Annotated in this window: 54 protein-coding genes (2 of these 54 cut by a window edge); 12 read left to right on the top strand and 42 right to left on the bottom strand. The window is 60.8% G+C overall.

Features of this window, described 5'->3' with window-relative positions:
* On the bottom strand, positions 1 to 309 hold the beginning of the coding sequence (locus QN224_RS03220) for a polyamine ABC transporter substrate-binding protein (protein ID WP_283975512.1). It extends 786 nt beyond the left edge of the window; only the first 309 of its 1,095 coding nucleotides appear in the window; its start codon is at positions 307 to 309; its stop codon lies beyond the left edge, outside the window.
* Between the two features lie 340 nt (positions 310 to 649).
* On the opposite strand from QN224_RS03220, the gene QN224_RS03215 reads away from it, so the two are divergent.
* Positions 650 to 1,603, top strand: coding sequence for a fatty acid desaturase family protein (locus tag QN224_RS03215; protein ID WP_283975511.1), 954 nt, complete (start codon positions 650 to 652; stop codon positions 1,601 to 1,603).
* Here QN224_RS03215 and QN224_RS03210 read toward each other — a convergent pair.
* Positions 1,597 to 3,006, bottom strand: a complete 1,410-nt coding sequence (locus tag QN224_RS03210; RefSeq protein ID WP_173510854.1) for a short-chain fatty acyl-CoA regulator family protein — start codon at positions 3,004 to 3,006, stop codon at positions 1,597 to 1,599. The genes QN224_RS03215 and QN224_RS03210 overlap by 7 nt on opposite strands.
* 231 nt (positions 3,007 to 3,237) lie before the next feature.
* Here QN224_RS03210 and aceA point away from each other — a divergent pair, with 231 nt between their 5' ends.
* A complete protein-coding gene (aceA, locus tag QN224_RS03205) occupies positions 3,238 to 4,527 on the top strand; it encodes an isocitrate lyase (protein ID WP_283975510.1) in 1,290 nt (429 codons plus the stop codon).
* A 123-nt stretch (positions 4,528 to 4,650) separates the two neighbouring features.
* Positions 4,651 to 4,890, top strand: coding sequence for a hypothetical protein (locus QN224_RS03200; protein ID WP_180940222.1), 240 nt, complete (start codon positions 4,651 to 4,653; stop codon positions 4,888 to 4,890).
* A gap of 183 nt (positions 4,891 to 5,073) precedes the next feature.
* On the opposite strand, the gene QN224_RS03195 is transcribed toward QN224_RS03200, so the two are convergent.
* Entirely contained in the window at positions 5,074 to 5,955 is an 882-nt protein-coding gene (locus QN224_RS03195; RefSeq protein WP_283975509.1) for a LysR family transcriptional regulator, read from the bottom strand.
* An 87-nt stretch (positions 5,956 to 6,042) separates the two neighbouring features.
* On the opposite strand from QN224_RS03195, the gene QN224_RS03190 reads away from it, so the two are divergent.
* On the top strand, positions 6,043 to 6,216 hold the full coding sequence (locus tag QN224_RS03190) for a hypothetical protein (RefSeq protein ID WP_283975508.1): 174 nt from the start codon (positions 6,043 to 6,045) through the stop codon (positions 6,214 to 6,216).
* A gap of 74 nt (positions 6,217 to 6,290) precedes the next feature.
* On the opposite strand, the gene QN224_RS03185 is transcribed toward QN224_RS03190, so the two are convergent.
* From QN224_RS03185 to QN224_RS03175, 3 genes are all read right to left on the bottom strand, one after another.
* Positions 6,291 to 8,816: a HAMP domain-containing methyl-accepting chemotaxis protein gene (locus QN224_RS03185; RefSeq protein WP_283975507.1), complete on the bottom strand. Its 2,526-nt coding sequence runs from the start codon at positions 8,814 to 8,816 to the stop codon at positions 6,291 to 6,293.
* A gap of 408 nt (positions 8,817 to 9,224) precedes the next feature.
* On the bottom strand, positions 9,225 to 9,365 hold the full coding sequence (locus QN224_RS03180) for a hypothetical protein (protein WP_173510860.1): 141 nt from the start codon (positions 9,363 to 9,365) through the stop codon (positions 9,225 to 9,227).
* A 270-nt stretch (positions 9,366 to 9,635) separates the two neighbouring features.
* Positions 9,636 to 10,820, bottom strand: coding sequence for an NAD(P)/FAD-dependent oxidoreductase (locus tag QN224_RS03175; protein WP_283975506.1), 1,185 nt, complete (start codon positions 10,818 to 10,820; stop codon positions 9,636 to 9,638).
* 134 nt (positions 10,821 to 10,954) lie between these two features.
* Here QN224_RS03175 and QN224_RS03170 point away from each other — a divergent pair, with 134 nt between their 5' ends.
* The 5 genes from QN224_RS03170 (at position 10,955) to edd (ending at position 18,043) form a co-directional block, all read left to right on the top strand.
* On the top strand, positions 10,955 to 12,391 hold the full coding sequence (locus QN224_RS03170; protein ID WP_283975505.1) for a glutamine synthetase family protein: 1,437 nt from the start codon (positions 10,955 to 10,957) through the stop codon (positions 12,389 to 12,391).
* Between the two features lie 15 nt (positions 12,392 to 12,406).
* Positions 12,407 to 13,693, top strand: coding sequence for an FAD-binding oxidoreductase (locus QN224_RS03165; RefSeq protein WP_283975504.1), 1,287 nt, complete (start codon positions 12,407 to 12,409; stop codon positions 13,691 to 13,693).
* A 98-nt stretch (positions 13,694 to 13,791) separates the two neighbouring features.
* Positions 13,792 to 15,267 carry a glucose-6-phosphate dehydrogenase gene (gene zwf / locus QN224_RS03160; protein ID WP_283975503.1) on the top strand — a complete coding sequence of 492 codons (1,476 nt, stop codon included), beginning with the start codon at positions 13,792 to 13,794 and terminating at the stop codon, positions 15,265 to 15,267.
* A gap of 9 nt (positions 15,268 to 15,276) precedes the next feature.
* A complete protein-coding gene (gene pgl / locus QN224_RS03155) occupies positions 15,277 to 15,975 on the top strand; it encodes a 6-phosphogluconolactonase (RefSeq protein ID WP_283975502.1) in 699 nt (232 codons plus the stop codon).
* Positions 15,976 to 16,222: 247 nt separating this feature from the next.
* Complete coding sequence (edd, locus tag QN224_RS03150) at positions 16,223 to 18,043, top strand: phosphogluconate dehydratase (protein ID WP_283975501.1); 1,821 nt, start codon at positions 16,223 to 16,225, stop codon at positions 18,041 to 18,043.
* Positions 18,044 to 18,088: 45 nt separating this feature from the next.
* Here the strand turns inward: edd and QN224_RS03145 are convergent, their stop codons facing one another.
* From QN224_RS03145 to QN224_RS03115, 7 genes are all read right to left on the bottom strand, one after another.
* Positions 18,089 to 18,454 carry a GFA family protein gene (locus QN224_RS03145; protein WP_283975500.1) on the bottom strand — a complete coding sequence of 122 codons (366 nt, stop codon included), beginning with the start codon at positions 18,452 to 18,454 and terminating at the stop codon, positions 18,089 to 18,091.
* Between the two features lie 184 nt (positions 18,455 to 18,638).
* On the bottom strand, positions 18,639 to 19,049 hold the full coding sequence (locus tag QN224_RS03140) for a hypothetical protein (RefSeq protein WP_269278009.1): 411 nt from the start codon (positions 19,047 to 19,049) through the stop codon (positions 18,639 to 18,641).
* A gap of 289 nt (positions 19,050 to 19,338) precedes the next feature.
* Positions 19,339 to 20,427, bottom strand: a complete 1,089-nt coding sequence (locus QN224_RS03135; protein ID WP_173510869.1) for an ABC transporter ATP-binding protein — start codon at positions 20,425 to 20,427, stop codon at positions 19,339 to 19,341.
* 72 nt (positions 20,428 to 20,499) lie between these two features.
* Positions 20,500 to 22,155, bottom strand: a complete 1,656-nt coding sequence (locus QN224_RS03130; RefSeq protein WP_283975499.1) for an alpha glucosidase — start codon at positions 22,153 to 22,155, stop codon at positions 20,500 to 20,502.
* 29 nt (positions 22,156 to 22,184) lie between these two features.
* Positions 22,185 to 23,330: a carbohydrate ABC transporter permease gene (locus tag QN224_RS03125; RefSeq protein WP_173510871.1), complete on the bottom strand. Its 1,146-nt coding sequence runs from the start codon at positions 23,328 to 23,330 to the stop codon at positions 22,185 to 22,187.
* A 1-nt stretch (position 23,331) separates the two neighbouring features.
* Positions 23,332 to 24,342 carry a sugar ABC transporter permease gene (locus tag QN224_RS03120; RefSeq protein ID WP_283975498.1) on the bottom strand — a complete coding sequence of 337 codons (1,011 nt, stop codon included), beginning with the start codon at positions 24,340 to 24,342 and terminating at the stop codon, positions 23,332 to 23,334.
* 162 nt (positions 24,343 to 24,504) lie between these two features.
* Positions 24,505 to 25,863 (bottom strand): ABC transporter substrate-binding protein, encoded by a 1,359-nt coding sequence (locus QN224_RS03115; protein WP_269278019.1) that lies wholly within the window; start codon positions 25,861 to 25,863, stop codon positions 24,505 to 24,507.
* Positions 25,864 to 26,158: 295 nt separating this feature from the next.
* On the opposite strand from QN224_RS03115, the gene QN224_RS03110 reads away from it, so the two are divergent.
* Positions 26,159 to 27,214 (top strand): substrate-binding domain-containing protein, encoded by a 1,056-nt coding sequence (locus QN224_RS03110; RefSeq protein WP_283975497.1) that lies wholly within the window; start codon positions 26,159 to 26,161, stop codon positions 27,212 to 27,214.
* A 92-nt stretch (positions 27,215 to 27,306) separates the two neighbouring features.
* Here the strand turns inward: QN224_RS03110 and folD are convergent, their stop codons facing one another.
* Together folD and QN224_RS03100 are read right to left on the bottom strand one after the other, a co-directional pair.
* Positions 27,307 to 28,206 carry a bifunctional methylenetetrahydrofolate dehydrogenase/methenyltetrahydrofolate cyclohydrolase FolD gene (gene folD / locus QN224_RS03105; protein ID WP_283975496.1) on the bottom strand — a complete coding sequence of 300 codons (900 nt, stop codon included), beginning with the start codon at positions 28,204 to 28,206 and terminating at the stop codon, positions 27,307 to 27,309.
* A gap of 264 nt (positions 28,207 to 28,470) precedes the next feature.
* The gene (locus tag QN224_RS03100; protein ID WP_283975495.1) at positions 28,471 to 29,148 is read right to left on the bottom strand and encodes a WecB/TagA/CpsF family glycosyltransferase; all 678 of its coding nucleotides are present in this window, start codon (positions 29,146 to 29,148) and stop codon (positions 28,471 to 28,473) included.
* 283 nt (positions 29,149 to 29,431) lie between these two features.
* On the opposite strand from QN224_RS03100, the gene QN224_RS03095 reads away from it, so the two are divergent.
* A complete protein-coding gene (locus QN224_RS03095; protein WP_283975494.1) occupies positions 29,432 to 30,421 on the top strand; it encodes a glycosyltransferase in 990 nt (329 codons plus the stop codon).
* Between the two features lie 118 nt (positions 30,422 to 30,539).
* Here the strand turns inward: QN224_RS03095 and QN224_RS03090 are convergent, their stop codons facing one another.
* The 22 genes from QN224_RS03090 to QN224_RS02985 form a co-directional block, all read right to left on the bottom strand.
* Positions 30,540 to 31,109, bottom strand: a complete 570-nt coding sequence (locus QN224_RS03090; RefSeq protein ID WP_283975493.1) for a hypothetical protein — start codon at positions 31,107 to 31,109, stop codon at positions 30,540 to 30,542.
* Complete coding sequence (locus QN224_RS03085; RefSeq protein WP_283975492.1) at positions 31,109 to 31,477, bottom strand: hypothetical protein; 369 nt, start codon at positions 31,475 to 31,477, stop codon at positions 31,109 to 31,111. The genes QN224_RS03090 and QN224_RS03085 overlap by 1 nt, the downstream gene beginning before the upstream one ends.
* A 64-nt stretch (positions 31,478 to 31,541) precedes the next feature.
* A complete protein-coding gene (locus QN224_RS03080; protein ID WP_283975491.1) occupies positions 31,542 to 32,093 on the bottom strand; it encodes a rod-binding protein in 552 nt (183 codons plus the stop codon).
* Positions 32,094 to 32,299: 206 nt separating this feature from the next.
* On the bottom strand, positions 32,300 to 32,692 hold the full coding sequence (locus QN224_RS03075) for a hypothetical protein (RefSeq protein WP_283975490.1): 393 nt from the start codon (positions 32,690 to 32,692) through the stop codon (positions 32,300 to 32,302).
* 2 nt (positions 32,693 to 32,694) lie between these two features.
* Positions 32,695 to 33,447: a flagellar biosynthetic protein FliR gene (gene fliR / locus QN224_RS03070; RefSeq protein ID WP_283975489.1), complete on the bottom strand. Its 753-nt coding sequence runs from the start codon at positions 33,445 to 33,447 to the stop codon at positions 32,695 to 32,697.
* Positions 33,444 to 35,531, bottom strand: coding sequence for a flagellar biosynthesis protein FlhA (gene flhA, locus QN224_RS03065; protein ID WP_173510883.1), 2,088 nt, complete (start codon positions 35,529 to 35,531; stop codon positions 33,444 to 33,446). The genes fliR and flhA overlap by 4 nt, the downstream gene beginning before the upstream one ends.
* Positions 35,532 to 35,746: 215 nt before the next feature.
* On the bottom strand, positions 35,747 to 36,013 hold the full coding sequence (gene fliQ, locus QN224_RS03060; RefSeq protein WP_136506065.1) for a flagellar biosynthesis protein FliQ: 267 nt from the start codon (positions 36,011 to 36,013) through the stop codon (positions 35,747 to 35,749).
* 6 nt (positions 36,014 to 36,019) lie between these two features.
* Positions 36,020 to 36,436, bottom strand: coding sequence for a flagellar hook assembly protein FlgD (flgD, locus tag QN224_RS03055; RefSeq protein WP_173510884.1), 417 nt, complete (start codon positions 36,434 to 36,436; stop codon positions 36,020 to 36,022).
* A complete protein-coding gene (flbT, locus tag QN224_RS03050; protein WP_153438395.1) occupies positions 36,427 to 36,876 on the bottom strand; it encodes a flagellar biosynthesis repressor FlbT in 450 nt (149 codons plus the stop codon). Before flbT ends, flgD begins: the two co-directional genes overlap by 10 nt.
* Entirely contained in the window at positions 36,873 to 37,220 is a 348-nt protein-coding gene (gene flaF / locus QN224_RS03045; RefSeq protein WP_153438396.1) for a flagellar biosynthesis regulator FlaF, read from the bottom strand. Before flaF ends, flbT begins: the two co-directional genes overlap by 4 nt.
* Before the next feature lie 34 nt (positions 37,221 to 37,254).
* On the bottom strand, positions 37,255 to 38,313 hold the full coding sequence (locus QN224_RS03040) for a flagellar hook-associated family protein (RefSeq protein ID WP_283975488.1): 1,059 nt from the start codon (positions 38,311 to 38,313) through the stop codon (positions 37,255 to 37,257).
* Between the two features lie 2 nt (positions 38,314 to 38,315).
* Complete coding sequence (flgK, locus tag QN224_RS03035; RefSeq protein WP_283975487.1) at positions 38,316 to 39,773, bottom strand: flagellar hook-associated protein FlgK; 1,458 nt, start codon at positions 39,771 to 39,773, stop codon at positions 38,316 to 38,318.
* Between the two features lie 24 nt (positions 39,774 to 39,797).
* Positions 39,798 to 41,024 (bottom strand): flagellar hook protein FlgE, encoded by a 1,227-nt coding sequence (locus tag QN224_RS03030; RefSeq protein ID WP_283975486.1) that lies wholly within the window; start codon positions 41,022 to 41,024, stop codon positions 39,798 to 39,800.
* Positions 41,025 to 41,114: 90 nt separating this feature from the next.
* On the bottom strand, positions 41,115 to 41,786 hold the full coding sequence (locus QN224_RS03025; RefSeq protein ID WP_269278074.1) for a transcriptional activator Rem: 672 nt from the start codon (positions 41,784 to 41,786) through the stop codon (positions 41,115 to 41,117).
* 271 nt (positions 41,787 to 42,057) lie between these two features.
* Positions 42,058 to 42,612 carry a transglycosylase SLT domain-containing protein gene (locus tag QN224_RS03020; protein WP_283976085.1) on the bottom strand — a complete coding sequence of 185 codons (555 nt, stop codon included), beginning with the start codon at positions 42,610 to 42,612 and terminating at the stop codon, positions 42,058 to 42,060.
* Positions 42,560 to 44,077: a flagellar hook-length control protein FliK gene (locus tag QN224_RS03015; protein WP_283975485.1), complete on the bottom strand. Its 1,518-nt coding sequence runs from the start codon at positions 44,075 to 44,077 to the stop codon at positions 42,560 to 42,562. Before QN224_RS03015 ends, QN224_RS03020 begins: the two co-directional genes overlap by 53 nt.
* Positions 44,074 to 45,378 carry a chemotaxis protein MotC gene (gene motC / locus QN224_RS03010; RefSeq protein WP_283975484.1) on the bottom strand — a complete coding sequence of 435 codons (1,305 nt, stop codon included), beginning with the start codon at positions 45,376 to 45,378 and terminating at the stop codon, positions 44,074 to 44,076. The genes QN224_RS03015 and motC overlap by 4 nt, the downstream gene beginning before the upstream one ends.
* A 4-nt stretch (positions 45,379 to 45,382) precedes the next feature.
* Entirely contained in the window at positions 45,383 to 46,591 is a 1,209-nt protein-coding gene (locus tag QN224_RS03005; RefSeq protein ID WP_283975483.1) for a MotB family protein, read from the bottom strand.
* Complete coding sequence (locus QN224_RS03000) at positions 46,588 to 47,241, bottom strand: hypothetical protein (protein WP_283975482.1); 654 nt, start codon at positions 47,239 to 47,241, stop codon at positions 46,588 to 46,590. Before QN224_RS03000 ends, QN224_RS03005 begins: the two co-directional genes overlap by 4 nt.
* Positions 47,242 to 47,667: 426 nt before the next feature.
* The gene (locus QN224_RS02995; RefSeq protein WP_173510892.1) at positions 47,668 to 48,639 is read right to left on the bottom strand and encodes a flagellin; all 972 of its coding nucleotides are present in this window, start codon (positions 48,637 to 48,639) and stop codon (positions 47,668 to 47,670) included.
* A gap of 304 nt (positions 48,640 to 48,943) precedes the next feature.
* Positions 48,944 to 49,888: a flagellin gene (locus QN224_RS02990; RefSeq protein ID WP_173510893.1), complete on the bottom strand. Its 945-nt coding sequence runs from the start codon at positions 49,886 to 49,888 to the stop codon at positions 48,944 to 48,946.
* Between the two features lie 396 nt (positions 49,889 to 50,284).
* Entirely contained in the window at positions 50,285 to 51,229 is a 945-nt protein-coding gene (locus tag QN224_RS02985; RefSeq protein WP_283975481.1) for a flagellin, read from the bottom strand.
* Between the two features lie 344 nt (positions 51,230 to 51,573).
* Between QN224_RS02985 and QN224_RS02980 the strand changes: the two genes are divergently transcribed.
* Positions 51,574 to 53,553, top strand: coding sequence for a glycosyl transferase (locus QN224_RS02980; protein ID WP_283975480.1), 1,980 nt, complete (start codon positions 51,574 to 51,576; stop codon positions 53,551 to 53,553).
* 173 nt (positions 53,554 to 53,726) lie between these two features.
* On the opposite strand, the gene fliP is transcribed toward QN224_RS02980, so the two are convergent.
* From fliP to QN224_RS02955, 5 genes are all read right to left on the bottom strand, one after another.
* A complete protein-coding gene (gene fliP / locus QN224_RS02975) occupies positions 53,727 to 54,464 on the bottom strand; it encodes a flagellar type III secretion system pore protein FliP (protein WP_283975479.1) in 738 nt (245 codons plus the stop codon).
* Positions 54,465 to 54,472: 8 nt separating this feature from the next.
* Positions 54,473 to 54,970 (bottom strand): flagellar basal body-associated FliL family protein, encoded by a 498-nt coding sequence (gene fliL / locus QN224_RS02970; protein WP_283975478.1) that lies wholly within the window; start codon positions 54,968 to 54,970, stop codon positions 54,473 to 54,475.
* 90 nt (positions 54,971 to 55,060) lie between these two features.
* Positions 55,061 to 55,771, bottom strand: a complete 711-nt coding sequence (flgH, locus tag QN224_RS02965; protein ID WP_173510897.1) for a flagellar basal body L-ring protein FlgH — start codon at positions 55,769 to 55,771, stop codon at positions 55,061 to 55,063.
* Complete coding sequence (locus tag QN224_RS02960; RefSeq protein WP_269278105.1) at positions 55,768 to 56,307, bottom strand: MotE family protein; 540 nt, start codon at positions 56,305 to 56,307, stop codon at positions 55,768 to 55,770. The genes flgH and QN224_RS02960 overlap by 4 nt, the downstream gene beginning before the upstream one ends.
* On the bottom strand, positions 56,304 to 56,789 hold the end of the coding sequence (locus tag QN224_RS02955) for a flagellar basal body P-ring protein FlgI (RefSeq protein WP_283975477.1). It continues 630 nt past the right edge of the window; only the last 486 of its 1,116 coding nucleotides appear in the window; the start codon falls outside the window, past its right edge; the stop codon is at positions 56,304 to 56,306. Before QN224_RS02955 ends, QN224_RS02960 begins: the two co-directional genes overlap by 4 nt.

Here is a 56,789-nt window from a genome sequence, read left to right as displayed (position 1 = left end):
CGGCAGCTTCGACTTGTCGAGCTTCTGGAAGACGCCCGCAGCGATCTGACGCTGGAGGAAGGTGGCAGTCGGTACGACGACGTCATAGCCGGACCCGCCGGCGAGCAGCTTCGTTTCCAGAATTTCGTTGGAGTCGAAGACGTCGTAGACCACCTTGATGCCGGTCTCCTTGGTGAAGTCCTCGAGAATGCTGCTGTCGATATAATCCGACCAGTTGTAGACGTTGACGACCCGCTCCTGTGCTGACGCGAGCATGGTCGATCCCGCGAGCGTCGCGGCTGCCAGTGTTGCGATTATGATTTTGGACATCAGTTCCCTCATTATTATCGGTTCTCGGCAAGAGCCGCTGATCCGTGCGATCCAGCGCAATCTTGATCGGTCCGCAGCCGAGGTTAGGCATCTTTCTCGCCAACCTCAAGCGCTTTCGCGCCGGATAAAGGCACCATCTCGGATTGCACGCATTTTGGCAAGCGCAAGCAAAAACGGGCACTTATGGCGCAGCGCTCCGGGTTGCTCCGTCCCGATACGGGACGCTCACACGCGTTAACCATAGTGCCAAGATGCCGATTCACAGCTTTGTTTACGATTGATTAACCTTAGTGGAAGTGCGACTTTGCCGGCGGTTGTATATCAGCGTCCGGACCACGTCATGAGCGAGCGAAACCGCAGGATCGACCCGAGGGAACTGAAACGCCTCTCGGTTCTGCAGCCGAGAAAATCACTAACGGCAATCGCCACCGACTGGGCCATCATCGCGGCGGCGATCGCCGTCAGCGAATATGCCGACAATATGCCCATCTACCTGATCGCCGTCGCTCTGATCGCCGGGCGAATGCATGCCTTCGGTTGCATGGTTCACGAGGCGGCCCATTACCGCATCATCCGCAATCGCAAACTCAGCGACTGGATGAGCGACATTCTGCTGGCCTGGCCGGTGCTGGCCACCGTCGACGGCTATCGCCAGAACCACCTTGCCCACCACCAGCACGCCAATACCGATGACGACCCGGATTGGACCGCAAAGCGCGACCTGGCACAGTTCACCTTCCCGCAAAAACTGGCGCGCGGCATCGCGCAGCTGCTCGGCTATCTCGTCGCCGTCAATTCGATCCGCGACCTCCTTCACATGGCCAAGAGGATCTCGAAAAGCGACCGTTCGACGGGGGGCTACAAGGCGCTGCGGCTCGGCTTCTATCTGGCGGCCGCTGCCATTTTTACGATACTCGGTATCTGGCGCGAGTTCGTGCTCTACTGGCTCGTGCCATTCTTCACGTTCTTCTGCCTCTTCCTTTACGTGCGCAGCGTTGCCGAACATTTCGGCAGCATGGACTACAGCGACGAACTGACGAGCTCACGGACCGTCTACCCGCATGCGTGGGAAAAGCTCTTTTTCGCGCCGCACAACATCAACTACCACCTCGAGCACCATCTCTATCCCGGCGTGCCCTATTACAATTTGCCGGAACTGCATGCGATCCTGATGCGAAACAAGGCCTATGCGGACAAGGCCCACATCACCCGCGGTTACAGCACGGGGCTTGCCGCGGAATGCTTCGCGCCCGAGGCGCCGTTGTTGCCCAATCAGCACCCGGCCAGTTACTGAAAATCGAAAACGCTGAGGCCCGTCGCCATTTCGTCCAGGCCAAGCGGGCGGGTAACGGGCGGTTCGGCGCGTGCCAGACAGCCTTGCCGCTCGCAGAGGCGGCAGGCTGCACCGACCGGCACCGCCGGCATCCTCGAAGCGCCGTAGACGACCTCCTCCGCGAAGCCGACGTCACAGCCGATGAGCAGCGCCGTGCGTCGCACCCTTTCCTGAAAGCCCGCCTGCGGTCCGTCGAGCGTCCGCGAAACGACCAGGAATTCGCTGCCCTCCGGCATTTCGACGCGATCGACGAGAATCTGGCCCGGCACGGCGAAAGCGGCATGGATGTTGAGCTTCGGACAGGCGCCGCCGAAGCGCGCATTTGGAAAGCCGAGCGCGCCCGCTCGACGAAGGCGGTGGCCGGCATTGTCGATCTCCATCAGGAAAAACGGGATGCCCGCGGCGCCGGGACGCTGCAACATCGTCAGTCGATTGGCCGCCTGTTCAAATGATACCTGAAAGCGGGATCTCAAGACGTCGAGATCGTATTTTGCGCGCTGCGCAGCGGCCAGGAATGCTTGATAAGGCATCATGACGGCATGAGCGGCATAGCGCGCCAGTTCGAAGCGACCGATACGGCGCGCCTCGGCAGTCGCGAAGCGGAATTGCTCCAACTCGGCGTCGATTGCTTCGTGGCAGGCAATCGAGGCCACTTCCATCGCGATTTCCCGCGCCTGGTCGAAAGGCGACAGGCGTTCGGAAATAAAGAGCCGCATAGAGTGTCGGTCGAAACGGCGCCGCAGGTTCGGCATGGCATGCACCGGCAGTGTCCTGACGACCAGGCCATGCTCCTTCTTGAGCCAGGCCTTCAGCGCTCCGGCAAGGTCGTCACCGGGCGAGAGCGCGGCGTGAAACGCCTCCATCGCCTCCTCGATCCGAGCGAAATGGTTGGGCCGGGCCTCGAATGCCTCGCGGACCTCGTCGATCGGCAGTCGAGTGTCCGAAAGCGCCGCCATGTGCCCCTGCCCCGCCAGGAGATCGGCAAGGTCCTTCAGGCGCGATGCCTGCTCGCGGTAAGCGCGGTAGAGCTTGACGATGCCCCCGGAGGCGTTTGGCGCCGCTTCGGTGATTTCGATCAGTTCCTGATCCCCGGGCAGTTCGCCGGCCAGGAGCGGATCGGCGAAAACCTCGCGCAACTGCGCCAGGCCGCTACCGCTTTCGCCCTGCAACTCGTCAAGATCCACCTTGTAGACGGAGGCGAGCTTGAGAAGAAGCTGTACCGTCAGCGGCCGCTGGTTGCGCTCGATCAGATTGAGATACGACGGAGAGATGCCGAGCGCCTCTGCCATCGCCGTCTGCGTCAGTTGAAGACCGTTACGGATACGTCTGACGCGCGGCCCGGCAAAGATCTTGTTTTCCGCCATTTGTAACTCCCTTTACAAACCGGAGCCGTGGAACCGTATTAACAACATTTACAACTTTACTGCTTCGCCTTGTCAAACACAAGACAAGATAACCCTTTTGATTCGACCGGAACTTTGATTTTCGTGGCGGGTTTATGCAGTGCAATGTAAAAACTGTCACATGATCTTACGGCCTGAAATCGGTATAGGCCAAAAGTTGAAGAGCTAGCAGATTTTGACGAGGAGAACAGAATGACTGATTTTTACAATCTCGTTCCGAGTGCGCCCCAGGGACGTTTCGATGGCGTCGAACGGCCGTATACCGCCGAAGACGTGAAGCGGCTCAGGGGCTCGGTCGAGATCCGGTATTCGCTGGCTGAAATGGGCGCCAACCGTCTGTGGAAACTCATCCACGAGGAGGATTTCGTCAACGCGCTCGGGGCGCTTTCCGGCAACCAGGCGATGCAGATGGTTCGTGCCGGGCTGAAGGCGATCTATCTTTCCGGCTGGCAAGTCGCCGCCGACGCCAACACGGCCTCAGCGATGTATCCGGACCAGTCACTCTATCCGGCCAATGCGGCGCCCGAGCTGGCGAAACGCATCAACCGCACGCTGCAGCGCGCCGATCAGATCGAAACCGCGGAAGGCAAGGGGCTTTCGGTCGAGACCTGGTTCGCGCCGATCGTTGCCGACGCCGAAGCGGGGTTCGGCGGACCGCTCAACGCCTTCGAGATCATGAAGGCCTTCATCGAGGCGGGTGCGGCTGGTGTTCACTATGAGGATCAGCTCGCGTCGGAAAAGAAATGCGGCCATCTCGGCGGCAAGGTGCTAATTCCGACCGCCGCGCATATCCGCAACCTGAACGCCGCGCGGCTTGCCGCCGACGTCATGGGCACGCCGACCCTTGTCATCGCACGCACTGACGCGGAAGCAGCAAAACTCCTGACCTCCGACATCGACGAGCGCGACCGGCCCTTCGTCGACTATGATGCCGGCCGCACGGTGGAGGGCTTCTATCAGGTCAGGAACGGCATCGAGCCGTGCATCGCCCGCGCCATCGCCTATGCGCCGCACTGCGACCTCATCTGGTGCGAGACCTCGAAGCCGGATCTGGAGCAGGCACGCAAATTCGCCGAAGGCGTGCACAAGGCGCATCCCGGCAAGCTGCTCGCCTATAATTGCTCGCCGTCGTTCAACTGGAAAAAGAACCTCGACGACGCAACGATCGCCAAGTTCCAGCGTGAACTCGGTGCCATGGGCTACAAATTCCAGTTCATCACGCTCGCCGGCTTCCACCAGCTGAACTTCGGCATGTTCGAACTGGCGCGCGGCTACAAGGACCGGCAGATGGCCGCCTATTCGGAGCTGCAGGAAGCAGAATTCGCCGCCGAAGTGAATGGCTACACAGCGACCAAGCACCAGCGCGAGGTCGGCACCGGCTACTTCGATGCCGTGTCGCTGGCGATCACCGGCGGCCAATCATCGACCACCGCCATGAAGGAATCGACCGAGCACGACCAGTTCCGCCCGGCCGCAGAATAAAGGATCGGGGCGCGCGGCATCCCTGCCCGCCGCGCAACCCGGAAGCAATGGAACCTCGAACCGAGCGGGATGGAATGCGAAACGCCCCCGCATCCGGCTCTAACCTCCGAAGGAGCAACGCCAATGACAGTACAGACACGCGTCAAGGAACGGGCCGAGGAACAGTCGTCGGCCATGACCCCGGACCAGCAGGCAGCAATTCGCATGGTCGCAAACGACCTGCATCGCCTCAACCAGTCGGTCATGAAGGCCGTTGACGCCGGCGTATCGGTCGAGCTCGTGCGCTCGGCACGCCATCATGGCGGCGAAGGGAACTGGGGCGATCTCCTCATACCGGTCATCGTCACGCAAGGACGGTCGTGATGTTCGCGCTGGCGGCCGTCGCGCTCGTCCTGACGCTCTCTGGCATGTACTGGCGCGACGCCCTGTCCCGCAGACGGTGGGTTCCCGTGGCCGTCACTCGCGACAGGGGCTGAAAAGATAGCCTTCCATCCAGAGAACAAGGTCACCGGCCGACCGCAAGTCGGCCGGTGATCGTTCGCGGTCCTATGCAGAGGAGGTCCGCCGTGGACGCTTGCCGGCAAACACGTCCACGTGGCTGCGCAGCAGTCGCGTCATCCGGTCGACAACAGTGCGGATTTCCCGCCTGTGACGGTCCTCGTTGTTCATGACGATCCATTGCCGATGTCGCAGCGCCTCGATTTCCTCGCCCGTCCGCTCCAGCAGCGGATCGAGGTCGCCGACGAAGCAGGGCAAAACCGCCCTTCCGGCCCCGGCGCGCACGAGATCGAGTAACGACCGGGGGCGGCCGACCGTCGCAACGATACGGCCAGCCGCCTGATCGTGCGGCCAGCGCAGATAGGCCGAGATCGCCTCCTCCTCCGCGACCGCAACCCAGCGCTCCGGCCCGCCGCCGAGCGCATTTTTCTGGCGATAGGCGGCATAGGCCACTTCGCCGACCAGCCGTGAGGCCAGATAGGTCTCTTCCGGCTCGAAGGCGCGAATGCCGATATCGCTCTCCCGATAAGCAAGATTCGCCCGCGCCTCACCGATCGAAAGCGATATGGCAAAGGCGTCGCGCTCGGTGCAGATCGCCGCAAAATTTTCGGCAATCAACCACGAATTCCACGTTCCGGCCGCAATGCGGACGACCGGCATGCCCTCGCCTTCCTTTTGCCAGCTCTCGACCTTGCGCGCCGCCGCTTCCATCTCCTGCAACTGCTCGAATAGAAAGCGTCCGTCGGCGGTGAGGACATATCCGGTCTGGCTGCGCACGAAAAGTGAACGCCCGGTGCGTTCCTCGATCTCCAGCATCCGGCGGCCGATAGTTGCCGGGCTCAAGCCGGTTGCCTGAGCCGCACCGGTCAGGCCACCGGCGCGGGCCACCGTCATGAAACAACGGTAGATGTCCCAGTCCATGCTTTTCATGGGTGAAAAACATATGGGGAAATAGATTGTATGTAAAACAGTTTTGAATGCATAAAAAAGAGGATGCCCGAACTGAGGAGCATCACCATGGACATGATGGCAATGGCCTATCTATTCGACATGCTTTCCAAGAACCGTCGCTGGGAGGAATCCTTCGAACCGCGCCGGCCGCGGCGCAAGGCCCTGGTGGGCCGCCTGATTTCCGCGATCACACGGAAGTTGCCGCCGGAGAAATGCCGCGAAGATTGCGGCAACGTCTGAGCTTTCGCCCCCTGCCAAATAGACGACGCCGCGCGCTCCATTGAGCGCGCGGCGTGGAGTTTCCTGTAGTTGCTTCAGGCGGCGCGATAGGTCTGGCCGGTCGCCACTTCCGGCTCCAGCCGGAATTGCTCGACGAGCATCATCAGCGTATCCGCCTGGCTTGCAAGCGCGCGGCTGGTTGCTGTGGCTTCCTCGACCATCGATGCATTCTGCTGGGTCATCTGATCCATCTGGTTGACGGAGCCGTTGACCTCGTTCAGAGCCGCCGCCTGGTCGCGGCTTGCCGTCGCGATCATCTCGACATGCTGGCTGACGGCAACGATCTGGGCACTGATCGAGGCGAGCACCGCACCCGTTTCCTTGACGAGATGCGAGCCGGAATTGACCTCGTCGGTCGACTTGTTGATGAGCCCCTTAATTTCCCGGGCCGCCTCGGCCGACCGTTGCGCCAGCTCCCGGACCTCCTGGGCGACCACGGCAAAGCCCTTGCCCGCCTCTCCGGCGCGTGCCGCTTCGATGCCGGCGTTCAAGGCCAGCAAGTTGGTCTGGAAGGCGATGTCGTCGATGACCTCGATGATCTGCTCGATTTGGCGCGAAGCGTCTTCGATGCGCCCCATCGCGGCAATCGCATTGGTGACGACCGTAGCCGAGCTGTCCGCGCTCTTCTTGGTCTGCGACACGGCGAGGTTTGCCTCGTGCGCACGCTCTGCCGAGGAACGCACGGTAGCCGTGATCTGGTCGACAGCGGCCGCGGTCTCCTCGAGCGAAGCCGCCTGGGCTTCCGTTCGCTTGGACAGCGAGTCGGCGGAATGGTGCATGTCCGCGCCACTCTGCTGGATAGCCTGGGCGTTCATCCGGATCTGGGCCAGCGTATCCTGAAGCCGGATGAGCGATCCGTTGAAGTCCGTGCGCAGTTGCTCGAGCCGACCGTGGAAGGGGACCTCGATCTGGCGCGACAGATCGCCTTGTGCCAGGCGTCCGAGGCCGGCAGCAAGCTCGCTGACCGCAAGATCGATTTGCCGGTCCAGCTCGCGCTTCTCGGCATCGTTGCGCCTGCGTTCAGCCTCGGCGCGAGCGCGTTGCTCTTCGCTTTCGGCCTCGATGCGCACCTTGGAAAGGGCGTTTTCCTTGAACACGCCGAGCGCACGCGCCATGTCGCCGATCTCGTCGCGCCGCGCGCCACCGTCGATCGCCGTGTCGAGCACGCCGTCGGCGAGCCGCCGCATCGCAGCGGTGATCTGGCCTATCGGCTTCTTCAGCGTCAGCGTCAGCGCGATGCCGGCAAGCAGCGCGATGATGACGCCGGCGACGGTCGCGGCGACAGAGATCTGGTTCGCCTCGTCCCGCTCGGTACCGGCGGCAACCTTCTGCTGCTCGGCGAACTTGGTCAGGTCTCCCCAGATTTCATTGATTGTTTCACCGGCAGCATTGAACTCGGCCGTTCGCTTCTCGGAGCTCGCGACCAGCGCCACGCTATCCTTCTTCATCACATTGATGATCGGCAGAAGCGCATCCGCCGTCGTGTCGAAGAAGCTCATCCCGGTGGCGACGCCGCGCAGCGTTGTCAAATTGGCCTGAACGGCAAGGAACTTGTCCAGAAGCCGCTTGCGATTCTCCTCGGTTGTACTGCCCAGGAAGGCGGCCGCGGCGATCTGAATGTCGGTGATCGATGTGGAAAGCCTGCGTGTCGCAGTCAGCACGGATTCGGTGCTTGCGATCTTTTCATCGAGCTCACTGAAGATCTGCGTGGCTTCGCGCATCTTCCCGACGGAGGCGGCTTCCAGACGGAAGCTCGCGGTGCGGAAGCGATCGACATATTTCGAAATGCCGGCAAGCGTTTCAGGTCCGACGGGAGCCTTGATCAAGGCACCGATCTCGCTTGACGCGGAATTGACGGTATCGGCGAGAGACTTTTCGCCCTTCGGCAGCAAAGTGAAGATCTCGCGCTGCGTGCGGCCGATCTTCGGGAAGCGGTCCTGCACCTGTTTCATCTTCTCTTCGACCGTTGTCGCCTTGCTGACCTCGGTGCCGAATTCCGCAAAGAAGCGGCTTGCGCGCAAGAGCTTTTCGGCGTTCCTCAGCATCGTCTTCGCTGCGTTCTCGTCCTTTCGCACCGCGTATTGCAGGCGGTTCGTCTCCTCGTTGATCTTCGCCTGCTCGGCCACCAAGCGCTCCAGATTGGCCGTCATGGCCGCACGCAGCTCCTTCTCGCCGACATGCAGCGTCCAAAGGCCCTCGATGCGTGCTTCGATGTCGCTGGTCGCAGCGATCGCGGCGGTCAGTTCTTCCTGTCCGTTCTGCCCGGTGACCTGTGCGGCGGTCTGCGTGAGGATATCCTTCTGCGCAGCGATCGTGCCGCGAACCGCGTCGCGGTTCTCCTCGGTCGTCTTGTACAGGAAATTGTTCATGCCCGCATAGACGTCCTTGAAGCCGCTCAGCGTCTGCAGGACGCTGTTTGAAATCTCCATGCGGCCCTGCAGCAGGCCCGACGCGTAGAGGCCGGTGATACCGACAGCCGAGATGCTGACGACAAACGGCAGGATAAAGAACAGAACCTTCGTCTGAATCTTGAAGCGGGCGAGAATCCTATCAATGAACATGGAAAACACCTTGGCTCGCAGCTCGCGTTTCGCTTCCCCCGATGGCTGGACGTACCCGCGCCAAGTGATCACTTGCGGAGGACGCCCGGAAGCCACCCGATGCGCAAACAGGCTGATGTTTTTTGGGAAATCATGCGGCGCACGCCGCCAGTCCGCCGGCAATCATTGCGGGACCCACGCCACCTCTTAAGGCAGCGAGGCCCTGACGGAACTCACTTGGACGCCATAGTCGATTTGAACGATTAAAATTTGTATAAGCGGCCGGCGGTTTTGGAGCGGCGATGGCGGCCAGGACGATTTTGGGAACGGCCATTCGCTTCGGCCGGATCAGAGCCACCGCGAATTGAGCAACGCGAACTCGGCTTCACTTGGGAAGGCGCTGACCGCCTCCCTGTCTCGCATCCAGACTCAAAGGGACGCGAATGCCGTGAAGGTCACGACGAGAAAGAGCGCGATAACCGCACCGAAGGCAATCAGTTCATGGGGCAAGTGGCTCTGCTCCCTGCGGGCAACCGCAACAGCGCGGGGACGGCGGCGTAAGTGGGTCATGGCATCCTGTCCTTGTCCTACAGCGCCACGCATCTTTTCAGACATGCAAAGGCCGCTGTAACCGTCTGAGTTTCCGGCAGCCAACCCGGCTACCATGCTGATCATGGTGCCTTCATCCTGCGGCCAAGGAAAGTCCATGAAATGGAAACAGTGTGGTTTCCGTTTAGGGACCACCCCCAGTCCTCCGCGGGCAGTGCAGCCACAAAAATCAGGTTCAGCCATTTCCGTTAACAATGGTTGAAAAGGCAAATCACCAATTTTTCCGGATGGTCACACCTCTTGACCGGCGGCAAAACCGGAAGCCCAGGCCCATTGGAAATTGTAGCCGCCGAGCCACCCGGTGACGTCAACGCATTCCCCGATGAAATAAAGCCCGGGAACCTCCCTCGCCTGCATCGTCCGGGAGTCCAGCGCACGGGTGTCGACGCCGCCGAGCGTAACCTCCGCGGTCCTGTAGCCCTCCGATCCGGCGGGCTTCAGCGCCCAGCTCTGGATGGATGCCGACAATGTATCGATGGCCTTGTCGGAAAGGTCGGCAAGCATCCGTCCCGTCAATTTTGCTTCCTCCGTGAAAAACTGCGCCAGCCGCCGCGGCAAGATGTCGGCCAAGGCCGTGTGCGTCGCCTGGCGACCGTTCGTTCGACGCATCCCCTTGAGAATGGAGGCAATGTCAATGTCCGGCATCAGGCGCAGGACGATCTCCGCGCCTTCGCGCCAATAGGAGGATATCTGCAGGATGGCGGGTCCGCTCAAGCCGCGGTGAGTGAGCAACACCGCTTCGCGAAAAGCGGCCTTGCCGCAACGCGCCTCGGCATCGGCCGCGACGCCGGCCAGTTCGCCGATCTTTTCGAGCTGTACCGGATCAAGAGTCAAGGGAACCAATGCCGGCCGCGTTTCGACGATCGGCAGACCGAACTGTTCCGCGATCCTGTAGGCAAGGCCCGTCGCGCCCATTTTCGGGATCGACTTGCCGCCGCTCGCCACCACCAGTGACGCAGCCTCGACGGCACCATCATTGGTCATCACGCGGAAACCGGATGCAATCTTCTCGACAGTCGAAATCGCCGTTGCAAGCCGGAGCGCCGCGGCTGCCGCCTGCATTTCGGCGAGCAGCATGCGGATGATGTCCTTGGCCGAGTGATCGCAGAAGAGCTGGCCGAGGGTCTTCTCGTGCCAAGCAATGTCATGCCGCTCGACGAGTGCGACAAAGTCCTGCGGCCGATAGCGCGCGAGCGCCGACTTGCAGAAATGCGGATTGTCGGAAAGGAAGTTCTTCGGACCGGCATGGATGTTGGTGAAGTTGCAGCGGCCGCCGCCGGAGATGCGGATCTTCTCGCCGGGCGCCTTGGCGTGGTCCAGCACGAGCACGCGGCGTCCGCGTTTTCCCGCTTCGATCGCGCACATCATGCCCGCGGCGCCCGCCCCAATGATTACGACATCATGTTTTTCTGCCACGGAAGACCCTTTTTGCGTTTGCGTCTTCCTTTCCGACGGCAGAACCAAAAGTCAATCGTGAACCGCCGAAGCCGCTCTAGCCAATCGCCAAACTCCGGCTATGATGCGCTATCCGAAGCCAAAACCGGTGATTTATGCCCTCCAAGAGAAGTGTCGCCCAACAAGCAGCAAAGATCAGCAAGAGTTCGAAAATACCCGCCGCCCTGCATTCGCTCCGAGGCGTGAAGACCTGGAAGGAAGCAGTCGACTGGCTCAAGATCCGCGGCATCGAAGACATCGAGTGCATCACGCCCGACCTTGCTGGCGTACCGCGCGGCAAGATGATGCCGACCTCCAAGTTCACGTCGAACACCTCGCTCGCTCTGCCTTCGGCGATCTACCGTCATACGATTTCCGGCGAATATCCCGACGAAACCGAACAGTTCCGCTACGATTCGCGCGATAGCGACATCAAGCTGATGCCCGATCTTTCGACACTTTCCGTTGTTCCCTGGGAGACTGACCCGACGGCGCAGGTGATCTGCGACATCGTCGGCTCGCAGGGCGAGCAGATCAGCTATACGCCGCGCAACGTCCTGAAACGCGTGGTCGATCTCTATCGCCAGAAAGGATGGAAACCGGTCGTCGCGCCCGAGATCGAGTTCTATCTCGTCGCCCAGAACGACGATCCGGACTATCCGCTGCGTCCGCCAAAGGGGCGGTCCGGCCGCTCAATCCTCGGCGGCCAGGGCTATTCGATCGCCGGCATCAACGAGTTCGACGAACTGATCGACGATATCTACCACTTCTCCGAAAAGCAGGGCCTCGAGATCGACACTCTCATTCACGAAGAGGGTCCGGCTCAGCTCGAAATCAACCTCAGGCACGGCGACCCTATCGAGCTTGCCGATCAGGTTTTCCTGTTCAAGCGCACGATTCGCGAGGCGGCACTGAAGCACGGCATCTACGCGACCTTCATGGCGAAGCCGATGCAGGGCCAGCCCGGCTCGGCGATGCACATTCACCAGTCGGTCGTCGAGATCAATACCGGTCGCAATCTGTTCTCGAATGCGGACGGATCGCCATCGAAGGAATTCTTCTCCTTCATCGGCGGCATGCAGCATTACGTGCCGAGGACGTTGGCGATGATGGCGCCATATGTGAACTCCTACCGTCGGCTGACGCCCGACATGTCGGCGCCGGTGAATACCGCCTGGGGTTACGACAACCGGACGACGGCATTCCGCATCCCCGTCTCGGACGCTGCGGCGAGACGCATCGAGAACCGCCTGCCGAGTTCGGATGCCAACCCTTATCTGGCGCTCGCAGCCTCGCTCGGCTGCGGCTATCTCGGCATCATCGAAGACCTGCAGCCCTCGCCGCCGACCGAGGACACCGCCAACGAAGGCGAAATCGATTTGCCGCGCGGCCTGCTCGAGGCGGTTTCGCTGCTCGAATCGGCGCCCTCGCTCGCCGACGTCTTCACGCCCGAGTTCATCGCCATCTATGCCGGCGTGAAGCGTGGTGAATTCGAGACCTTCATGCAGGTGATCAGTCCGTGGGAACGCGAATTCCTGCTTCTGAACGTCTGACCGAAAGGCACCTCTATGCCCTGGCAAAGTCCGATCTCGCCCGGAATTTCCTGGTACGAGGCGACGGTACTGGAGCGTCCGGACTACCCGGCGCTGGCAGGCTCGTGCAAGACTGACGTTGCGATCATCGGCGGCGGCTATACCGGTCTTCAGGCCGCCTACAACCTCGCCAAGAACGGTACCGACGTCGCGCTGATCGACGCCTGCCGTTTTGGCGACGGCGCCTCGGGCCGGAACGGCGGCCAATTCGGCACGGGCCAGCGTGCCTGGGCGGACGAGGCGGAGGAAGCGCTCGGCCACGAGCGCGCCAAGCTGCTTTTCGAGATGGCGGAAAACGCCAAGCGCTACGTGCTGGACTTCACCGGCGAACACGGAATCGACATCGAGTTCGTCCCTGGCCAGCTCTCCGTCAGCCATAAGCAGAGCCTCGAGAAATACTACCGCAGACACGTCGAAGCGATGGCGGAGCGGTTCGGCTATCCGCATCTTTCCTTCATGGAACGGGATGAGACGGCAAGCCGGCTCGGGTCGCATCATTATCAATTCGGCATACGCGACACCGGCACCGGGCACATCCACCCGATGAAGCTGCTTGTCGGCCTCGCGAAGCAGGCATCGCGAGCCGGCGCCAAGCTCCACGAACACACAAAGGCGCTGAAGATCGAGAAAAAGGGCGGCGCGATCGTCATTGACACCGATCGGGGCACGATAACCGCCGACAGGGCCTTGATCGCCTGCAACGCCCATATCGGCAACCTCGAGCCGGTAACCGCAAGCCACGTCATGCCGATCCGTTCGTTCATCGGCGCGACAAAGGTCTTGTCCGGCCATCCGAATGTGCTGCCCGGCGGGGAATCCGTCGACGATTCGCGTTTCGTGGTGCGCTATTTCCGCAAATCGAAGGACGGACGGCTGCTTTTCGGCGGGCGCGAAGCCTATACGGCCGACAACCCACGCGACATTTCCAGCCATATCCGCCGACAGATCAGCGAGATCTATCCGGCCCTCGCCAATATCGAGATCACCCACGCCTGGGGTGGGTCGGTCGGCATCACCATGCCGCGCCAGCCGTTCTGCAGAGAGGTCATGCCCGGTGTCACAAGCATCGGTGGTTATTCCGGTCACGGCGTCATGCTGTCCAACTACTGCGGCAAGCTCTATGCTGACCTGGCTTTGGGTAAAACGACGGAACTGGACCTTCTCAAGGCCTTGAAAATACCAGCTTTCCCGGGCGGAATGCGATTCCGCTCGGCGCTCCTGTTCCTCGCGCTCAGCTGGTACGCCTTGCGCGACCGGGTTTAAAAAGCCGGGTGCAGCCTCATTTTGTTGCGCCGCACCCTAGCGTTTTTAAATCGATTAGATTATACGTGCCCCTGACCTGAACGAGATCGAGATATCCCATGAGCAGCCAGATCATTCCCGTCGAACCGTTTGACTATGTCGTGTTCGGGGGCACCGGCGATCTTGCGGAGCGCAAGCTTCTGCCCGCGCTCTATCACCGACAGATCGAAGGTCAATTCACTGAACCTACACGTATCATCGGTGCGTCGCGCGCGGCACTGACCCATGAGGAATACCGGGGATTTGCGACCGAGGCCCTGAAAGAGCATCTGAAACAGGGCGAATTCAACGAAGCGGAAGTGGAGAAGTTCACGTCGCGGCTCTACTACGTCTCGGTCGACGCCAAGTCCGACCAAGGCTGGGACTCGCTGAAGAAGATCCTTGAAGAAGGAAAGGATCGCATCCGCGCCTTCTATCTCGCCGTCGGCCCGGCGATCTTCGGCGATATCTCGGAAAAGATTCGCGACCATAAGCTCATCACCAAGAATACCCGGATCGTCGTCGAAAAGCCGATCGGGCGCGACCTCGCATCGGCGACGGAACTCAACGACACGATCGGCCGGGTGTTCCGTGAAGAACAGATCTTCCGCATCGATCACTATCTCGGCAAGGAGACGGTGCAGAACCTCATGGCTCTGCGCTTTGCCAATGCGCTTTACGAGCCGCTGTGGAACTCGGCGCACATCGACCATGTGCAGATCACCGTTTCGGAATCCGTCGGCCTCGAAAATCGCGCCGGCTATTACGACAAGGCGGGCGCGCTCCGCGACATGGTGCAGAACCACATTCTGCAACTCGTCTGCTTCGTCGCCATGGAAGCGCCGACCTCGATGGATGCCGAGGCGGTGCGCGACGAAAAACTCAAGGTGCTTCGCGCGCTGAAGCCGATCACCGCGGCCAATGTCGAGCAGGTGACGGTTCGCGGCCAGTATCGCGCGGGCGCATCTGCGGGCGGCCCGGTGAAGGGCTATCTGGAGGAACTCGAAGGCGGCGTTTCCAACACCGAAACCTTCGTCGCACTCAAGGCCGAGGTCAGCAACTGGCGCTGGGCCGGCGTGCCCTTCTATATCCGCACCGGCAAGCGCATGGCGGGCCGCATGTCGGAGATCGTCATCACGTTCAAGCAGATTCCCCACTCGATCTTCGACCACAGTGCCGGACGCATCTCGGCCAACCAGCTGATGATCCGCCTCCAGCCGAACGAAGGCGTCAAGCAGTCGCTGATGATCAAGGATCCGGGGCCGGGCGGCATGCGCCTCAGGAACGTGCCCTTGGACATGAGCTTTGCCGAAGCCTTCGACGTGCGCAACGCCGACGCCTATGAGCGGCTGCTGCTCGATGTCGTCCGCAACAACCAGACGCTGTTCGTGCGCCGCGACGAAGTGGAAGCCGCCTGGCAATGGATCGACCCTATCCTCAAGGCGTGGGAAACGACCGGGCAGCAGGTGCAGGGTTATACGGCCGGCACCTGGGGGCCGAGCCAGTCGATCGCGCTGATCGAGCGCGACGGCCGCACCTGGAACGATACGATCTAGGACCGGCTCATGAGCACCATCCTGCACACATTCGAGAATGGAACTGCACTGGCGGAAGGCCTCGCGGACGCCGTCCGCGCCAGGCTCGCCGCGGCGATCGATGCGCGCGGCGCGGCGAGCATCGCGGTCTCCGGCGGATCGACGCCGAAAGCGTTCTTCCAGGCGCTGTCGCAGCGCGAACTCGACTGGGCGAAAGTGACCGTTACCCTCGTCGACGAACGCTTCGTGCCGCAGGAAAACGAACGCTCCAACCATGGCCTGGTCGCTCAGAACCTCCTGCAAAACGAGGCGGCCATGGCGCATTTCGTGCCGCTCTATCATGCCGCGGCGACCGCCGAGGAGGCGGCAACCCTGGCGAGCCAATCGGTGGCGGCCATCGGCACGCCCTTCGATGTGGTCGTTCTCGGGATGGGAACGGACGGGCATACCGCGTCGTTCTTCCCGGGTGGGACGCGCCTCAAGGAGGCGATCGATCCCGCGACGCCACGCGGCGTGATCACCATGGAAGCGGAAGGTGCGGGCGAGATACGCCTCACCTTCACCTTTTCCAGTCTCCAGGACGCCGGGTTACTCGTCCTCCATATCGAAGGCGACGGCAAGAAGGAGGTTCTTGCCCGAGCGGAGGCGCCCGGTGACGAGGCGGAAATGCCGATCCGCGCCATGTTGCGGCGGGCCACCTCGCCGCTGCAGATCTACTGGGCGCCGTAACACGGCGGAGCGTGGCCCGTTCGGGCAAGCCGCCGAGGGTAGAAAGCGCTCCGAACTAGAGCATTCGCTGCGCGCTCACTCGAATGCGCAGGTCGTGTTGGGTGATTTGTCCTTATTTCGCTATCGGATTGAGGGTAAATTACAACAGCAATTCAAACTGTTGCAGCCGCCGATGCGGAGAGCGCGGCCGCTGTAGACCGATAACAGGATGAAGACAGGAGCCCCAAGCTCCGGAACAGGATGTATCATGTCCGCCGATTCCCGCGTTGCCGCAATCACCGCCCGCATCGTCGAGCGCTCGAAACCCCAGCGCGAAGCCTATCTCGATCGCGTCCGTAGCGCGTCGGCAAACGGGCCGCACCGCAGCGTGCTCGGCTGCGGCAACCTCGCGCACGGGTTTGCCGTCTGTTCCCCCGCCGAGAAGACGGCGCTCGCGGGTGACCGCGTACCCAATCTCGGCATCATCACCTCCTACAACGACATGCTCTCGGCGCATCAGCCCTTCGAGACCTATCCGGCACTGATCCGGGAGGCGGCTCGCGAGGCGGGCGGCGTGGCGCAAGTCGCCGGTGGCGTGCCGGCGATGTGCGACGGCGTCACCCAGGGGCAGCCCGGCATGGAGCTTTCCCTCTTCTCGCGCGACTTGATCGCGATGGCTGCCGGCGTCGGCCTGTCGCACAACATGTTCGATTCCGCGGTCTATCTCGGCGTCTGCGACAAGATCGTTCCGGGCCTCGTCATCGCAGCGCTGACTTTCGGCCACTTGCCGGCGGTCTTCATTCCCGCCGGACCGATGACCTCGGGTCTGCCTAACGACGAAAAGGCCCGCGTCCGCCAGCTCTTCGCCGAAGGCAAGGTCGGTCGCGACGAACTGCTCGAGGCGGAATCCAAGTCCTATCACGGCCCGGGTACCTGCACCTTCTACGGCACCGCCAACTCCAACCAGATGCTGATGGAAATCATGGGCTTCCACCTGCCCGGCGCCTCCTTCATCAATCCCGGCACGCCGCTGCGCGACGCGCTGACGAAGGAAGCGGCAAAGCGGGCGCTCGCCATCACCGCCATGGGCAACGAGTTCACCCCCGCCGGCGAAATGATCGATGAACGATCGATCGTCAACGGTGTCGTTGGCCTGCACGCGACGGGCGGCTCGACCAACCACACCATGCATCTTGTTGCCATGGCACGCGCGGCGGGCATCCTGCTCACCTGGCAGGATATCTCGGAACTTTCCGATATCGTGCCGCTTCTCGCGCGCGTCTATCCGAACGGACTCGCGGACGTGAACCATTTCCACGCCGCCGGCGGCATGGGCTTCCTGATCAGCCAGCTGCTCAAGAACGGATTGCTGCACGACGACGTCAGGACAGTGTTCGGCCAAGGCCTTAACGCCTATGCGATCGATATCAAGCTCGGCGCCAACGGCGGCGTCCACCGCGAGCCGGCGCCGCAACAGAGTGCCGACCCGAAGGTGCTGGCAACGATCGACCAACCGTTCCAACACACGGGCGGGCTAAAGATGCTCGCGGGCAATCTCGGCAAGGCCGTGATCAAGATTTCGGCCGTCAAACCGGAGCGCCATGTCATTGAGGCGCCGGCGAAGATCTTTCACGACCAAGCGGAACTCAACGCCGCATTCAAGGCGGGGAAGCTCGAAGGCGATTTCGTCGCGGTGGTCCGCTTCCAGGGGCCGAAGGCCAATGGCATGCCGGAACTGCACAAGCTGACGACCGTGCTCGGCATTCTCCAGGACCGCGGTCAGAAAGTCGCGATCTTGACCGATGGCCGCATGTCAGGCGCCTCCGGCAAGGTGCCTGCGGCCATCCATGTCACACCGGAAGCAAAGGATGGCGGGCCGATCGCGCGCATCCAGGAGGGCGACATCGTCCGCATCGACGCCGTTGCCGGGACGATCGAGGTGCTGGTCGAAGACATTGCGCTGAGAACGCGCGTGCCGGCACATATCGACCTCTCCGACAACGAATTCGGCATGGGCCGTGAGCTCTTCGCTCCGTTCCGCAGGATCGCGGGCACGGCCGATCATGGGGCAAGCGTCCTTTTCCAGTAAGGCAGCGGATGGTCCCGTGCCGGCGCACCGTTCCGGCAGCTCCAGCTACGGAAGCGGCCCGGGATACATATCGTTTCGCCCATCATAATGTTCGATTTCAAGTGTGAACACGTCCACTCCCTCGATGCAGCGGGCATTGAGTGAGACGCGGTTCTCCGGATAGCCGCTTCGCATGATCGCAGTGCCACACGTGGGGCAGAAGTGATGGCCTTCGGTAAGGCCGCGCCAGATGTAGCTCGACAGACGGCGCTTTTCGGTGATGAGCCTGACACTGGCGGAATCCACCTTCCAATGAAGGAAACCCGACCGCCGGCACGTCGAACAATTGCATTCGATCAATCCTGAGAGGTCAGCATCGACCTCGACACAAATGTCGCCGCAATGACAGGAAAGACGATAGGGTCGCTGCATAGCGGTTCTCTCGCTTCAAGCGCAGTCGATCTGCTGTATGGTTCCTTAGTCGGAGCCGATTTAAGGCGACGTGCCTGCCTGAGACGCGCAGCGCCTTGGGGTCAAATTTCGACGACGAAGGTAATCCCGTCAAGAGAGAGGGCAACTGCAGACGCACAGCTGCATGACGGCGCACTTCCGATTTTCAGCGGTAGATATCGAGCGTGCGATTGCGATGGTTCGGATGCGTGCTGTAGACGAAAATCCGGTTCAAGTCGCGATCGGTCAAAAGCCGCAGGAAGCGGGCTTCGATGACATTGTTGGCATGGACGCGCTTGAGCAGGCACCCGATCAAGGGAATGCGCGCGCTCGGGATGTCGAGATAGAAGTTCTGCGGCAGCTTGAACTTCGTCAGGATACCGATGACGGCTCCGCTCTTGGAGAGCTTGATGATCTCGCAGCGACGCGACGAGAGATTCTGTACGCCTTTCTCGGTGAATTCGATGCGCGCCTCGTTGCGTGTGTCCTCCATTGGGAAGTTCGTTTCCCGATCGTACATGAAGGATTCTTCCTTGTTGAGGAAGTGCTGGTGCACCACGGGGGCCGCGCCGCTCATCGAATTCGCCTTTCGCATTTCTATCTGCGGCGACGCTAACCCATGAAATTTAACAGAGAGTTTGGCTTCCCAAACACGTGTGGAAAACTCGTGCGGCAGCGCCGGGCGAGTCCGATATGGTTAAATCCATCTGACTGAATGCGGAGGAGAAAGCGCGCTCTATCGCGCCGCACTACGGTGACATGGACTGCAGCGCCGCGCGCCTTGTCAGTCGCGCAAAGGACGCTGCAGCCCTTTGAAACTGAGCAGTCCGGACGGAAAACAGTTACACACTGCTCCTGGAATTGCATTAGGCGCGATAGCTGCGCCCGGCTTCGTCAAAAAGGTGAAGCTTTGCCTTGTCGGCGGTGAAGCGCACCTTGTCTCCCCTGTTGACCTGCGAGATGCCGGGGATCTTCGCGATGATCGGCTCGTTTTCGACCAGTCCCTCGATGTAGAGCAGCGTCACTTCGCCAAGCGCCTCGACGATCGAGACCGTTCCTTCGAACAGGAAGTCTTCGGTCTGCGTCGCCTGCAGATCTTCCGGCCGCACTCCGAAGCTCGCCTTCTTACCGTTTTCGGAAGCGTTCGTGGAGATATCAAGCGTCACCGACTTGCCGCCTGCGAGCGTCACCGTGGTCTGCGCGCCGGTCGCGGAGATCGTCGACGGGATGATGTTCATCGCCGGCGAGCCTATGAAGCGGGCGACAAAAAGGTTCGCCGGGCGCTCGTAGAGTTCGAGTGGGGCACCGACCTGCTCGATATGACCGGCGGAAAGCACGACGATGCGGTCGGCGAGCGTCATAGCCTCCACTTGGTCATGGGTGACATAGATCATCGTCGTATCGGCCATCTGCTCGTTGAGCTTGGCGATCTCGATCCGGGTGGCGACGCGCAAGGCGGCATCGAGATTGGAAAGCGGCTCGTCGAAGAGAAAGACCTTGGGGTCTCGGCAGATCGCGCGACCGATCGCCACGCGCTGGCGCTGGCCGCCCGAAAGCGCCTTTGGCAGCCGGTCCAGATATTTGGTGAGCTGGAGGATTTCCGCCGCCGAGCGCACACGGCGGTCGATCTCCTCCTTCGGCTCCTTGGCGATCCGCATCCCGAAAGCCATGTTGTCATAGACTGTCATGTGCGGATAGAGCGCGTAGGACTGGAACACCATGGCGATGCCGCGCTTCGATGGCGGCACCTCGTTGACCCGTTCGCCATCGATGAACATGTCGCCGCCGGTTATCTCTTCAAGGCCGGCGATCATCCTGAGCAGCGTCGATTTCCCACAACCGGACGGTCCAACGAAGACGATGAACTCACCCTGCTTGATGTCGAGGTTGATGCCGTGAATGACATCAACCGCCCCATAGGACTTGCGGATATCTTTAAGCAACAGGCCTGTCATCGCATCCTCCCCTCTCCATTTGTCCATAAGGCGCCTTCTTCATGCGAACCGTTGTCCTTCGCTGGAAAACGCTTAGCCGAGGCGCGCGAAGAACGCGCCCCAGGCCGGAAGATTAACCTTGTTGTCCTTGATTTCCGAAACGAAACCGTGGCCCTCGAGTGGTTCCAGTCGTTCGCTCGGCAACTCGGCGGTCGCGCGTCCTTCGCTCATGTTGAACACGCAAAGCAATTTCTCGTTACCATAGGTGCGCAGGAAGCCGAGGAGCGGTGCCCGCGTCTCGAAAAACTCGATCTCGCCCTTGGCAAAGGCCGGATACGCCTTCCTGAATCTCAGGAAGCGGCGGTAATGCTGCATGATAGAGGCCGGGTCCGCTTCCTGAATGGCAACTGCGTGCGCAAGGTGGGCCTCGGAAACCGGCAGCCATGGTTTGGCGTCGCTGAACCCGCCGTCCGGCATGCTCTCCCATACCATGGGCGTGCGGCAGCCGTCACGGCCCTTGAAATCCGGCCAGAACTGGATGCCGTAGGGATCCCGGAGATCCTCATAGGCGAGTTCCGCCTCCGTCAGCCCCAGTTCCTCGCCCTGGTACAGGCAAACGGAACCACGCAGCGACATCAAAAGGGTCGCCAGCAGCTTGGCGTGCGCGCCGTAATCGCTGACGCCGTCGGCCCAGCGGCTGGCGTGCCGAACGACATCATGATTGGAAAAGGCCCAGCAGGCCCAGCCTTCGGGTGCCGCCTTCTGGAAATCAGACAGCACCTCGGCCACCCGGTCCGGCGTCAGGGCTTCCGGCGCCAGGAACTCGAAGGCATAGCACATGTGCATCTTGTCATCGTCGGACGTATATTCACCGGCGATCTCAAGCCCGCGCTGGCTGTCGCCAACCTCGCCGACGGCGGCGATCGCCGGAAACTCGTCCATCACTGCCCGGAAACGCCTGAGGAACTCGAGGTTTTCGGGCTGGTTCTTGTCGTAAAGGTGTTCCTGATAGTTGTACGGATTGACCGCCGGCGCTGTCGAGGCATTGCGCCGCTCCGGTGCCAAGGCCGGGTTGTCGCGCAGTTGCTTGTCGTGGAAATAGAAGTTGATGGTGTCGAGGCGGAAACCGTCGACGCCGCGCTCCAGCCAGAAGCGTTCGACGGCGAGCAGTGCCTCCTGCACTTGCGGATTGTGCAGGTTGAGGTCCGGCTGAGATGTCAGGAAGTTGTGCAGGTAATACTGCAGCCGCGTCGGATCCCAGGCCCAGGCCGAGCCGCCGAAGATCGACAGCCAGTTGTTGGGCGGGCTTCCGTCGGGTTTGGAATCGGCCCAGACATACCAATCCGCCTTGCCGTTGCTACGGCTCGACCGGCTCTCGACGAACCATGGATGCTGGTCGGACGTATGCGACAGAACGAGATCGATCATGACCCGAACGCCGAGCCGGTGCGCCTCTGTGATCAGCTCATCGAAATCCTCGAGCTTGCCGAAAATCGGATCGACGTCCCGATAGTCGGAGACGTCATAGCCGAAATCCTTCATCGGCGAAGTGAAAAAGGGCGAGATCCAGATCGCGTCTACGCCGAGCGCCGCAATATGCGCCAGCCGGGCGGTGATTCCCTTCAGGTCGCCGATGCCATCGCCGTTCGTGTCCTGATAGGAGCGCGGATAGATCTGGTAGATCACCGCTCCACGCCACCAGTCCTTGTCGGGCTGCAGAATGGAGCCGGTCGTTTCTGTCATGTGCATTCGCGTAAAAGGTCCTTGTCTTGAATCTGTCAGCCGCCCTTGACCGACCCCGCGAGCAGGCCGCGCACGAGATAGCGCTGCAGAGCGAAGAAGACGATCAGAGGAACGACGATGGTGATGAAGGCGGAAGCGGTCAGGATTTCCCAGTTGCCGCCGCGAGAGCCGAGGAGGTTGACCAGGCGGCCCGTCAGGACGAGCTGATCCTGCCCCGTGCCAAGGAAGACGATGGCGACCAGAAGATCGTTCCAGGTCCAGAGGAACTGGAAGATCGCAAAGGAGGCGAGCGCCGGGAACGACAATGGCAGGATGATCTTGACGAAGATGTCAAAATCGCTGGCGCCGTCGACGCGTGCGGATTCCATGATCTCGCGCGGCAGACCGGCCATGTAATTGCGCAAGAGATAGATCGCGAGTGGCAAACCGAAGCCGGTATGGGCGAGCCAGATACCCATATAGGTTTTGGCCGGCACGCCGAGGAAAGCACCGACGCCGTTATAGAGCTTCAAGAGCGGAATAAGCGACATCTGCAGCGGCACGACCAGCAGGCCGACGACCACGGCGATCAGGATTGCACGCCCGGGGAAAGGCATCCAGGCCAGAGCATAGGCTGCAAAAGCTGCGATCAGAATCGGGATGACCGTCGATGGAACGGCCACCGTCAGCGAGTTGATGAAGGACGCGCCAATGCCCTCCGCACTCAGCACCTCTCTATAGTTGTCGAGCGTGAAGCGCGGCGGTGCCGCAGCGGTGAAAAAGATGCGCTGGCCGCGCGAGCCTTCCATCCTCGTGTCGGAAACGATCTCGAAGCTGCCGTCCGCCTGCACCGTCAGCTTCTCGCCGCCGTTCAGATCGGCGGTTTCGCCGGCCTTGAACGCCGCCGGTTCACGACTGGAGAAGCCGAAGGCCGAAACCTGTCCGGCCTGACCATCGAGAACGTTGCCTGAGATGACGAACTTGCCGTCACGTTCGACCTGACTGTCGGCCGACGGAGCGCGTGCGACGGCGTTGCGCGACGAAGTGGCAAGCGCCGTCCACCATCCGGAAACGGCGAGCTGATCCTTGTCGCGCAGCGACGAGATCAACAGGCCGGCGGTCGGCATCGTCCAGAGAGCTACGAGCAGAAGCACCGAGAGGTGGACGGCCCACATCAGCGGAGAGCGCGTGGCTGGGGTCATCTCAGTGGCTCCTCATTTCCTTGGCCGCGTTGCGGATGTTCCAGATCATGATCGGGACGACGAGAATCATGATCACCACGGCAATCGACGCGCCGCGGCCGAAGTCCCCGCCACCGCGGAACATCCAGTCGAACATGAGGTTGGCGAGCACCTGGCTCTGCCATTGCCCGTTCGTCATCGCCAGAACGATGTCGAAAACCTTGAGCACCAGGATCGTGATGGTGGTCCAGACGACGGCGATCGTGCCCCAGATCTGCGGCACCATGATCTTGAAGAAGATCTGCCAACCATTGGCGCCGTCGATCACCGCGGCCTCGATGGTTTCCTCCGGTATGCCGCGCAATGCAGCGGACAGAATGACCATCGCAAATCCTGTCTGGATCCAGACGAGGATGACCATGAGGAAGAAATTGTTCCAGAAGGGCAGCGTGATCCAGGCTTGCGGTACGCCGCCGAAGGCGACGACAATGGCATTCAAGAGGCCGATCTGCTCCGCTCCCTCCGCACGGTAGTCGTAGATGAACTTCCAAATGACGGCGGCGCCGACGAAGGAGATCGCCATCGGCATGAAGATCAGCGTTTTGGCGATGTTGCCCCACCAGATGCGGTCCGTCAGCGCCGCGATGATGAGCCCGAAGAAGGTCGAGAGTGCCGGGACGACCAGCAGCCAGAGGAAATTGTTGAAGATCGACTGGCGGAATTCACCGTCATTAACCATCCAGAAGTAGTTACTAAAGCCGACGAAGTTCACTCCCGCTCGATCATGGAAACTGAAAACGACGGACTTGTAGACCGGATAGATGAGATAGATTGTCAACGCGAACAGGGCGGGCGCCAGAAACAGCCAAGGCCGGATGGCGTTGGTGATGCGCAGGTTGCGGGACGCAGCCTTACCGGAGAGGCCCTTCGACGGGAAAATCTGGTCGAGAATGAAATTGGTGCCCCAGAAATAGGCTGCGCAAGCCAGGACACCGGCAATCATCGTCAGAATGGCAGCGAATAGCTGCTGCATGACACATCCCTCCCCTTAAATGCGCTCCGAAGCAGGATGCTCCCGGCGCATCGCGTGATGACGGCTACCGCTCTTGATTGGGATTACCCCGATTGCCGAGGCAACCCGGACATGAAGGAGCGGCGGACGAGATTAGCATCGTCCGCCGTCTTTGTTTTAGTCTTACTTGATGGAGTCCCATGCCTTCTGCACGCCGGCTGCGACGTCGGCAGATGACTTGCCGCCCACGAAATCGACCATGCCCGTCCAGAAGGCGCCTGCGCCGATCTTGCCCGGCATCAGGTCGGAACCATCGAAACGGAAGGTCGTCGCATTGAGCAGGATCTCGCCCTGCTTCTTCAGCGGCGGATTGCCATAGGTCTCCACGTTGACGCTCTTGTAGGGCGTCAGGAAACTCGTCTGGGCCATCCAGACCTCATGCGCGATCGGCGTCTTCAGAAACTCGATGAAGGCGCGTGCGGCCGGCGTGTCCTTGGTGATCATCGCAAGCGTACCGGCACCCAGCACCGGATTGCCGAGATCCTTCTTGCTCTCATAGGGAGGCATGTAGAAGAAATCGGCATCCTCGCCGATCACGGTGCCTTCCGGGAAGAAGGACGGGATGAACGAAGCCTGATGGTGCAGGTAGCACTTCGGCGGCGAGGAGAAGAGACCCTTCGGGCTGTCACGGAAGTCGGCAGAGGCCACGGCCGCAGCGCCGCCATCCACGAACTTGTCGTTGCGTGCGAACCAGCCGAATTCGTCCAACGCACCGGTGATCGCCGGATCGGTGAACGGAATCTCGTTCTTGACCCACTTGTCGTAGACATCGGCAGGCTGCGTGCGCAGCATCAGGTCCTCGACCCAGTCCGTCGCCGGCCAGCCGGTCGCGCCGCCGGAACCGAGGCCGATGCACCACGGCTTCTCACCATCGGCGGCGATCTTTTCGGTCAGCGCCTTCAGCTCTTCCATGGTCTTCGGCACTTCGTAGCCGGCGTCCTCAAAGTTTTCCGGCACGTACCAGACGAGCGACTTCACATCGATCTTGTAAGGGAAGGCGTAGAGCGCCGGTGCGCCGTCCTTGCCGTTGTAAGTGGAGAGATCGACCCACGATTGACCGGCTGCGTAGTTGTCGAGCAACCATTGCTTGGTTTCGTCGCCAAGCGGCGTCAGATAGCCCTTCGAGGCAAGATCGGCGATGAGACCCGGCTGCGGCAGGATCGCGACATCCGGCGGGCTGCCAGCTTGAGTGTCGATGACGATCTGCTGTTCATAGTTTTCGGAGGACGAATATTTGATCTCGGCGCCCGTCGCTTCGACGAAATAAGCATAAACGCTCTTGAACAGGGCCTCGTCCTCGCCGCGCCATGGACCGAAGATGGTCAGCGTTTGTCCCTTGAGGTCGTGGCCCTTTTTGAATTCCTCGAAACTCGCCCAATTGAATTTGGAGTCCTCGCCGGGCTTGAATTTCAGCTCGGCAGCATCGGCAGCCCCCACTACCAGGGCGAGCGCAGCCACGCCCATCAGGAATGATCTCTTCACGTTATTGTCCTCCCAACATGAACCCGGACATTGCGCCGCGGGCGGATCATCAACGCGCAAATTCAAAGCGCTTTGAGTTTGCTAAGAAATCATCGCCACTGAGGAAGAGTCAAGCGCTTTCCTCCTGACCGTCTCAAAGTGGCGTGGATATTGCCTTGCATCAACGTTTTGCAGCGCGAAAACAGGGGTTTTCGCTTTTTCCTGCGCGGTGCGAGTGATACAGGATTTGGGGGCGCTCGCCGGAACACCCTAAATAAGAGGGGTATCCAAAGCGCTTTGGGGAGGACTGCCAACCATGCCGGTCAATCTTAAGCAACTAGCGGAGTTGCTCGGCCTATCGCAGACGACGGTCAGCCGAGCGCTCAACGGCTACCCGGAAGTCAACGCCAAGACCCGGCAACGGGTCCTGAAAGCGGTGCGCGAGACCGGCTATCGGCCGAACCGCGCCGCGCAACGGCTGGCGACGGGCAAGGCCTATTCCATCGGCCTTGTCATGCCGATTGCATCGGGTATCGGATCGGACATTCATTTCGGCGAATTTCTTGCCGGTCTCGCCGAAGAGGCCGTCAAGCACGACTTTCATTTCGTGCTGAACCCGAGTGCGCCCGAAGACGAGGAAGCAACGTTCCGGCGCCTGGCGGCAAGCGGCAATGTCGACGCCCTCTTCCTTGCCCATATGCGCGCCAATGACCCGCGCATCGCCATACTCAAGTCGCTGTCTATCCCCTTTGTCGTGCATGGCCGATCGATCGGAGGCCCGAAAGACTATCCGTTCCTCGACATAGACAACACGGCCGCCTTCTACGACGCGACGAGGCTTCTCATCCAGCTCGGCCATCGGCGGATCGCCCTCATCAATGGACAGGAACACCTGGCCTTCGCCATTCGCCGGAAAAAGGGCGTGACGCGCGCCCTCAAGGAGTGGGGTCTCGATCTCGACGAGACATTGGTCCACCACTCGGTGATGACCGATGAATACGGTTATCGCAGCATGCAGCGCTTCCTGAAGCAGCCGGATCCGCCTACCGCCGTTCTCTGCTCGAGTACGGCTCTGGCACTCGGAGCCGTGCGCGCGATCAATCAGGCCGGCCTCACGGTCGGCACCGACATCTCGATCATCGCTCATGACGATGTCTTGCCGATGCTGAAGCCGGAAAATTTCAGCGTGCCGCTGACGACGACGCGCTCGTCGCTGAGGGCCGCCGGCGCGCGCGTCGCAAGCCGGCTGATCGGCGGCATCCTGGACCGCGGCGCCTACCCGGATCAGGAACTTTGGCGCGCGGAACTGATCGTTCGCGCGTCGACCGGACCGGCGTCCGCCAAAAAGATCAATTCCAGGAAAAGGGTGTGACGGTTTTCCGTCCGGAATCGCGTAGACGCTGAAGCGGACGGAAAGGCGTTTGGCCCTCCGCCCGCATCCATTTCACATCCTTCGAGCGGTCGTCAGAATTTTGGCGGCTTGCGACCGGCCGTGCGGTAGGCTGCAATGATCGTGTTCGCCATCAGCATGGCAATGGTCATCGGGCCGACACCGCCGGGAACCGGCGTGATCACGCTTGCGACCTTGGCGCATTCCTCGAAGGCGACGTCGCCGACGAGCTTCGTCCTGCCCTCGCCGCGTTCCGGCGCCGGAACGCGATTGATGCCGACGTCGATGACTGTCGCGCCGGGCTTCACCCAATCGGCATTGACCATTTCCGGGCGACCGACGGCGGCAACCAGAATGTCGGCGTTGCGGCAGACGGCGGGAAGATCCTTCGTGCGTGAATGCGCTGTCGTCACCGTTGCGTTGGCGGCAAGAAGCAGCGCCGACATCGGCTTGCCGAAGAGGTTCGACCGCCCGATGACGACGGCGTTGAGCCCCGAAAGGTCCTCCCCATGCGTGCGGCGCACGAACACCATAGCCCCGGCAGGCGTGCAGGAAATGAGCCCGTTCTCGAGATCTCCGGTCGCGACCCTGCCGGCATTGACGACGTGCAGGCCGTCGACATCCTTCTCGGGCAGGATCGACTGGATGATCGGCTCCGACTGAAGATGCTTCGGCAGCGGCAGTTGCACGAGAATGCCGTGAATGGAGGCGTCCGCATTAAGTTCCGCGACAAGCGCCGCCAGTTCCTCCTGCGACGTCTCCTGCGGCAGGGTGTGCTGGACCGAAAGGAAACCGCATTCCTTGGCCATCTTGCTCTTCGCCGATACATAGGCGTGGCTTGCCGGATCGTCTCCGACGATAACCACGGCGAGCCCGGCGCGGACGCCGGTTTCCGCCTCCAGCGTCTTTGTGGCGGATTTCACGGTTTCGATGACCGAAGCGGCAACGGCCTTGCCATCAATCACAGTCGTCACGGCGTATCTCCCGGTTTGTCCTTCGCGCGGCACACTCTAGTTCGCGCGGCATCAAGCGATTGCCTGCATGCGCCCTATGCTGTTCCAAACGCATAAATGCAAGAGCCGACGGGACCGGAACAGCATTCCGTCGACGTCGGTCGCATTTCCTTGCATCGCTGAAAGATCCGGTTCCGCCACTTGCAACGTCATGTCACAAACACCCCACTGCTCCGGCGCGAAAAGTGTTTGACGCAAGCAAGACATCACCGGCAGCGGTCGGAATCATTCGCGCGAGATGCGGCTAGCACCGCGGTGCGCCTGCGGCGGTTCGAAATGCTGCTCGGAAACGCCGGCAAGATCGCGACCGCGCTTAATCGGCTTCCACCGAAAGGCGTGATACGCGCGACGCCGCCCTGCCTCGGCCGCGAACCGATGGAGCCAAAAGAGCCCCAGGCGACGAAAGAGAGCGGGCGTGGGGGAGAATTCACGAACCACAAAGTCGTCGACGGCGATGACGAGCCGGCCGTGCTCGGGAGCAATGTTTCGATCGACCCATTTCTCCTGTTTCGAGCTCTCGATCGCCACGAGCAGAATGTGAGGCTCGATCGCGCGTACGTCATCGAGAACTTTCCCCTGACCGGAAAAGCCGCCGGCGGCTATGAATTCGTGCCAGGGCGCGTGGCTTCGGAAATTCTCGGCGGCACGCTCCACGACGTTATGGTGCGAGCCGACCAGCGCGACACGCATCGGCTTCTCGATATAGGTCAGCAGCGCGGGCACGAAGGCCGCCGCATCCTGACTGGTCGGAAACATGCGGTCGGTCACGACCGCATGCCATGTGGGCTGCGAGGCGACTGTATCGGCGAAGGCCAAAGCATCGGCCCAGCCGAAATCGCGAGTCGGCACGCGAGATTCGATCCGCTTCGACGCGGTTGCGACAATGCGCGAAAGAGCGTTCATCGCGACCTGCCTCCGGTCCTGGCGGCCGAAGCGGCGACGGACCATTGGCAGGTCCGGCCCGCCGAATCGAACATCGAGGCGGGACTTTCCATCGGTGCAAAAAAGGAGACGGGCATCGGAAACATGTTGCCACACGGGGTGAGAGACGATTTTTTCTCACTTTAGTTGCTTGCGCTAAAACACCGTTTAAGGCGCTCATTCAAAAGCCGTTTTCCGGATTCAACATCTGTTTAGGAAATTTTGCTGTAGTGCTTGCCGGCTATCTGCGCGCACAGGTCTTACTATGACGCCGAACGGTCAGGACATCACCGTCTATTTCCAGACCGAACGGGAAGATGCGGCCGACATCGAACTCGTGGTCGTCGTGCCGACGTTCCGCCGCCCGGATCACCTCGTCAAAACGCTGAAAACCATTGTTTCCCAACGGCCTGACGTTCCTTTGGCGACTGTGGTCGTCGACAACGACGCGGACGGGCTGGCTGGCGCCCAGGCGGCGAAGAGCTTCTTTCTCGGACATCCGTCCGATTCCGCCATTGTCGTCGTTCGCCGCCGCGGACACGCCCATGCGTGCAATGCCGGATGGACGACAGCGCTCGATCTCTATCCCAACCTCCGCGCGCTCGCGGTCATCTATGACGATGAAGTTGCCGCTCCGGAGTGGCTCGATCGCCTCCTTGCCGTTCAGGAGACCCATGGGGTGGATATTGTCGGCGGGCCGCAACTCCCCGTGTTCGAGGATCCGCACGAACAGAAGTGGAAGCGGCACCCCGTTTTCACGCCTCCTTACAATGAGAGCGGACCGGTACCGATCCTCTATTCGGCAGGTAACGTCCTTATAGCCCGGGCGGCACTCGACGGGATGCCCCGGCCGTTTCTGGATCCGGCGCTCAATGTCGTCGGCGTCGGCGAAGCGGATTTCTTCGATCGATGCAAGGCGAAAGGGTTCACGTTTGCCTGGGCAACGGAAGCCTGGGTCGCGGAAACGGTTCCTGCTTATCACACCACCAGGTCGTGGATCCGTACCCGCAGCCTCGAGAACGGCGCAATCTCGGCACTCCTGGAGCATCAGCGCGACCCGACATTCTCCGGTCGGTTGAGAGTGCTCGGCAAATCCCTTGCGCTCATCGCCACCTCTCTGCCGGTCGGGCTCAAACTTTGGGCGGAGACCGGGCTCGCCGCGGCAAGTCTCTATCCGCTCTATGTCGCGGTCGGCCGGCTGACGGCGAAAATCGGCTCCGCAGAGGCGCAAGACCGGACGCATAACGTCACCTGAATGCCGGCTCGCCGCTACCGCATGTTTCCTTAAATCGATTTAGGGGACGAAGTCATGCAGCACCTCAAAGTGCTCCAGCGATCTCAGCACGTCCGGTCGCGCGGCGCTGCAGGACCGTTCAATGGGCGCTGCTGTTCGCCTTCACCGCCCCTTCCGGAATCTTGTCCGCAGCAATATTGCCGTTCTTGTCGACGACAGGAACCGGCTTTTGATATGGCCTGTTCTGGCTGTTGGCGACGCGCTCGACGTCGTCCTTGGTGAGATATTCAAGCTGTTCGACCAGAACCTCGGTGATCACTTCACTGCCGAGTTTCTTGTTCAATCCGTCCTTCACCGCGACCTTGAAGGTCGGCAAGTCGAATGTCCCGGTGTCGGCGAGATCGACGAACTTCGAACCGACGAGCATGTCGTAAAGCTCATCCGTCACGACCTGCCGGAGCGGTGCGTGCAGCTTCGCGATGCCTTCCTTCGTTGCCGAGAAGGACAGTTTGGCAAGAAAATATCCCTGCACCGCCCCTTCCTTGATGACCGGGACGGTGATGATTTCTCCCGGTATGTATTCCTCGGATGCACGTCTATCCGCCTCGGCCTCCGATATGAGGGGCGCCGAGGCGTATTGCATCGAAAAATAGACGGATCCAAGCGTAACGACGCAGACCCAGACCCCGGTGAGAACGAGCTTCAGCATCAGAAATCGCTATAGCGGAACTGCGCTTCGGTGTAGATGCCATCCGCATCCGCGTCCTGGGCAGCCGTCTTCAGAATATCGACCACGGACCGCACCGCGTCGAGATGTGCCTCGACCTTCTGGGAGTTGACCTGCAGCTTGCTGCGCAGATGGCGCGTCTGCGAAATGAAGGCCGGCGAGATCTCGCCGGGCACGGCATCGCGGTGGAGCATCGTCAGTTCGTAGAGGCAGCGGCTCTTGTGTGCGTTCGACGTCTTGATATCGAAATCAGGGTCCACGCCGATGCGGCTGTTCTCGTTGTCGATGATCATTTCCAGACGGCCGAGAACGTTCCGAATTCGTACGTCATTCGATGCCACAGCTTCCATTAATCAACTCCCAAATAATCCAAAAGCGCGATGCAGGCGGAAACCCGCCGAGTGTGCTTATCCGCTAGGCTTGCTTTTTCTTTTCATCGTTGGTCAAAAAGCCGGAGAGAGCCTTGCGCTCGTATTCCTGGACCATGCTCGTCGCGAGGTTGTGGCTGTTGCCGTCGACCGACGCATTCACCCGATCGGTCGCGTCGTCGCCGGCCATGCGATCGGCAATGCCGATACCGCCGCCCGCGGCGAGAACGTCGCCGATCTGTTCCGCCATCATGCTTTTCCAGACGTCGCCGGAGGTGCCCTTGCCGTAGACGTTCTCGCTTTCGCTCGGCAGCATGGACTTCACGAAATTCTGCAGCACCATCGCCTCGAACTTTCGATAGGTCTCGGGAATCTTCTTCTGCTCGCCACGGTTGTTGATGTCGCCCAGTCCGGTCGATCCCTCGGACGGGTTGAGAACCGAAACGGCCGCGGCAAAACCATTGCCGTTTTCCGCAAGGCTCGTTGCCTGGAAAGCAGCGCGGTTGGCCTTGAGCTTTGCCTGGGCCTCCTGGATTTCCGCCGGATCGGCCGCGCGGACGACGTCCATCACAAGATCGCTGGGCGGGGAAATTGCCATGTCACATCCTCTCGAAGCGCCCGCAGTCGCGCGCGGTCGCAAATATTCCGAACCGGGCTTGTCCCCTTGGAAGAGCGCCCCGATGGCGCACTATCGTCCTTCAACCTTACCGGAAGCTGGCGGAGCGCTACTGCATGGTTCGTTGAATGGGAATCGATTTAAGGACAAAACCATGCAGAAGTTCTACAGCGACTTTGCGCGTCTGATTAGACGCGCGGCGCTGTAGAGAGATGCTGGTCGATCAGATCGAGGATCGAGTTGTCGGCCGCTTCGCGATCCTCCGCGAGGCGTGCATCCTTCATGTTTTCCTCGAAGCGATCGCCTTTTGCGCGCTCCCTCAGCATGCGCGCCTCGTGCACCTGCTGGATGCCGAGCAGCATCTGATCCTTCTGCGCGAGACGCCCGAGTTGGGAGGCGTAATGACCGGAGAAGATGCGATGCATCGGGTGAGCCGAACCCATTGCATCGGCGACCACATCGATCGTTTCTGCAAGGACGCCGCGCTGGCGTGCGGTCTCTGCAAGCTCGCTTTCCGCCATCCGCTCAAGATGCCGCTGGACGGCAACCAGGCGCTTCAATTTTTCCGACCGCGTCTTCACGCCTAGCCTCCCTGCATGACCGGCGCGAAGCCGTCGGCGAAGAGTCGCAGCATTGCGGCGATCCCGAGATAGAGCAGGAACATGCCGCCCATGATCAGATAGGGCTGGGAGATGAAATAGATCGGAATCTGCGGGGCAAGCTTGTTCACCATTCCGATGGCGACGTTGAAGAGCAGGCCATAGATCAGGAACGGGCTTGCGAGGCGGAGCATGATCATGAAGGTCTGCCCCAGCGAATTGGCGAGCGTGATCAACACGCCCTGCGGATCAAAGCCGCTGCCGATCGGCATCACGCGGTAGGATTGCGCGACGGCCTCGATGATCACATGGTGGAAGTCCAGCATGAACAGGATCATCAGGCCGGCGAAGGTGATCAAGCTGGTGACCTGGTTTTCGGCCGTGTCTTCGAGAACGTCCGCCGACGGCGGCGGGCTGAACCCCATCAGCATGGTCGCCGCCGTGGCCGCAAACTGCAGGCCGAGCACATAGTAACGGGCGACAAGACCGATCACGGCGCCGACGATCGTCTCGGTCGCGATAAGATAAATGTAGGTGTGACCCTTCCCGGTGACCTGCGGGTAGATGTCGTCCCACATGATCGGCAGGATGGCCATCGAGATTCCAACCGCAAGGAACAGCCGGATCTGGACGGGAACGCGCGCCGTGGAGAACCCCGGCATGATCATGATGCAGGCGCCAATCCGGCAGAAGGCCGCAAACAGCGCCAGCACCGTTCCCTCGGGATCGGAGATCATGAAATCGAGCCGATGATCTTGATCTCAAGGCCCTTGGCGAGCTCGACATGGGAGAGCACGGGAAGCGTGGCGAAGAGGCGTTCGATGATCATGCGCACATAAGAGCGGGATTCGGGGGAACTTACCAGCACGAAGGGCATGCCGCGATCGAGATGTTCACGGATAACCTTCGTCGCCTGTTCGCTGAATTCCTCCAGGTGCCGGGGATCGATGTCGAACTCGACGATCTCGCCCTTGGCGTCGCGCTTCAGCGCCTGATGGAAGACCATGTCCCATTTGTTGCCGAGCCGGAGAACGCGGAGGATGCCGTTGTCGGCGAGGTCGCCGCAGAGCTGTTGCGACATACGTACGCGCACGTGCTCTACGATCTGCTCGGTCTTGCGCACATGCGGCGCAAGCTCCGCCACGGCTTCCAGAATGAGATGCAGGTTTCGGATCGACACACGTTCGGCAAGCAGCAGCTTCAACACCGCCTGCAGCCCCGAATAGGACATGTGCGATGTGCAGATCTCGTCGGCGAGCTTCCGGTACTCCGGGTCGAGCCGTTCGATCAGCACCTTCACGTCCTTGTAGGACAGAAGCTGCGGAAGATTGTTGCGGATGACCTCGCTGAGGTGAGTGAGCACCACCGAGACGTTGTCGATCGGGTGGAATCCTTCGCGCTTCAGGTCTTCCGTGAAGGTCTCCAGGATCGAGACGGCCGGCATGCCGAAGGCGGGCTCCCTGATCTCGTCGCCAGGCACGCTCGGTCGGCGTCCGCCACCGGTCACGACCAGCACCTCGCCGACTCGCACCGTGTTGGATGCGATCGTCGTGCCATGAATGCGGATATGATAGGCCTTGTCCGGAATCGAGATATCGTCCGAGACCTTGATCTCCGGAACGACGAGGCCGTATTGGCCGGCAAACTTGCGGCGCATCTTGCCGACACGGAAAGCGAGTTCCTGATGGGCTCCGAGAAGCCGCGTCGAGACCTGCTTGCCGAGCAGGAGTTCGATCTCCGCCGTCTTCAGCACCGATTTAACGGAATCCTTGTCGCTATCCTTCGCCTGTTGGGCCTTCGTCGCTTCCTGTGCCCGCTTCTCTGCATCAGCAGCAGCGAGCTGCCTCGGGATGACCCAGCCGAGGAAGGCCATGCCGCCACCGAGAGTCGCGAAGGGAAGGAACGGCAGGCCCGGCATTACCGAAAGCAGGATGATGAGACCGGCGGCAACCGTCAGCGCCCGCGGGTAGCCGCTGAGCTGGCCGACAACCGCCTGGTCGGTGGAGCCGGCGGTCCCCCCGCGCGAGACGAGCAGGCCGGCGGCAAGCGAGACGATCAGCGCAGGGATCTGCGAGACGAGACCATCGCCGACGGAGAGCTTGACGAAGACATCGGCCGCCTCGCCGATCGGCATGTCGTGGCGGAGATAGCCGATGATGATGCCACCGAAGATATTGATCGCGGTAATGATCAGGCCGGCAATCGCGTCACCGCGAACGAACTTCGAGGCGCCATCCATCGCGCCGTAGAAGGAACTCTCTTCTTCCAGCTCGCGGCGGCGGCGCTGTGCCTCCTTCTCGTCGATCAGGCCGGCCGAAAGATCGGCATCGATCGACATCTGCTTGCCGGGGATTGCATCAAGAGTGAATCGGGCACCCACTTCGGCAATGCGGGTCGCACCCTTGGTGATCACGATGAAATTCACCGTGATCAGGATGAGGAAGACGATCAGACCGATCACGAAATCGCCGGACATGACGAGGCTGGCGAAACCGGAAATGACGCCGCCCGCAGCGCCGTGGCCCTCGTGACCATGTGAAAGGATGACGCGCGTCGTCGCGATATTCAGCGACAGGCGGGTCATCGTCGAAATCAGCAGGATGGTCGGAAAGGACGAGAAGTCCAGCGGCCGCTGGATCCACAGCGCGACCATCAAGATCAGCACCGAGAAGGCGATCGAGAACGCCAAACCGAGATCGATCAGGAACGGGGGAATCGGCAGGAAGAGAATCGACAGGATCGTCACGATCCCGAGCGCAAAGCCGACGTCCCGGCTCTTGGGTGCGAGTTTCGGGATGGTCAGCGCTGCCTGTTGTGCCATGTCTCTTCCGTCTCTTCATGAGAGGCGGGCAGCGATCCACGAAAGCTGCCCAAGCTGTCACCGGAGATCTACAGGCCCAAGCTTGCGTGAGGGTGGTATAGGAGATGGTGTTGATAACCCCTTTGCGCGGCAGGGCAGAGGGGGTGCTTCGCTGAGCGCTCGAAGAGGCAGCGCGCGGCGAAAGCCGCTGCGCCCAATTCGGATCGGACCTCGCTCTAGAATCCGGACTGGATCCGGGAGAAGATTATGTCGGTGAAGATGGAGATCTGCGCACCGACGAAGGGCGCGGAGACGGCGACGGTAATCATGACCGCCAGGATCTTCGGCACAAAGGTCAGCGTCATCTCCTGCACCTGGGTCAGGGCCTGGATGAACGCGATGACGACGCCGACAACCATTGCGGCGAGGACGGCGGGACCCGAGGCCACGATCACCGTCCAGATCGCAGCCTGCACAATATCAAGGGCGTCCGCCTCGTTCATACGGCATCACTTCACTTTGACGCCGGGTCCAATGACGAGCTCCTTGCCCGTATCCAGGACGGCGATGATTCCGTCGGAGTATAGTTTCACTTCCTTGACGACACCAGTCGTCTTGCCGTCGGCGCTGGTGACCGTCTTGCCGATGACCGCGTCCGCTTCGCTGAGCGACGTGCGCTGGAGCAGGCTTTCGAGGTTCTTGTTGGTCTTGATCGTCTGCTCCACCTGCGAGAAGGTCGCGAGCTGGGCGATCTGCTGCGTCGCGTCCATCGGGCTGGTCGGATCCTGGTTCTTCATCTGCGCCACGAGCAGCTTCAGGAAGCTCTCGTAGTTCAGCGTTGCAGCGGTCTGATCCGCCCCGGACTCCAGGCCGGATACGGTCGGCGTGTAGCTGCTCGAGGTATTGCTGACGCCACTTACCGCCATGGTGCGATCTCCTTGCGAATCTGCTCGACCGTTGCCGGCGTGATTTCCTGCGCATTGAGAATACGATCTTCGATCGGATAAAGCGCCCGGATCGCCTTCAGCGCTTCGAAAGCGCGGCCCTGCGTGACGAGACCATCGATGCGCTTCAGCTCGGCCAGAACCTCTTCGTTCTTGAAGCAGTTGAGCAGCATGACGATCGACTTGCGGAACATCGCCGTCGACTGCTCGGCGCCTTCCGGATTGATCAGGATCATCTGGGCAATGAAGTAGAGCTGCTTCAGCGGCGTCGTCGCATCTTCCGGCTGCAGTACGTGGTTCTCCAGGAGGAAGGTGACATCGTTCAGGAACTCGACCGCGACCTTGCGGTCAACACGAAGCACCGCGCCGTTTACAAAAATTCTTTCGCCCGATTTCAGCGAGATACGCAGTGTGCTCTTCATTTCAGTCCATCCCTGATGATGGTGGTAATGTCTATAATGCCCTGGAAGTTGGAAGATTCGCGTTTGCGGATCTTCTCCGTCTCGTTCAAGATCCAGATGGCGATCGAAATCAGATTGGCGCGCAGCTCTTCGTTGAGCTGGTTATCCGGCGTGCGCAAATCCTCGATGAAGCGTATCCAGACGCGCCGGGTAAAATAGATCGCCTCAATAGCCTCCCGTGAGTACCCTTTCTGCTGTTTCGCCGCCTCCAGGAGCGCGATCGAGCGATCGAGTACCTGCCGTTCGCGATCCTTGGAATCGGCGACGCCGTCCTCCATGATCTCGGCATACGAAAATTGATACATTCAGACATCCTTCATGTTTGTCCGGTTCCTCTCGTCAGAGGAAATTGAGCAAGCTCAACTGCTGGATCCGTGACGTGAGCGTATAAGATGTCTCAAGTTGCGTTTTCAGCAGGTTTATCCGTGTCGATATCGCCTCCTCGTCGATCCCCTCGATATCGCCGACATGCGTGGTGACAAGTTTGATCTGCGCCGCCAGTGAATCATTCGCCTTCTTCACGCGAGCCTCGGCGACACCGAGGGCACTGCGCTCGGCGTCGATGCCGGTGATCCCCTGTTCGACGTAAACAAGGGCTGCTTCACCGATGGCGCTGCGGACCTCCGACGTGACGCCCTTGTCCATAAGCTCCGACGCGATGATGCTTGCGAGCGCGAACATCCGGATGCCGGTCGTGTTGACATTCGTCGAGCTTTCAATGATCTCCGATGTGCTGATGCGGCTGGTCATGTTCTGGTTCGACGCATCGGACCAATCGGCGTCCCATTGGGCGCCGGTGTACATCGGCTCCACGACCGTGGTGATGAAACCTTGCATCTGCGTGACCGAGAACTGGTCCATCGCCGTCAGCGGCGGGACCTGAGCGGCCATGTATGTCGACAGGGCCGTGTTGAACGCAGTCTTGGCAGCCGAGGTTGCGGCGGAATTGTAATCCGCGAGCGGCTTCACGTCCGAATTGATGCCGGAGAACAGGAACTCGCCATTGAACGAGGTATTCGCCGCGGCTGTGAAAAGCGAGAGAGCGCTGTCGATTTCGGTCTTCTGGATCGCAAGCTTGTCGGCGGAATCATTGCCCTTGAAAGTCATCAAGGTGTCGCGAACCTTTTGGGCGGCGCTTGCCATCGTTTCGAGCGCCTCCTGAGAGGCAGAAAGGCGCTGGTTGACGATCGAGTTGGTGCTTGTCAGCGCATTCATGCGCGCCAGCTCGCGTTGCAGGTTGAGCGAGCGCGAGGTCGACGCTCCGAGCGTGACGCCGACATCGGCGTGGCGGCCCGTCGTCAATGCCTTTTGAAGGTCGAGCATCTCCACCTGCTGCTGCTGGATCGTCAGCCGCATGGCGTTTTGTATCGCCAGATTCGAAACGAAGGACGTCTTCATGATTACCTCACGGCTTCGAGAAGGGCCGCCATCATGGCGTCCACCGTACTGACCAGCTTGGCCGATGCTTTGTAGGATTGCTCCAGGTCGAGCAGCAGGGACAATTCCTCGTCGATGCTGACGCCCGTCTCTTTGCTCAGGGCTTCCTGGGTGCGAGCAAGCAGCGCCGATTTGTTGTCGCTGGCGGTCGAAGCGGTGCTGCGCAACTGTTCCAGCCAACCAATAGAGGATGTCGCGAAATCGAGGATCGAGCTGCTTCCGTCGAGGCCCGTTGCCGGGTCGAAGGCCATGCCCTCGCCCATGGCCGCGATAAAGCCTTCAAGCAGGCCGGTGTAGCCCGCATCGGGCGTTGCAGCCCCGCCCGGATTGGACACGACACCATTGAAACCGCCGTCACGCAGCAGCATCGGATTGGCCTTTGCCAGGGGATTGACGGCAAGCGTTGCAGCAAGGCCGGGAACGACCGTGCCCGCCGGCGGCACGGTGCCACCTGCCCAGGTGAAGAGCCCGGGTGCATACGGGATCGGCGGCACGCCGGACGGATTGCCTTCCTGGAACAGTGTCACCAGACCGCGGGCGATTTCGTCGAGCTGCGACTGAAATTTTGGCGCAACGTCATCGCGCAATTGAAGCAAACTCGCCAGCTTGCCCTCGGCCGTCGTGTTGGCCCCGGAACCCGCAGCAACCGGTACACCGTCGACATAGATCTTGTTGCCGGTGATGGTCGCGTCATAGGCTGCTCTCGGAGCAAAGGTGACAGCTCGGGGCAGGGTCTCGAAGAGCACCGTGCCATCCGCCGTGTAGATCACCGTGTCGTGATTGGCTCTCGTCACGGTCGAGATGCCGATGATCTCCGACACCTGCTTCAGGATCTTGTCCCGTTGGTCGAGGGCCTCGCTCGCGTCCTGCCCCTGAGCCGTCGCCGACTTGACCGCGTTGTTCACATTCTCGAAATCGGCGAGCAGGCTGTTCAGCTTGCCGACCTCGATTGCGATTTCCTTGTCGGCATCGGTGCGAAGGCTTTGAACCGCATTTGCCGTCGTGCTGATAGCATTGGCCAGATCACCTGCGTCCGAAACCGCGGAAGCGGCCATCGCCGGGTTTCCGGGTGTCGACGCGAATGTCTGCAGGCTGTCCCGGAACGCCGCCAGGAATTTCGCCGGCGACGTTTCGTAGTCGTTGCCGCCGAGCGACGACTTCAATAGCTCGAGGCCGGAGAGCAGGCGGCCCTGGCCCGAGGCCTGGCCGATGCTGGCGATGCTCTGCTTGAGCAACGCCTCGTTCTGTGCCCGATAGATCGAGACGACCTGCGCTCCGTTCGGCGTCGAGCCCAGCATCGCCATCCGACGCGAATAGTCCGCGTTGCCCGCATTCGCGATGTTCTTCGACACGATGGCAGTCTGTGCCGCCGTGGTGTTGAAAGCGGATTGCGCGATTGTGATTGCGGTGGACAGCGACATGACGCAGACCGTCTCTCTTTTCGATTACCGTTTCAGGTTGACCAGCACGTCGAGCAGTTCCGACCCGGTCTGGAAGACCTTGGAGTTGGCCGTGTAGTTGCGCTGGGATTCGATCATCGCCGTCAGTTCTTCGGCGATATCGACGTTCGAGCTTTCAAGCGCGCCCGAAAGAATGTTGCCGAAGTTACCGGAACCGGCGAAACCGGTGATGATGACGCCGGAGTCGACGCCCTGCGAATAGACGTTGCCGGACTCCGGCAACAGCTTGTCCGGGCTCTGCACATTCGCAAGCGCGATGCGATAGCGTGGGTCGAGTTCGCCGCTCTCGTATTTGACGTAGACGATGCCATCGGCATCGATCTGGAAGCCGGCAACCTTGCTCGGCGCGTTGCCGTCTATGTCACCGCCGTCGGAGCTGAAGTCGGAACCGAGCTGCGTGGTTTTGCTGAGGTCGATGGTGAGCGCGGCGAGGTTTGCGCCGGTCCCGGGCAGGCCCGTCATTGCCGAGGTCGTAACCGTTGCCGGAGAAGTCGTCAGCGCCCCGCTTGCATTGAAGGTCAAGGCCGCGGTGCCGAGCACGCCGGTGACGGGCGGACCGGCCGTATAGGTGGCACGGTCGCGGATTTCCACCGACCAGCTGTTTGCTGCGGTTTTGGTGTACACAAAGTCGAGAAGGCGGGAGTTACCCTGGCTGTCAAAGACCACAAGCGATGTGGGATGCGTAGCGCCTACGGCCGCTCCTGATGGAAGATTTCCACCCATCTCGCCCTTGGTCGAGCCTTTCGCGACCAGCCCTTCGGAGCTGAGATTCACCTTGGTCAGGCCGTCGAACCCGTTGACGACAACCGTCGGATCAACCCCGGCCTGGTATTCGTAACCCATCAGCGTGAAGCCGCCGTTGACGAGATTGCCTTCTCTGTCCGGTTCGAAGGCGCCGGCGCGTGTCAGGTATTCCTGACCATTCGTACCCTGAACAATGAAGAAGCCGCCGCCGTCGATGGCGAGATCGCTGCCGGACGTGGTGTAAGTCGTCGCACCCTGCTCAGAGATGCTGTAACGGACCTGGGTCTGCACGCCGCCGGAATTGTAAGCGCCGTTGCTCGACGGCAGGATCATCGACGAGAATTCCGTCGACGCGCGCTTGTAGCCGGTCGTATTGGCGTTAGCGATATTCTCGGCAACGGTGCTGAGCCGGTTCGATTGGGCGTTCATGCCTGAAACGCCGGTTCTCATGGTACCGTAGAGACTCATATCGGATCCTCAATTCCTCGTTGCGGCGACACTAGGAGCCGGGCCTTGCGTGAACCTGTCTTGAGCCGGCCCCGGCCCGCTGCCGCGCGCTCAATTCCAGTCGATGCAGTAGCCAAGGAAGCGCTTGGAATCGATCGGGTCGAAGCCGAGCTTCTTGCGCAGTTTCTTGCGCAGCTTGCTGATGTGGCTTTCGACGACGTTCTCCTCGACGTCTTCATCGAAGATGCCGTAGATCGCGTTGAAGATCTGGGACTTCGATACGCGACGGCCACGATTGGCGACCAGATATTCCAGGATGCGCCGTTCTCGGCGCGGCAGCGCGAAGACCTCGCCATTGATCTCCGGATCGCGGCCGTCGGCGAAAACGCGGATCGGTCCGATGTCGGTATAGTTGGTAATGGCCTTGAGGCGTCGGCGGATCGCAGCAACCCGGGCGAGGATTTCCCGCGGGTGCACCGGTTTGCGCACGACGTCGTCGACCCCGCAGTCGAACAGCGCCAGGGTGTTTTCGAGCGAAGGCGTGTCGCTCATCGCGATGACCGGCGCCATCGAGCGGTCACGGATCGCGCGCGGCAGGCTGAACGCGCTGTCGCCCTGCCCGATCAGGAACGCCTCGACCGCATCGATATCCGAGTCCGCAGCCGTGTTTACCCACTCGCCGAATTCTCTGGGATCAAAGCCCGTCGAGGGAATACCTTCGCGCCCGAACAAGGACGCGTAGCCATCCTTTACGAGCTCTCTATCGTCAACCACCACGATCATTCGTCCGCCTCCGAATCAATATGGGTGCCTCGTTGATAAAGAGGTACGAATCGGGGGATTCACGAACAACTAGAGAAAGTTAATGGGGGATTTTAATAATTGATTAGGAATTGCGTGCCGATTTGATCTATATCTAGTAGGTACTCGTTAATCATGGCACTAAAATCGTGTGGAAAAGTTAACGGCGCGCGACAAATCTGCTTGCCATCACATTCTGCCCGCATTGTCGCCATAATGCGGGATCGCCCCGTGGAATGCAATTTTAGGTTGATTACCGACAGAATTGCGTCGCGTTCGGCGTCCACTTGCCGTAGCCCGTCGCGACGAGATTCGCGATCACCCGGCAGACGTATTTCTTCTGCGCCGGATCGTTGTTCGGCCCGGCATGATAACGCGCGACAGCCATCGTCCAGCTCTCGTGCTTGGCGCGCAGATCGGACAGGAAGCGGGCGGCATATTCGACGTTCTTGCGCGGATCAAGCATTTCCTCCGGCGAACCGAAATTCTCTCCGTGGAAGTAATAGTTGATCTGCATGCAGCCGAGATCGATGAGTTTGGCCCCTTGCGCCCGGGCGGTCCCGAAGCGCTCCAGGACGTCCCGCGTGCTGGTGCCGAAATAGGCCCTGCCCTCGATGTTCATCGCATAAGGCTGGAGAGATCCTTTGCGGCCTGTCTCGGTCAAACCGACGGAATAGAGAATCCCGGTCGGGATGCCATATTTCGAAGCCGCGGAAATGATCTCGCGCTCGCAGACACCGGCGCTTGCCCAGGCGCTACATGTAGACGTAGCCAGCACGAGGACGCTCAGCGTCAACCGGCGCACCATCCAGTCCATCATTGCCCGCCCACCTTCCTGCTGTCGAAGCCTGCGCATCGTTCTGTCGCTGGCGCCCCTGCCCGCTCCCCTCGCCGGCGTGTTCGCGTCCCTGCTGACCGGGGGCGGTTTGCGCCTGTTGCTGCTGACTGCCGCCACCTGAAGCGTCGCCGCCGGCATTGAACACGATATTGATCTGGTCGACCGCGAAGCCTTGTGCGCGCAACGCTTTCACCATCTCGCCCTGGTCGTCGCGCAACTGGCGGAACGCCTCGCCCGACTCCACCTTCAAGTCGACCTGCAACTCGTCGTCCTTCAGCCGCAGGGTGGCGGTCACAGTACCGAGATCGATCGGATGCAGCTGAATCTTGAGCGTGTTGAGCGTTTTGCCGACCTGACCGGAGGCTTCCGGTTGTCCCAAGGTCGCGCCCGACTGCATTAGCTGCGCCCATTCACTGTCGCCGGCGATAGCACTGGTCACCGATGCGGCGTTGGCGTTCATGGCCAGACCGAGATAACGGCGCGCTTCCAGAACCGTGACGTTTTCCGCCTTGGATGCGGCGGCCGGCTTGCCGGTGTCGACGACGGCCTTCTCCCCATCGGCGGAAATGGTCATCGACATGGCCTGGCCCTTGCCGTCGGCTCGGGCAAAGCGGAAGAGCTGATCGGACTCGGATGCGTCTTTCTCGGCATGCAAGCTTTCGTCCGGAACAATGTCGGCCACAGCTTCGCCGCCTTCAATTCCGACCGCATTGCCCGGGACCGTGCGATCGCCCGACGAGCGGTCTGCCTCGTCTTTCGGCTGCTGCAGCCCGGCGGTTACCGCGGCGGCCGCGTCGAGCAGCGTGAGTAGATCGTCGACGGTCCCGTTTGCCGGGTCGGCCGGTCCGGAAGGATCTTCTTGCCCGGCGTCTGTGCGCACCTCGTCCGGCACCCCGCCCGCTGCCCTTACCTGCCCACGCGCGTCGGCGTCCGCCTTTTGCGCTTGCGCATCCGCATGCTGCTCGCTGCCAGCGGCTGGATCACTGCGCGATGGCGCTTGTTCCTTGCCTGCAAGGCCCACGCGGCGGAGCCGCTTCAGCGCGTGCTCGCGGACGGAGAGGCTGTCGGATAACCGGTCTTTGCCCGCCGCGATCGCATCTTCCGCGACACCATTGCCAAGATCTTGCAACGACGACGCGTCCCACGTGCCTTCCATTCGGTTGCGTCCGATCGAGCCACGTCGGTCACGGCCGCCGGTTGCCGTGTCATCGCCGAGACGTCCCTGCAAACCGTTCGCCGAGGAATTGTCGATTGGCTGGTTGGCGTCGCTGATTGCAGGGCCTTGTCCCTGTGCTTTCTGGCGGCCGGTGTCCGCAATGACGTCCTGGAAGGCGCGCGGTGCTTCCCCGATCTCTTCCCGTCCACCCTGCCTCGACCCGGCCTTGCCTGTGGCCGCCGGAACCGGGCTGCGCAAACTCTCGTCAAGAGGCCTCATAATCCTTCCTCCCTCAGGAGAGCATCGATCTCAGCGATCTTCGAGCGCCCGTTGGTGAGAAATCCATCGAGTGCCGGGTCCATGGGCTGGCCCATTCCTGCACCGGTCTTGCCGTCATTGCTCGACGCACCCGACGTCTCAGCCGCCTCGCCGAATGGGCTCATCCCACTTCCCGTCTCCTCGGACGAAACCTGACTTTCTTCCAAGGCGATTCTGTCTGGTGTAGGCGCGGACGCTTGCGCGGAGCTTTCATCCTGTGGTAGTCGCACCACCGCGTCCGCAACCGCCTTGGCCGCGTCGCGGAGTGCCCGATCGCGCGTGGACAGTTTTTCATCAGGAATTGCACTGATGGTTTCGGTGGCTGCAAACACGTCCGCCGAGGGCACGGCCGCAACCCCCTCGTAAAAGCTTGCGAGTACCTGCGCCTGCGAAGCGCCACTGTCAGCGAGACTTTCAGCCCGTTTTGAGGCAAGCCGCGCGAGCGCCTGGTTGCCGCCAATCGCCGCGCGACGGGCTACACGAAGATAGACCTCGCGCTGACGCGGTCTATCCATGAAAGCGAGGACTTCGGAGACCTTTTGCTCGGCGGCTTGGTCGAAATGCGCAACGGCCAGTTCGACGAACACGTCCGCGAACTGGCTTGCATAGGGCGACGTCAGATAACGTCGCGCATAGCTCAAAGCATAACGAAATCCCTTATCGGGTTCGTTCGCCTTCGCTGCCAGAAAGACGGAGCGGCGCAGCGCCGCCTCCTCGATGATGGTGCCCGGCGCAGTCAGACGGGCCCAGTCGTAATACTTCATCGCCGCCAAAGGGTTCTGCTGCGAGGTCGCATTGCCGAGGATCAGGAAAAGATAAGGGCCGATGCGGGCGTTCTTGTATTCCGGCGCGGCCTTGGAGAGCGTTTCGACGATCAGCGCACCCTTGCCGCGCAGATACTGCCGCAATGCTTCGGTCACCCTGGTATCAAAATTGCCCTCGATGTCGCGGTCGGCGAGATAGTCGAGCGTATCGGGGTTGCCGCCGCTCATGACGTAGACAAGCGCCGCATCGACGTTGCGCGGATCGCGGAAGGCCGACTGCTCGACGGCTCTTAGCCGCTGGTCGATCGCCCCCAGCATGAAGCGCTGCATCTCGATTGCGGAATGATCACCTAGGACGACCGAATCCTGAACATATTGCAGCGATCTTACCATCTTGAAAGGCGCGAGCTCTTCCGTCCCGCCCGCGCGCGCAAGCCCGGCCGCAAGCGGGATGGCCAGGACCGACGTCAGGAGGATGGCGTGCAACCGCTTCAGCATCCGATCAACCCTGTCCCGACTGCAACAGGATCTCGATGCGCCGGTTGCCGGGCGCGTAGGGATCGCCCGGGACCTGCAGGCGGCGATCCGCGAAGCCGCTGATCTGGCTGACACGGTCTTCCTTCAGGCCGCCGCGGACGAGCATGTAATAGGCACTCTGCGCGCGCGCCGCCGAGAGGCGCCAGTTGTCGTAGGTTCCATCCTTGAACGGCCGCCCGTCGGTGTGGCCGCGGATCGCTACGGCACCCTTGCGCGCAGCGAGAAGCCTACCGATCTTTTCCATTGCGAGCACGAGTTCCTTCTGCGGCACGGCGGAGCCGACCGCAAACATCGGCGCGTCCGTCTGCTCGCTGATGGTGACCAGGAGGCCGCCCTCGGCGGGGGTCACCATCAGCCCCTCGATGAGCCGCCCGGCATTTCCGCCGAGCTCCTTTTCGATTTCAGCCTTGAGCGCGTCTGCCTCGTGCTGCCGGTCCTTTCCGTCGGTTTCGGCCTTGAGCGCCTTTTCTACGCTCTTCCCCGTCCGGTCTTCGACGTTGGCCGGCGCCTTGCCATCCGCCGGCTTCAACTCGGCGGTTCCCTGCGGCGCGGGGTTCGTCGCGGCCGCCACGTCGTTTGCTGCGGTATTGCCGGCCTCCTTGATCTCGACCTGCTTGGTCCAGAAGTCCGGGTCAAAGGGATCCCGGTAGGCTTCGCCACCTTCGGCACCGGTCGCCGGCCCCGACTGCGCCGCGCCGCCATCGCCCTTGACGCTGATATTGGCCTGCTGGCCGACTTCCTTGGCGATTTCGGAAAGGACCGAATAGGGGTTCTCGAAGAAATCGGCGTCGGAGTATTTCGTTTCCTCGCCCGAGGTCGCGGTCAACTGGTCGCCCTTCTTGGCGGTACCACCGGATTTCGATTGTTCGCCGTCGGTCTTCGACCGCTGCTGCGTCTGCTCGCCCTGGGCGTCCTTGGCGGGATCCTTCAGTCCCTTCTCGGAGGGCTTCTGGTCGGTGAGTTGCACCGGATTGAAATAGGAAGCGATGGCCGCCTTCGTCTCTTCGTTCGCGGCATTGATCAGCCACATCACTAGAAAGAAGGCCATCATTGCTGTCATGAAGTCGGCATAGGCGATCTTCCACGAGCCGCCGTGATGCTCGCCATGGCCATCCGAGGAACGCTTGACGATGATGATTTCGTTCTTGCCGTTATGATGGCTTTCGTCACTCATGCCAGAACTTTCCGGACGGTATCGGACCAGGCGGCCATTCTGGTCACCAGTACGGCGTCACCCATTTCGACCGCGAGATCGATGTCGTTGGTTTCGATATGGCGGAACAGCGTCGCGTCATCCGGCAAATGCCGCTTCAGCGCCTCGAAAAGAGACCGCGGCCCCTTGACCGTGATCACGCAGCCCTCACCGGCTGCGACACCCTCCCGGACCATCCGCGCCAGATCCTCAATGGCGCGCTTGCACAGCGCCTCTTCCATGACCGGCGCAAGCACGCGCGCCGTCTGGTCGCCAAGGTCGAGGGCAAGCCGGTCAGTCATTTCCGCGATCTTGGCTGCCAATCTGGTTGCGACTTCCTCTTCGAGGCGTAGCGTCAACGCTTCCATTTGCTCCGCGTGGCGCGCCTTGAGTTCGGCGATCTCTTTTTCATGCTCGAACACGAGTTCGGCGCTGGCTTCGGCGCGGCCTTGGGCAAAGGCATCGCGACGCTCGGCATCGATGTCGATCTCCGGCATGGCGCGCCTCGCGCCCGGACGATCCGTGTTTGGAAGCTCGGCGTCGATGTCCGGAAAATATTTCGGCGGCATCCTCGACAACTCGATCTTCGGCGCGCTGAAATCCTTGAGGTATCGGGAAAGCGACGCCGTCATCGACGCCCCTCCGACAGTCGCACGGATGGCGTCGGCATGCTTTGCCTGTCGCTCGCACGCTGCCGCACGGCCCGGAAATCCAAAGAGCCTGACACGTTTGCAATGTCTCCCTCGGTCCCGACCGCCCGAGACAGCGGCAGGACCCAACATTCTCGATGCGCAACGGCTGTTCACGGATCTGGTAGAGCCGATGCAAGCGGCGGCACAAAACTCATCCTGGCCGACAGTCCGACAAGACTGCGATGGGAGGTTATTCGGTCAAACTTGCGCGAAAATGATTGGACCGCGCCAGGGCAAGAAGCGCGGTCCAACGGTTTCCGCCAGATGCCGATGACCGGCGGCACAGCGGAAGGCGACGCCGCTTGCTTTCCATGCAAACGGACGGGAGCGACGGAATTGCACGGTCGCCCGGGTGGTATCAGCGCGTTACTGCTGGAAGAGGCGCAGGATATTCTCGGAGTTGGTGTTGGCGATCGACAACGCCTGGATGCCGAGCTGCTGCTGCGTCTGCAGAGCCTTGAGCCGCGTCGATTCCTCGTTCATGTCCGCATCGACCAGGCGTCCGACACCTTTGTCGATCACGTCCATCAGGTTCGCGACAAAGCTTTCCTGCATGTCGATGCGAGTGGTGATCGCCCCGAGCGTGGAGGCGGAATCGGTGAGCTTGCTCAACATCTTGTCGACAACGCGGATCATGTCGTCCAGTTGCGCGCTGGTCGTCGCGGTCGTCAGCTTGATCTCGGTGCTGCCGGCGACAGGCGTGGCCGGGGGGGCGACGATGAGGTGATAGAGCCGCGCCGTGCCCGACGGCGTCGCCTGCAATTGATCGGCGTCATAGCTGTTGGTCAGCAGGCCCCGCGTGGCATCAGCCGTGTCGATCAGCATCGACTGCGCGGTGTCGAAGTCGAGCGTCGTCACGGAAACATTGCCGTTGCCGCTGCGGTTGAAGGACGCGACGATCGACTTGGTTCCGACCGCCGCGGCGTTGGAATTGTAGAGCCAGTTCTCGCCGGAGAACGATGCGGACTGTGCTGCGGATACGAGCTGGTTCTTGAGCTCGTTGATTTCCTTGTCGATCTTCAGCTTGTCGACGCCAGGCTCGCGCGCCGCAACGAGCTTCGCCTTGATCTCGCTGATCACCTCGATCGACGTGTCCATAGCGGCGTATGCCGTATCGACCTTGGCGGCGCCCAGACCGAGTGCGTCCTGAACCGTCGAAAGGGCCGCATTGTCGGACCGCATGGTCGTCGCGATCGACCAGTAGGCCGCGTTGTCGCCGGCCGTCTGGACGCGATAGCCGGACGAAATCCGGTTCTGCACCTCGGCCATGTTGCTATTAATCGAGCGCAATGTCTGGAGCGCCGCCATAGCGGCGGCATTGGTCATGATACTGGTCATGGATCGTTTGCCCTGAGTGATTTGCGGAAACCATTCCGGAGTGCACCGGCAGCGACGGGACCAGCGTCATGCGAACCGCCTCGAATTTGCCCTGCGAGGCGACCCTTCGCTCTTAACGAAGGTGTAACGATTTGATGGTTAACAAATCGTTAATGGGCTTAACGAGCTAGTAATAAAAGTGAACGAAAATAAACAAAGATGGACAAGATCTTAACCAAACGCTTGGCAGGCAAGAAAACCGAAAGCCGCGCTGCTCAACGAGCAGCGCGGCTTTCTTGTCGGATTGGACCGTAGCCGGTTCCGATTAACGGAACAGCGACAGAATGTTCTGCGAATTGGTGTTGGCGATCGACAGCGACTGGATGCCGAGCTGCTGCTGCGTCTGCAGGGCTTTCAGGCGTGTCGATTCCTCGTTCATGTCAGCATCGACCAGGCGCCCGACACCCTTTTCGATCGAGTCCATCAGATCGGCGACGAAGTCGTTCTGCATCGTGACGCGGCTGTTGAGCGCACCGAGGTCCGAAGCGGCATCAGTCATCGTCAGCAGGGCTGCGTCAACACCGGAGATGGCCTGGGCCAGATCGCCAACAGTCATGCTGGTGATGTCCATTTCGAGCAGGTTGTAGCTCAGCGTAACCGTCGTCGTACCGTCCGTGTCGGTGTATTCAAGATCGCTCGAGAGCAGGCCCGAACCGTTGGTGACATAAGCGCCAGCCGAATCGACTTCGATAAGCGAGCTTTTGTTCGTGTCGAACTGAAGCGTCGTCAGGCTGACATTGCCGTTGGCGTCGCGGTTGAACGAGCCGACGATCGACTTGGTACCGGCAGCGTTGTTGTTGTCGTTGTAGACCCAGTTTTCGCCGGAGAACGAAGCGGACTTCGCGATGCTGATCAGCTGGTTCTGAAGCTCGGTGATTTCCTTCTGGATCTTGCTCTTGTCGACGCCCGGCTCGCTGGCGGCTACGAGCTTCGCCTTGATTTCGTCAACGACGTCGATCGAGGATTCCATCGCGGTGTAGGCGACATCCGTCTTGGCGGCGCCGAGGCCGAGAGCGTCCTGAACCGTCGAGAGCGCCTTGTTGTCGGAACGCATGGTGGTCGCGATCGACCAGTAGGCGGCGTTGTCCTGAGCCGCGCCGACGCGATAACCCGAGGAAACCCGGTCCTGCGTCGTTTCCATGGAAGAGTTGATCGAGCGCAGCGTTGCGAGCGCCGTCATTGCGGCGGTGTTCGTCATGATGCTTGTCATTGGCTGAGTGCCCCTTGTGACAGTTGAGATGGAAGGGACATTCCGGGATTACCGGGAAACGGCGGTCAGCTTCATGCCTGCTAACGCGTTAAATTTGTTGGTTAACCCGCCGTTTCGATGGCCACAGCAAACACCAACATAGTTAACGAAGGCTAAAGCCGGCGCACGACTCGCGCAGATTTTTCTTCGATTGCAGCGCCGCGCGTCTGCACAAACGCGCAAGGTCGCCGCAGCGCTTTGAATCGCTGCATTATTTTGTCCTCAAATCGATTCCGATTTGAGGAATCATGCAGTAGGACGTCGAACCAAAAATGAAAGCCGCGTCCCTTGCGAAACGCGGCTTGGATCGACTTGCGACCAAGCCCGGGAAGTCTCCCGCGCTTGGAGGAATTTCGCTTAGCGGAACAGCGACAGGATGTTCTGCGAGTTGCTGTTGGCGATCGACAGCGACTGAATGCCGAGCTGCTGCTGTGTCTGCAGGGCTTTCAGGCGCGTCGATTCCTCGTTCATGTCGGCATCGACGAGCTTGCCGACACCCTTCTCGATCGAGTCCATCAGGTCGGCGACGAAGTCCTTCTGCATGTCGACACGGCTGTTGAGCGCGCCGAGATCGGAGGCTGCATCGGTCATGGTCTGCAGCGCCGCGTCGACTCCGGAGATGGCTCCGGCCAGATCCCCGGCCGTCATGCTGCTGATGTCCATCTCGAGCAGGTTGTAGCTCAGCGTGACCGTCGTCGTGCCATCCGTATCGGTGTATTCGAGATCGCTCGAAAGCAGGCCCGAACCGTTGGTGACATAAGCGCCAGCCGAGTCGACTTCGATGAGCGAGCTCTTCGTCGTATCGAACTGAAGCGTGGTGAGGCTGACATTGCCGCTCGCGTCGCGGTTGAACGAACCGACGATCGACTTGGTGCCGGCGGCGTTGTTGTTGTCGTTATAGACCCAGTTTTCGCCCGAGAACGAAGCGGACTTCGCGATGCTGACGAGCTGGTTCTGGAGTTCCTTGATTTCCTTCTGGATCTTGCCCTTGTCGACGCCCGGCTCGCTGGCGGCAACGAGCTTCGCCTTGATTTCGTCGACGACGTCGATCGAGGACTTCATCGCCGTGTAGGCGACGTCGGTCTTGGCGGCGCCGAGGCCGAGGGCATCCTGAACCGTCGAAAGCGCCTTGTTGTCGGAACGCATGGTGGTCGCGATCGACCAGTAAGCGGCGTTGTCAGAGGCCGAACCAACGCGATAGCCGGAGGAAATCCGGTCCTGGGTCGTTTCCATCGAGGAATTGATCGAACGCAGGGTCGCGATTGCGGCCATTGCCGAAGAGTTCGTCATGATGCTGGTCATATGAGTTGTCCCTTTTTTACTGAATACCGTGGGGACATACCGGACTGCGTACACTACCGGTGATGACGGACCGGCTTCATGCCACTCGGTTCCAACAAACATCCTTTGGAAGAAACCAAACCCGTCATGTGGAGACGAATATCGAGGCCAATGCTTGCGAATTCATTAAATGCAGGTGCCCACTCCGGATGGCTCGATTTATGCTTAACACACGATTAAATGTTTGAGCTCATGTAGCTTTTTATTTCACGGCCTCTCCTCGACAGCGGCGGCCGCAGACTTCCCCAACCATTGTCGGAGTCACGCCTGAGGCAAGGTCCGGCCGCGACAATGTTGCGTGAAACATGTCGATCGAATCAGGACCGGGACGGGAGCACGCCGACCGCGGTCCGACCCATGCGACGGAGCCGCAATTGAACGCCCATGCCCTCTTCACCAACGCCTCCCGGCAATATCAGAAAGGCCAGTATACCGAGGCGCTCAACCAGCTTAACCACCTGATGAACATCAGCAGGGAGGCCAAGACATTCGTGCTGCTGGCGAAGGTTCTTTTGAAACTCGGCTTCAAGACGGATGCGGCGCGCGCCTACCAGCTGGCGGGAGAGGAAAAGGGTTCGCGTTCGGAACATTATCTGACCGAAGCGATGAAGCTGCATTTTGCGTGCGGCAACGAGGATGAGGCGCTCAGCATCGGCCTTCCTCTTCTTGAAAAGGCGAAGACCGATCCGGAGATCGCATTCATCATCGCATCCATTTTCCTCAAGCGGGACCAGAAGGAAATTCTCGGCCTGTTCAAGGCACCGCTTTCCACGAGTACAAATATTCAACATCAGTCACTCGCCTTCAAACTTCTGACGGCCGATATCGATGATGCGCAGGACCGCGATGCGGTCGTGAATCTGTTCCGGAAAAATCCGAAGAGCACTGTGTTGCGGGCGGCCTATCTCGTCTTTGCGCGTGAGGCCAACGACTACGCCGAGATTGAAAAGCACTATCCGGATATCCAGAAAGCCCTGGATGCCGGCCGGTACGAAATTCTCACCGCCGAGTCCCCCTACTACCACGTCACCTGGTGCGGGGACGAAAAGCTCAATCGATGGGCTGGTGCGCGGAACCGGCCCTTTGCCTCCGCAATCACCGAGGCGCGGCGCAACATGCCGCATCAATGGGCGAAGAAAATCCGCATCGGCTATCTTTCAGCGGACTTCTGGGACCAGCATGCAACCATGAAGCTTCTGCAAGCTGTGTTGGAGTTGCACGACCCGGAAAAATTTGAAGTCACGCTCTTCTGCCATACCAAGGAAAGCAATCTGGCCCGCGACCGGGGTAATCGCATCAATTGGGGCCGAATCATCCGCATCAACGATATGTCCGATGAGGAGGCCGCCCGCGTCGTTCGTGCAGAAGGCATCGATATCCTGGTGGACCTGAAGGGACACACGCTCGACAACCGGCTGAAGATACTTAACCATCAGGCTGCACCCGTTCAGGTGTCCTGGCTGGGCTTCCCCGGAACCACCGCAAACGTCGATGTCGACTATGTCATCGGCGACCCGTACGTGCTGCCTGAAGGAAGCCAGGAGCACTACTACGAAAAGTTCTGCCGCCTTCCGGAAACCTACCAGCCGAACGATCCCTATCACCGCCCTCGCCCCTACGGCATCGCCCGCAGGGACCTAGGCCTTCCCGAGGAAGCGTTCGTCTTCGCATCGTTCAACGCCAGCAGAAAGATCTCTCTCCAGACCATCAATCTCTGGATCGAGATCCTGCGCCGAACACCCGACAGCATTCTGTGGCTCATGTGCAAGCGGGATGCTCAGGCCAACATTCTGCGTAAGCTCCAGAGCAGCGGTATCGCGTCGAAACGTATCATCCTGTGCAGCAAGACGGCCTATGCGGAGCACATCAACCGCCTGCCCGCAGCCGATCTCGGCCTCGACACCTATCCCTATAATGGCCACACGACCACCTCGGAACAGCTTTGGGCCGGCCTGCCGGTGCTCACGTTCAAGGGCACCAACTTTGCCTCGCGCGTAAGCGAAAGCCTTCTCAACGCGATCGGGCTGCCAGAGCTCGTAACCGCCGGCCCCGAAGCCTACGTCGCCGAAGCGGTTGCACTCTATGAGAACCGCGAGAAAATCGCCGAATACAGGAAGGTGCTCGAGGAAAACCGCTTCCGCATGCCGCTGTTCGATGCAGAGCGCTTCTGCCGTCATCTCGAGCGCGGTTACGAGATGATGGTGGATCGCGCCAAGCAGAAACTGGCACCGGATCACATCGACGTTCCGGCGCTTCCGCCACGCGATGGGTCCTTCGAACGATAGATCGCCGGCGCCACGGAAACGGCCATTGGTGAAGAGGCAGTGGAACCACTGCCTCTTTTTCATTGCAGAGGTTCGCTCGTCTACGATCGCGCCTTGCGGCGCAGCAGCCCGCGCCGGCGGCCTCGCGATGCGTCGATCGATTGTCGAGAATCAGCAGGGAATGTTCCACCCGCTCAGGTGAAGGACCGTACCAGGCTGCCGACGAGCAGGTTCCAGCCGTCGATCAGCACGAAGAACAGGATCTTGAAGGGCAGCGAGATCGCCGTTGGCGGCAGCATCATCATACCCATCGCCATAGTGATCGTCGCAACGATCAGGTCGATTACCAGGAACGGCAACATGATCAGGAAGCCGATTTCGAAGCCTCGCCGGATCTCCGAGATCATGAAGGCCGGCACCACGGCGCGCAGATCAACCTTGTCGTCGACCACGACCGTCTGGCCCTTCTCCTTGGCGATGTCGATGAAGAGCTGCAGGTCCTTGTCGCGCGTATTGGCCAGCATGAATTCGCGGAACGGCTCCGCCATGCGCGGCATGGCCTCGGTTTCCGAGATTTCATTCTTCAGGAGCGGGTCGATACCCTCTCGCCAGGCGCGGTCGAAGGTCGGCGCCATGACATAGAAGGTCATGAACAGCGCCAGCGACACCATGATCATGTTGGATGGCGTGGTCGCCAGTCCCATGCCCGACCGCAGGATCGCAAAGGCGATGACGAAGCGCGGAAAGCTCGTCACCATGATCAGAATGCCGGGTGCCACCGACAGAACGGTGATCAGGCCGAAGGTGCGGATGATCCACGATGCGACGGAGCCGTCGACCGGCGTGTTCAGAATATCGGCGGGAAAGCTTTGCGCCCCGGCAATTCCCGACATCGCCATCATAGCGATTATGAAGGTGGCAATCCGGAGCATCGAGCGAATCATTGGATGACGAAAGTTCGGAACATCACTTTCGTTACGCGTCCGTCTGAGCGCAGGTCAACCCGCTCCTGAATGTCATCCCGGAGATATTGAAAGCCGCGCGGTCCCTGAATCTGCTGCAGCGACACGGTCTTGAGATAGCCTGCAATATCCTGGTGTATCTGCTCGGCGAGAACAACGTCGGGGATGCCGTTGAACTGCAGCGCGACTTCCAGACGGACCCAGTTCTCGGAGGGGTAAGCGAGGTTCGTCGTGATTGGATCCAGCTGCACGACACCATTGGCTTCGGTGGCGATTTTCGGAATGCCCTCGGCACCGGTGGCGTTCGGCGCGATTTCGGCCGCAGCTTCGATCTTCTCCGTTGCGGGCGGCGGAGCCAGCAATTGGCCGACGAGCCACCCGCCGCCGCCGGCGACGACTGTCAGCACGGCCAGGGCGGCGATCGTCATCACCTTGGAAACGGATTTGGAGGACTGCGCTTTATCGATTTCTTCCATCGTGCCATTCCATGCCGGTCGGCCTACAGCGCCACAGGTCGTCAAGGAGACAGGGGCACCGTGGCACTTTGATTTGCAATAGGCCCCTGATCAGATCGGAGAGAGCAGATCCACGACTTGCTGTCCCCAAGGCGGCTGCTGAACCTCGGTCAGGCGGCCGCGGCCGCCATAGGAGATGCGAGCCTCGGCGATGCGGTCGTAGGAGATGATGTTGTCGGCGTCGACATCCCGCGGCCGGACGATCCCCGCGACGTTGAGAATGCGCAATTCATGGTTGACACGAACTTCCTGCGAACCGCTGATCAGGAGGTTGCCGTTCTCCAGCACCCCGGTCACGACGGCGGCGACGAGCAGGCGCAGCTTCTCGGAGCGCTCGGTCTTGCCATCGCCCTCGGTCTTGGTGTTGGAGCCATATTCCAGATCGCCCGACCATTCGAAATCGCTGGTCTGCGATGCCCCGCTGGCGCCGAGATTAAAGCCGCTGGAATTCTTGCGGCTACGATCCGTCTTGTTGTCGAAGGATGCCTTGTCGTCGATCCTGATATCGACAGTGAGAATGTCGCCGACATTGATCGCGCGCGCATCCTTGAAGAGCGCTGCCTGCTGGTCGTTCCAAAGCGAATATCCGTTCGTGACCTGATGCGGCTGCTTCGGATATGCAGCGAGCTGCGGCGTCTGCGTATATTGCAGGCCGCTGCCGATCGGGCTCATTGACGGCGCCTGACCGATCTCCTTGAACGCCTGGCTCTGACATCCCGCAAGGAGGCCCGCGGCCAAGACGGCCGTAAAATGCTTTCTCATGATGGCTCCTTCGAGGTGTTGGGGTCGCTCGCGCTCGAAATGATGTTGGTGAGCACAGCCGCCTTCTCGTCGCTCATCTCGCTGAGAATCAGCGACGACTGGCGCGGCGGCAGCCGCATGACGATCGCAGCCGCGATCTCCGGTCGTACCATCTCGAGCTTGCCGGCTGCGGCGTCCGGCTTCATCGTCTTGTAGATGTCGACGAGACCGAGTTCCGCCTGTTTCAGGAAGTCGTTGCGGCGCTTCAGCCAGTCCTCGTATTCGGCGCGGCGTTTCTCCAGGGTCGCGATACGCTCGTCGACGCTGGTCTGAAGATTTTCCAGTTCCTTGCGTTGCAGCAGATAGCGCTGGTCGCGCGCGGCATCGGCGATGTTGGTGCAGAATTGCTGGATTTCGTTGACGCTTCCGCTTTCCGCCGGCGGCGCCGTCACGTCCTGCGCGAAAGCGCCCGGGAGCGCCAGCATCAATGCGCCGGCGGCCGCGATCATGAGGATGCGCGGCGATTTCCCGAGAAGTCTGTCCAAGTGTCCGGTCATTGCAGAACAAGCTCCGCCTGAAGGGCTCCCGCCGTTTTGATGCTCTGGAGGATGGCGATGATCCCATCCGGCTTGACGCCAATGCTGTTGAGGCCGGCGACCAGAGAACGCAGGCTCGAGCCATTCAAGATCGCGACCGTGCCGCCATCCGCTTGCGCCTCGATCGTCGTGTTCGGTTCCATGGCGGTCTCGCCGCGCGAGAAGGGCTCCGGCTGCACGACCGTCGGCGTCTCGGTCACCTGCACGGTGAGCGTGCCGTAGCTGACGGCGACCTCGGCGACACGCACGTCCTGGCCGATGACGATCGTGCCGGTCCGTTCGTTGATGACGACGCGTGCCGGCACATCGGTTTCAATCACCAGGTTTTCGACGTCGGCCATCAGGCGCGCAAGATCGGCCATCTTGGGCTTCTCGACGAGCACCGACTGCGAATCCTTGGCTTCGGCGATGCGCCCGCCGAACTGCGCGGCGGCATATTTGTT

It is taken from the genome of Sinorhizobium sp. 7-81, assembly GCF_030124405.1.
Classification (GTDB): Bacteria; Pseudomonadota; Alphaproteobacteria; order Rhizobiales; family Rhizobiaceae; genus Sinorhizobium; species Sinorhizobium psoraleae.
Note: the sequence above shows the minus strand (reverse complement) of the source record. Positions and strands in the feature narration are given on the sequence as shown.

What these genes read in the sequence shown, in the direction of transcription:
- QN224_RS03195 (WP_283975509.1), bottom strand. Translation starts at nt 5,955, where the DNA reads ATGAAAAGCATGGACTGGGACATCTACCGTTGTTTCATGACGGTGGCC.
- edd (WP_283975501.1), top strand. Translation starts at nt 16,223, where the DNA reads ATGTCCGCCGATTCCCGCGTTGCCGCAATCACCGCCCGCATCGTCGAG.
- QN224_RS03210 (WP_173510854.1), bottom strand. Translation starts at nt 3,006, where the DNA reads ATGGCGGAAAACAAGATCTTTGCCGGGCCGCGCGTCAGACGTATCCGT.
- QN224_RS02980 (WP_283975480.1), top strand. Translation starts at nt 51,574, where the DNA reads ATGTCGATCGAATCAGGACCGGGACGGGAGCACGCCGACCGCGGTCCG.
- flaF (WP_153438396.1), bottom strand. Translation starts at nt 37,220, where the DNA reads ATGTATCAATTTTCGTATGCCGAGATCATGGAGGACGGCGTCGCCGAT.
- QN224_RS03135 (WP_173510869.1), bottom strand. Translation starts at nt 20,427, where the DNA reads ATGACAGGCCTGTTGCTTAAAGATATCCGCAAGTCCTATGGGGCGGTT.
- QN224_RS03120 (WP_283975498.1), bottom strand. Translation starts at nt 24,342, where the DNA reads ATGCAGCAGCTATTCGCTGCCATTCTGACGATGATTGCCGGTGTCCTG.
- fliL (WP_283975478.1), bottom strand. Translation starts at nt 54,970, where the DNA reads ATGGAAGAAATCGATAAAGCGCAGTCCTCCAAATCCGTTTCCAAGGTG.
- QN224_RS02995 (WP_173510892.1), bottom strand. Translation starts at nt 48,639, where the DNA reads ATGACCAGTATCATGACCAATGCCGCCGCTATGGCGGCGCTCCAGACA.
- QN224_RS03140 (WP_269278009.1), bottom strand. Translation starts at nt 19,049, where the DNA reads ATGAGCGGCGCGGCCCCCGTGGTGCACCAGCACTTCCTCAACAAGGAA.
- QN224_RS03000 (WP_283975482.1), bottom strand. Translation starts at nt 47,241, where the DNA reads ATGACGGCGTCGCTTTCCCGATACCTCAAGGATTTCAGCGCGCCGAAG.
- QN224_RS03165 (WP_283975504.1), top strand. Translation starts at nt 12,407, where the DNA reads ATGCCCTGGCAAAGTCCGATCTCGCCCGGAATTTCCTGGTACGAGGCG.
- QN224_RS03130 (WP_283975499.1), bottom strand. Translation starts at nt 22,155, where the DNA reads ATGCACATGACAGAAACGACCGGCTCCATTCTGCAGCCCGACAAGGAC.
- QN224_RS03040 (WP_283975488.1), bottom strand. Translation starts at nt 38,313, where the DNA reads ATGAAGACGTCCTTCGTTTCGAATCTGGCGATACAAAACGCCATGCGG.
- QN224_RS02990 (WP_173510893.1), bottom strand. Translation starts at nt 49,888, where the DNA reads ATGACAAGCATCATGACGAACACCGCCGCAATGACGGCGCTCGCAACG.
- QN224_RS03020 (WP_283976085.1), bottom strand. Translation starts at nt 42,612, where the DNA reads ATGGTGCGCCGGTTGACGCTGAGCGTCCTCGTGCTGGCTACGTCTACA.
- QN224_RS03170 (WP_283975505.1), top strand. Translation starts at nt 10,955, where the DNA reads ATGCCCTCCAAGAGAAGTGTCGCCCAACAAGCAGCAAAGATCAGCAAG.
- QN224_RS03145 (WP_283975500.1), bottom strand. Translation starts at nt 18,454, where the DNA reads ATGCAGCGACCCTATCGTCTTTCCTGTCATTGCGGCGACATTTGTGTC.
- QN224_RS03185 (WP_283975507.1), bottom strand. Translation starts at nt 8,816, where the DNA reads ATGTTCATTGATAGGATTCTCGCCCGCTTCAAGATTCAGACGAAGGTT.
- QN224_RS02960 (WP_269278105.1), bottom strand. Translation starts at nt 56,307, where the DNA reads ATGACCGGACACTTGGACAGACTTCTCGGGAAATCGCCGCGCATCCTC.
- fliP (WP_283975479.1), bottom strand. Translation starts at nt 54,464, where the DNA reads ATGCTCCGGATTGCCACCTTCATAATCGCTATGATGGCGATGTCGGGA.
- flbT (WP_153438395.1), bottom strand. Translation starts at nt 36,876, where the DNA reads ATGAAGAGCACACTGCGTATCTCGCTGAAATCGGGCGAAAGAATTTTT.
- aceA (WP_283975510.1), top strand. Translation starts at nt 3,238, where the DNA reads ATGACTGATTTTTACAATCTCGTTCCGAGTGCGCCCCAGGGACGTTTC.
- QN224_RS03005 (WP_283975483.1), bottom strand. Translation starts at nt 46,591, where the DNA reads ATGAGTGACGAAAGCCATCATAACGGCAAGAACGAAATCATCATCGTC.
- zwf (WP_283975503.1), top strand. Translation starts at nt 13,792, where the DNA reads ATGAGCAGCCAGATCATTCCCGTCGAACCGTTTGACTATGTCGTGTTC.
- flhA (WP_173510883.1), bottom strand. Translation starts at nt 35,531, where the DNA reads ATGGCACAACAGGCAGCGCTGACCATCCCGAAACTCGCACCCAAGAGC.
- flgH (WP_173510897.1), bottom strand. Translation starts at nt 55,771, where the DNA reads ATGAGAAAGCATTTTACGGCCGTCTTGGCCGCGGGCCTCCTTGCGGGA.
- fliR (WP_283975489.1), bottom strand. Translation starts at nt 33,447, where the DNA reads ATGATCTCCGATCCCGAGGGAACGGTGCTGGCGCTGTTTGCGGCCTTC.
- QN224_RS03090 (WP_283975493.1), bottom strand. Translation starts at nt 31,109, where the DNA reads ATGCTGAAGCTCGTTCTCACCGGGGTCTGGGTCTGCGTCGTTACGCTT.
- flgK (WP_283975487.1), bottom strand. Translation starts at nt 39,773, where the DNA reads ATGTCGCTGTCCACCGCAATCACAATCGCGCAATCCGCTTTCAACACC.
- QN224_RS03125 (WP_173510871.1), bottom strand. Translation starts at nt 23,330, where the DNA reads ATGACCCCAGCCACGCGCTCTCCGCTGATGTGGGCCGTCCACCTCTCG.
- fliQ (WP_136506065.1), bottom strand. Translation starts at nt 36,013, where the DNA reads ATGAACGAGGCGGACGCCCTTGATATTGTGCAGGCTGCGATCTGGACG.
- QN224_RS03215 (WP_283975511.1), top strand. Translation starts at nt 650, where the DNA reads ATGAGCGAGCGAAACCGCAGGATCGACCCGAGGGAACTGAAACGCCTC.
- flgD (WP_173510884.1), bottom strand. Translation starts at nt 36,436, where the DNA reads ATGGCGGTAAGTGGCGTCAGCAATACCTCGAGCAGCTACACGCCGACC.
- QN224_RS03085 (WP_283975492.1), bottom strand. Translation starts at nt 31,477, where the DNA reads ATGGAAGCTGTGGCATCGAATGACGTACGAATTCGGAACGTTCTCGGC.
- pgl (WP_283975502.1), top strand. Translation starts at nt 15,277, where the DNA reads ATGAGCACCATCCTGCACACATTCGAGAATGGAACTGCACTGGCGGAA.
- motC (WP_283975484.1), bottom strand. Translation starts at nt 45,378, where the DNA reads ATGCTGAAGCGGTTGCACGCCATCCTCCTGACGTCGGTCCTGGCCATC.
- QN224_RS03030 (WP_283975486.1), bottom strand. Translation starts at nt 41,024, where the DNA reads ATGAGTCTCTACGGTACCATGAGAACCGGCGTTTCAGGCATGAACGCC.
- QN224_RS03095 (WP_283975494.1), top strand. Translation starts at nt 29,432, where the DNA reads ATGACGCCGAACGGTCAGGACATCACCGTCTATTTCCAGACCGAACGG.
- QN224_RS03025 (WP_269278074.1), bottom strand. Translation starts at nt 41,786, where the DNA reads ATGATCGTGGTGGTTGACGATAGAGAGCTCGTAAAGGATGGCTACGCG.
- QN224_RS03190 (WP_283975508.1), top strand. Translation starts at nt 6,043, where the DNA reads ATGGACATGATGGCAATGGCCTATCTATTCGACATGCTTTCCAAGAAC.
- QN224_RS03180 (WP_173510860.1), bottom strand. Translation starts at nt 9,365, where the DNA reads ATGACCCACTTACGCCGCCGTCCCCGCGCTGTTGCGGTTGCCCGCAGG.
- QN224_RS02985 (WP_283975481.1), bottom strand. Translation starts at nt 51,229, where the DNA reads ATGACCAGCATCATGACGAACTCTTCGGCAATGGCCGCAATCGCGACC.
- QN224_RS03015 (WP_283975485.1), bottom strand. Translation starts at nt 44,077, where the DNA reads ATGAGGCCTCTTGACGAGAGTTTGCGCAGCCCGGTTCCGGCGGCCACA.
- QN224_RS03200 (WP_180940222.1), top strand. Translation starts at nt 4,651, where the DNA reads ATGACAGTACAGACACGCGTCAAGGAACGGGCCGAGGAACAGTCGTCG.
- QN224_RS03110 (WP_283975497.1), top strand. Translation starts at nt 26,159, where the DNA reads ATGCCGGTCAATCTTAAGCAACTAGCGGAGTTGCTCGGCCTATCGCAG.
- QN224_RS03080 (WP_283975491.1), bottom strand. Translation starts at nt 32,093, where the DNA reads ATGGCAATTTCCCCGCCCAGCGATCTTGTGATGGACGTCGTCCGCGCG.
- QN224_RS03100 (WP_283975495.1), bottom strand. Translation starts at nt 29,148, where the DNA reads ATGAACGCTCTTTCGCGCATTGTCGCAACCGCGTCGAAGCGGATCGAA.